General features: G+C 73.1%; 44 protein-coding genes (1 of these 44 running past the window's edge). 33 read left to right on the forward strand and 11 right to left on the reverse strand.

The window, feature by feature from the left end; genetic code table 11:
• Window positions 1–142: 142 nt before the first annotated feature.
• Window positions 143–1,081, reverse strand: a complete 939-nt coding sequence (locus P3T41_RS33610) for a LysR family transcriptional regulator (RefSeq protein ID WP_280694414.1) — start codon at window positions 1,079–1,081, stop codon at window positions 143–145.
• 133 nt (window positions 1,082–1,214) lie between these two features.
• Here P3T41_RS33610 and P3T41_RS33615 point away from each other — a divergent pair, with 133 nt between their 5' ends.
• Window positions 1,215–2,162 (forward strand): EamA family transporter, encoded by a 948-nt coding sequence (locus P3T41_RS33615; RefSeq protein WP_280694415.1) that lies wholly within the window; start codon window positions 1,215–1,217, stop codon window positions 2,160–2,162.
• Here P3T41_RS33615 and P3T41_RS33620 read toward each other — a convergent pair.
• The 3 genes from P3T41_RS33620 to gabT all read right to left on the reverse strand — a co-directional run bounded on the left by P3T41_RS33620 (window position 2,119) and on the right by gabT (window position 5,158).
• On the reverse strand, window positions 2,119–2,619 hold the full coding sequence (locus P3T41_RS33620) for a MarR family transcriptional regulator (RefSeq protein ID WP_280694416.1): 501 nt from the start codon (window positions 2,617–2,619) through the stop codon (window positions 2,119–2,121). The genes P3T41_RS33615 and P3T41_RS33620 overlap by 44 nt on opposite strands.
• Before the next feature lie 80 nt (window positions 2,620–2,699).
• Window positions 2,700–3,554, reverse strand: coding sequence for a phosphatase PAP2 family protein (locus tag P3T41_RS33625; protein WP_280694417.1), 855 nt, complete (start codon window positions 3,552–3,554; stop codon window positions 2,700–2,702).
• A gap of 245 nt (window positions 3,555–3,799) precedes the next feature.
• A complete protein-coding gene (gene gabT, locus P3T41_RS33630) occupies window positions 3,800–5,158 on the reverse strand; it encodes a 4-aminobutyrate--2-oxoglutarate transaminase (RefSeq protein WP_280694418.1) in 1,359 nt (452 codons plus the stop codon).
• Between the two features lie 277 nt (window positions 5,159–5,435).
• Here gabT and P3T41_RS33635 point away from each other — a divergent pair, with 277 nt between their 5' ends.
• The 10 genes from P3T41_RS33635 (at window position 5,436) to P3T41_RS33680 (ending at window position 18,212) form a co-directional block, all read left to right on the forward strand.
• Window positions 5,436–7,559, forward strand: a complete 2,124-nt coding sequence (locus P3T41_RS33635; RefSeq protein ID WP_280694419.1) for an ATP-binding protein — start codon at window positions 5,436–5,438, stop codon at window positions 7,557–7,559.
• A 213-nt stretch (window positions 7,560–7,772) separates the two neighbouring features.
• On the forward strand, window positions 7,773–9,398 hold the full coding sequence (locus tag P3T41_RS33640) for a PucR family transcriptional regulator (protein WP_280694420.1): 1,626 nt from the start codon (window positions 7,773–7,775) through the stop codon (window positions 9,396–9,398).
• 155 nt (window positions 9,399–9,553) lie between these two features.
• Window positions 9,554–10,996, forward strand: coding sequence for an aldehyde dehydrogenase family protein (locus P3T41_RS33645; RefSeq protein WP_280694421.1), 1,443 nt, complete (start codon window positions 9,554–9,556; stop codon window positions 10,994–10,996).
• Window positions 10,997–11,275: 279 nt separating this feature from the next.
• Window positions 11,276–12,253, forward strand: coding sequence for a hypothetical protein (locus tag P3T41_RS33650; protein WP_280694422.1), 978 nt, complete (start codon window positions 11,276–11,278; stop codon window positions 12,251–12,253).
• 63 nt (window positions 12,254–12,316) lie between these two features.
• The gene (locus P3T41_RS33655; protein WP_280694423.1) at window positions 12,317–12,703 is read left to right on the forward strand and encodes a hypothetical protein; all 387 of its coding nucleotides are present in this window, start codon (window positions 12,317–12,319) and stop codon (window positions 12,701–12,703) included.
• 85 nt (window positions 12,704–12,788) lie between these two features.
• A complete protein-coding gene (dxr, locus tag P3T41_RS33660; RefSeq protein ID WP_280694424.1) occupies window positions 12,789–14,033 on the forward strand; it encodes a 1-deoxy-D-xylulose-5-phosphate reductoisomerase in 1,245 nt (414 codons plus the stop codon).
• 72 nt (window positions 14,034–14,105) lie between these two features.
• Window positions 14,106–15,413, forward strand: a complete 1,308-nt coding sequence (locus P3T41_RS33665; protein WP_280694425.1) for a site-2 protease family protein — start codon at window positions 14,106–14,108, stop codon at window positions 15,411–15,413.
• A 117-nt stretch (window positions 15,414–15,530) separates the two neighbouring features.
• Window positions 15,531–16,691 carry a flavodoxin-dependent (E)-4-hydroxy-3-methylbut-2-enyl-diphosphate synthase gene (gene ispG / locus P3T41_RS33670; protein WP_280694426.1) on the forward strand — a complete coding sequence of 387 codons (1,161 nt, stop codon included), beginning with the start codon at window positions 15,531–15,533 and terminating at the stop codon, window positions 16,689–16,691.
• Between the two features lie 34 nt (window positions 16,692–16,725).
• Entirely contained in the window at window positions 16,726–17,601 is an 876-nt protein-coding gene (locus tag P3T41_RS33675; RefSeq protein WP_280694457.1) for a GNAT family N-acetyltransferase, read from the forward strand.
• A gap of 41 nt (window positions 17,602–17,642) precedes the next feature.
• Window positions 17,643–18,212, forward strand: coding sequence for a GNAT family N-acetyltransferase (locus tag P3T41_RS33680; RefSeq protein WP_280694427.1), 570 nt, complete (start codon window positions 17,643–17,645; stop codon window positions 18,210–18,212).
• Here P3T41_RS33680 and P3T41_RS33685 read toward each other — a convergent pair.
• Window positions 18,209–19,132, reverse strand: coding sequence for an aminoglycoside phosphotransferase family protein (locus P3T41_RS33685; RefSeq protein WP_280694428.1), 924 nt, complete (start codon window positions 19,130–19,132; stop codon window positions 18,209–18,211). The two genes, P3T41_RS33680 and P3T41_RS33685, sit on opposite strands and share 4 nt — an antisense overlap.
• Window positions 19,133–19,219: 87 nt before the next feature.
• Window positions 19,220–20,266 carry a ferritin-like domain-containing protein gene (locus P3T41_RS33690; RefSeq protein ID WP_280694429.1) on the reverse strand — a complete coding sequence of 349 codons (1,047 nt, stop codon included), beginning with the start codon at window positions 20,264–20,266 and terminating at the stop codon, window positions 19,220–19,222.
• 299 nt (window positions 20,267–20,565) lie between these two features.
• Between P3T41_RS33690 and rimP the strand changes: the two genes are divergently transcribed.
• From rimP to P3T41_RS33740, 10 genes are all read left to right on the forward strand, one after another.
• A complete protein-coding gene (rimP, locus tag P3T41_RS33695) occupies window positions 20,566–21,135 on the forward strand; it encodes a ribosome maturation factor RimP (RefSeq protein WP_280694430.1) in 570 nt (189 codons plus the stop codon).
• A gap of 31 nt (window positions 21,136–21,166) precedes the next feature.
• Window positions 21,167–22,180 carry a transcription termination factor NusA gene (nusA, locus tag P3T41_RS33700; RefSeq protein ID WP_280694431.1) on the forward strand — a complete coding sequence of 338 codons (1,014 nt, stop codon included), beginning with the start codon at window positions 21,167–21,169 and terminating at the stop codon, window positions 22,178–22,180.
• Between the two features lie 80 nt (window positions 22,181–22,260).
• A complete protein-coding gene (locus tag P3T41_RS33705; protein WP_280694458.1) occupies window positions 22,261–22,554 on the forward strand; it encodes a YlxR family protein in 294 nt (97 codons plus the stop codon).
• 245 nt (window positions 22,555–22,799) lie between these two features.
• On the forward strand, window positions 22,800–25,973 hold the full coding sequence (infB, locus tag P3T41_RS33710) for a translation initiation factor IF-2 (protein ID WP_280694432.1): 3,174 nt from the start codon (window positions 22,800–22,802) through the stop codon (window positions 25,971–25,973).
• A gap of 228 nt (window positions 25,974–26,201) precedes the next feature.
• On the forward strand, window positions 26,202–26,498 hold the full coding sequence (locus P3T41_RS33715) for a DUF503 domain-containing protein (protein WP_280694433.1): 297 nt from the start codon (window positions 26,202–26,204) through the stop codon (window positions 26,496–26,498).
• 153 nt (window positions 26,499–26,651) lie between these two features.
• Window positions 26,652–27,104 carry a 30S ribosome-binding factor RbfA gene (rbfA, locus tag P3T41_RS33720; protein ID WP_280694434.1) on the forward strand — a complete coding sequence of 151 codons (453 nt, stop codon included), beginning with the start codon at window positions 26,652–26,654 and terminating at the stop codon, window positions 27,102–27,104.
• A 2-nt stretch (window positions 27,105–27,106) separates the two neighbouring features.
• Window positions 27,107–28,243 (forward strand): bifunctional oligoribonuclease/PAP phosphatase NrnA, encoded by a 1,137-nt coding sequence (locus tag P3T41_RS33725; protein WP_280694435.1) that lies wholly within the window; start codon window positions 27,107–27,109, stop codon window positions 28,241–28,243.
• A gap of 99 nt (window positions 28,244–28,342) precedes the next feature.
• On the forward strand, window positions 28,343–29,248 hold the full coding sequence (gene truB, locus P3T41_RS33730; protein WP_280694459.1) for a tRNA pseudouridine(55) synthase TruB: 906 nt from the start codon (window positions 28,343–28,345) through the stop codon (window positions 29,246–29,248).
• Window positions 29,249–29,604: 356 nt separating this feature from the next.
• Entirely contained in the window at window positions 29,605–33,156 is a 3,552-nt protein-coding gene (locus P3T41_RS33735) for a serine protease (RefSeq protein ID WP_280694436.1), read from the forward strand.
• Between the two features lie 51 nt (window positions 33,157–33,207).
• A complete protein-coding gene (locus P3T41_RS33740) occupies window positions 33,208–34,152 on the forward strand; it encodes a bifunctional riboflavin kinase/FAD synthetase (RefSeq protein ID WP_280694437.1) in 945 nt (314 codons plus the stop codon).
• A 69-nt stretch (window positions 34,153–34,221) separates the two neighbouring features.
• On the opposite strand, the gene P3T41_RS33745 is transcribed toward P3T41_RS33740, so the two are convergent.
• The 3 genes from P3T41_RS33745 to eccE form a co-directional block, all read right to left on the reverse strand.
• On the reverse strand, window positions 34,222–36,534 hold the full coding sequence (locus P3T41_RS33745; protein ID WP_280694438.1) for an AAA family ATPase: 2,313 nt from the start codon (window positions 36,532–36,534) through the stop codon (window positions 34,222–34,224).
• 185 nt (window positions 36,535–36,719) lie between these two features.
• A complete protein-coding gene (locus P3T41_RS33750) occupies window positions 36,720–37,490 on the reverse strand; it encodes a hypothetical protein (protein ID WP_280694439.1) in 771 nt (256 codons plus the stop codon).
• The gene (eccE, locus tag P3T41_RS33755; RefSeq protein WP_280694440.1) at window positions 37,490–38,878 is read right to left on the reverse strand and encodes a type VII secretion protein EccE; all 1,389 of its coding nucleotides are present in this window, start codon (window positions 38,876–38,878) and stop codon (window positions 37,490–37,492) included. Before eccE ends, P3T41_RS33750 begins: the two co-directional genes overlap by 1 nt.
• 152 nt (window positions 38,879–39,030) lie before the next feature.
• Between eccE and eccB the strand changes: the two genes are divergently transcribed.
• From eccB to mycP, 4 genes are all read left to right on the forward strand, one after another.
• The gene (gene eccB / locus P3T41_RS33760; RefSeq protein ID WP_280694441.1) at window positions 39,031–40,617 is read left to right on the forward strand and encodes a type VII secretion protein EccB; all 1,587 of its coding nucleotides are present in this window, start codon (window positions 39,031–39,033) and stop codon (window positions 40,615–40,617) included.
• Between the two features lie 191 nt (window positions 40,618–40,808).
• The gene (locus tag P3T41_RS33765) at window positions 40,809–41,117 is read left to right on the forward strand and encodes a WXG100 family type VII secretion target (protein WP_280694442.1); all 309 of its coding nucleotides are present in this window, start codon (window positions 40,809–40,811) and stop codon (window positions 41,115–41,117) included.
• A 93-nt stretch (window positions 41,118–41,210) separates the two neighbouring features.
• A complete protein-coding gene (locus tag P3T41_RS33770; RefSeq protein ID WP_280694443.1) occupies window positions 41,211–41,507 on the forward strand; it encodes a WXG100 family type VII secretion target in 297 nt (98 codons plus the stop codon).
• Window positions 41,508–41,566: 59 nt separating this feature from the next.
• Window positions 41,567–42,868, forward strand: coding sequence for a type VII secretion-associated serine protease mycosin (mycP, locus tag P3T41_RS33775; RefSeq protein ID WP_348533719.1), 1,302 nt, complete (start codon window positions 41,567–41,569; stop codon window positions 42,866–42,868).
• 84 nt (window positions 42,869–42,952) lie between these two features.
• Here the strand turns inward: mycP and P3T41_RS33780 are convergent, their stop codons facing one another.
• Both P3T41_RS33780 and eccCa read right to left on the reverse strand, forming a co-directional pair.
• Entirely contained in the window at window positions 42,953–44,359 is a 1,407-nt protein-coding gene (locus tag P3T41_RS33780; protein ID WP_280694444.1) for an APC family permease, read from the reverse strand.
• A 504-nt stretch (window positions 44,360–44,863) separates the two neighbouring features.
• A complete protein-coding gene (gene eccCa, locus P3T41_RS33785) occupies window positions 44,864–48,814 on the reverse strand; it encodes a type VII secretion protein EccCa (RefSeq protein ID WP_280694446.1) in 3,951 nt (1,316 codons plus the stop codon).
• Window positions 48,815–49,117: 303 nt separating this feature from the next.
• Here eccCa and eccD point away from each other — a divergent pair, with 303 nt between their 5' ends.
• The 8 genes from eccD to dapA form a co-directional block, all read left to right on the forward strand.
• Window positions 49,118–50,575 carry a type VII secretion integral membrane protein EccD gene (gene eccD / locus P3T41_RS33790; RefSeq protein ID WP_280694447.1) on the forward strand — a complete coding sequence of 486 codons (1,458 nt, stop codon included), beginning with the start codon at window positions 49,118–49,120 and terminating at the stop codon, window positions 50,573–50,575.
• Between the two features lie 105 nt (window positions 50,576–50,680).
• On the forward strand, window positions 50,681–50,971 hold the full coding sequence (rpsO, locus tag P3T41_RS33795; RefSeq protein ID WP_280694448.1) for a 30S ribosomal protein S15: 291 nt from the start codon (window positions 50,681–50,683) through the stop codon (window positions 50,969–50,971).
• 408 nt (window positions 50,972–51,379) lie between these two features.
• Window positions 51,380–53,590 carry a polyribonucleotide nucleotidyltransferase gene (locus P3T41_RS33800; protein ID WP_280694450.1) on the forward strand — a complete coding sequence of 737 codons (2,211 nt, stop codon included), beginning with the start codon at window positions 51,380–51,382 and terminating at the stop codon, window positions 53,588–53,590.
• 91 nt (window positions 53,591–53,681) lie between these two features.
• Entirely contained in the window at window positions 53,682–55,031 is a 1,350-nt protein-coding gene (locus P3T41_RS33805) for a pitrilysin family protein (protein ID WP_280694451.1), read from the forward strand.
• Between the two features lie 31 nt (window positions 55,032–55,062).
• Window positions 55,063–55,809, forward strand: a complete 747-nt coding sequence (dapB, locus tag P3T41_RS33810) for a 4-hydroxy-tetrahydrodipicolinate reductase (RefSeq protein ID WP_280694452.1) — start codon at window positions 55,063–55,065, stop codon at window positions 55,807–55,809.
• Between the two features lie 16 nt (window positions 55,810–55,825).
• Complete coding sequence (locus tag P3T41_RS33815; RefSeq protein ID WP_280694453.1) at window positions 55,826–56,266, forward strand: hypothetical protein; 441 nt, start codon at window positions 55,826–55,828, stop codon at window positions 56,264–56,266.
• Window positions 56,263–56,997: an FAD-dependent thymidylate synthase gene (gene thyX, locus P3T41_RS33820; protein ID WP_280694454.1), complete on the forward strand. Its 735-nt coding sequence runs from the start codon at window positions 56,263–56,265 to the stop codon at window positions 56,995–56,997. Before P3T41_RS33815 ends, thyX begins: the two co-directional genes overlap by 4 nt.
• A 228-nt stretch (window positions 56,998–57,225) precedes the next feature.
• Window positions 57,226–57,671, forward strand: partial view of a 4-hydroxy-tetrahydrodipicolinate synthase gene (gene dapA / locus P3T41_RS33825; protein ID WP_280694455.1) — the beginning only. 454 nt of this gene lie beyond the right edge of the window; only the first 446 of its 900 coding nucleotides appear in the window; its start codon is at window positions 57,226–57,228; its stop codon lies off the right edge, out of view.

Genomic DNA, 57,671 nt, shown 5'->3' on the forward strand with positions numbered 1-57,671 from the left:
TCCGAGAACCGATCAACCCCCGACGACTTCAACTGACCCGGCCTTGGCATACCCCACCCAACGACCAGAACCCACCAAAGTCACCGGTATTGCCCCTAGGGCTGGTCGCCGGCTGGTTGTGGGGTGGCGGTGCTGGGCTCCGTCAGTCCGGCCCGTCCGGCCCGGCCGGCCCGGTCGCCGCGTGCCGGATCGGCCAGTGACGGCGCAGTGCGTCCAGTGCGGCGGTGATCGCCGGGCGGCGGGAGGCCTGGCTGCGCCAGAGCGTGAAGACGCGGCGGGTCGGCTCCGGCAGCACCGGCCGGGCGACCACACCGGGCGGCAGTTCACCGCGGCCGAGCCGGGGGACCAGGCCGACCCCGAGGCCCGCCGCGATCAGCGCGATCTGGGTCTCGAACTCACCGACCTGGTAGAGCACATCGGGCTCCTCGCCGACCTCGCGCATGGTGTTCACCAGCCAGTCGTGGCAGATGTTCCCCGGCGGGACGCTGGTCCAGCGCTGCCCGCGCAGCTCGGCCACCGGGACCACGGGGAGTGCCGCCAGCGGGTGCTCCGCGCGCAGCACCAGGTCGACCGGGTCCAGGCCCAGGCTCAGCCGGGACAGGCCGTCGGGCACCGGCACCGGCACCGAGGCCCAGTCCTGCACCAGTCCCAGGTCCACCTCGCCGCGCGCCACCAGTTCGGTGGCCAGGTACGGGTCGGTCTCCAGGACCCGGACCTCCAGCTCCGGGCAGGTCCGCCGCAGTTCGGCCAGCGCCCCGGGGAGCAGGCCGCGCGCCCCGGTGGCGAAGGCGGCCACCCGCAACTGGCCGACCGCCTGGCCGCGCTGGTGCTCCAGCGTCACCTCGGCCTGCTCGACCAGCGCGAGCACCCGCTGCGCGGTGGCGGCCAACTCCCGTGCCGCGTCGGTCAGCACCACGCCGCGGCCCTGCCGCTCCAGCAGCACCGTGCGGGTCTCCCGCTCCAGCTTGGAGATCTGCTGCGAGATCGCCGAGGAGGTGAAGCCGAGCGAGGCGGCGGCCTTGCCCACCGAGCCGTGCACCGCGACCGCGTGCAGCGCGCGCAGCCGTCCCAGATCAAGCATGGTCCGATTATGGGCCACTGGTTAGCAGCGGTGAACAGTGGGGTTCAGCATTCTTCGCTGGTGCTGAACGGTGTGCTCGGGACATCCTCGGGACATGCCAGCCGAACCGCGTCCTGCGGGCACCACCGGTGCCATGAGTCCTCGTCACATCGCCCTGGCCGTACTGGTCACCGCCGTCTGGGGTGTGAACTTCGTGCTGATCGACGTCGGCCTGAAGAACTTCCCGCCGCTGCTCTTCTGCGCGCTGCGGTTCGCCGTGGTGGCCGTGCCAGCGGTCTTCTTCGTCGGGCCGCCCAAGGTGGCCTGGCGCTGGGTCCTCGCGGTCGGCTTCGTGCTCGGGGTGCTGAAGTTCGGCTCGCTCTTCCTCGGCATGCACGCCGGGATGCCGGCCGGGCTCTCCTCGCTGGTGCTGCAGGGCCAGGCCGTCTGCACCGCGCTCTTCGCGGCGGGGATGCTGCGCGAGCGTCCGGGCCCGCAGCGGATCGCCGGGCTGGCGCTGGCGACCGCGGGCATCGCGCTCGCCGCCCTGGACAACGGGTCCGGCGGGCCGGCCAAGGCCTTCGCACTGGTCATCGCGGCCGCCGTGTTCTGGGGGCTGTCCAACGTGCTGACCCGCAAGGCGGCGCCGCCGGACCTGCTGCGCTGGATGGTCTGGGTGAGCGCGGTGCCGCCGCTGCCGCTGCTCGTCCTGTCGCTGCTGGTCGAGGGCCCGCGTGCCGATCTGCACGCGCTGGTCTCGATCACCCCGGTGGGGCTGGGCGCGGTCGGCTACGTGGGGCTGCTCTCCACCCTGTTCGGCTTCGGCGCCTGGGGTTTCCTGCTGCGCGAGTACGACGCGAGCGCGGTCGCCCCGTACTCGCTGCTGGTCCCGGTCTTCGGGATGACCTCGGCCTGGCTGCTGCTCGGCGAGGCGATCACCCCGCTGGCAGGTGGCGCGGCGCTGCTGGTGATCGCCGGGATCGGGCTCAGCGCGGTGCGGCCCGAGTACCTGGACCGGGTGCGCCGTCGTCTGCGCCCGACCCGCGGGGCCGGGGCCGCTAGCGGACCGTCGACTGCCCGTGCGCCGCTTCCGCGGCCCTGAGGACGCGCAGCATCACCGCGACGTCCGCCGGGTCGGTGCTGCGGAAGTACTCCTCGGCGACCTCCTGGCGGACCTGCGCGAACCGCTCCACCGCCGCCCGGCCGGCGGCGGTCAGCACCAGGCCGACCGAGCGCCGGTCCACCGGATCGGGCACCCGCTGCACCAGCGCGCCCTGCTCCAGCGCGTCCACCACGGTGGTGGCCGAGCGCGGGGCCACGTTCAGCCGGTCGGCCAGCTCGCTCAGCCGCATCGCCCGCCCGGGCGTCTCGCGCCGCTCGGCGTGCGCGAGCACCCGCAGCGCGCGGCCCTGGCCGGGCGTCAGACCGTAGGGCTCGAGGCGGTCCATGGTGCGGTGCCGGATCCGCTTCATCGCCCTGGTCAGCTCGTCGGCCAGCTCGGCCGCCCCGTCGGGCGCCCCGGCGCCGAGGGTGGAGGGTTCGGTGGGCGAGCTGGTCATGCGGGGGCTCCTCGGCGGGGGAAGTGGGCCCAGGGTAGCGTCCGGGGCGGGTAGCGAGCCAGCCACATGATGAGCCAGGCTCAGTATTGCCGGTCGGTCAACGGCAGCCACCTGGCCAGCGCCCAGAGCACCAGGGCGGACAGGCACCAGCCGGCCAGCACGTCCAGGAACCAGTGGTAGGTGCACCAGACCAGCCCGAGCCCGACCGCCAGCCCGAGCAGCGCCATCGCCGCGTACAGCGGGCGCCGTCCGGCCCGGGGCAGGGTGCGGCCGATCAGCAGGCCCCCGACCCCGTAGCCGACGCAGGCCGTGGTGGTGTGCCCGGACGGGTACCAGCCCCAGGAGCCCGGCGCGACGGGCTGGCCGAGCGGGCCGCCGCGCGCGAAGTACGCCTTCGCCGGTACCACCAGCAGCGGGATCAGCAGTGCCGCGAGCGGGGCCAGCAGCAGTGGCAGCCACCAGCGCCGAATCCCGGCCCGCCGGGCTCGCCAGGCGGCCAGCGCGCCGGCGCCGAGCAGCACCGGAATCGCCGGGACCGTGCTGCCGAGGTCCGAGAAGAGCTGGCCGAGCCAGTTGAGCAGGCCGCTGTGCAGGGCGTCGTGCGACTGCCCGACCCAGTGGCGCACCCAGCGGTCCAGGCCGAGCAGCGGCCCGCCGACCGCGACCTGCCAGGAGACCAGGGCCAGCACCAGGGCGAGCGGCAGCGGCGTCAGCGGGCTGTCGCGCAGGCTCGCCAGCGGGTGGGTCAGGACATGCAGGAGCCGCCCCGGAGCGGGGGGGAGAGCTCCGGGGCGGCCTGGGTGATCGCCGCTCCGCGCGCCCCGGGGGGTGTGGGCCGGACGGCCGGTCGATCGGTCCTGTGGCGGCGCCGTTGGGGGCGCCTGGTTGTCCTCGCGGATCGGCTGGCCGACCGCTGGTTGAGGCTCGCTGTCCATCTGCCATGACATTACGTCAAGCGGATTCCCGGCGGGCCGGGCCTGCCAGGGTTCGCACAGCATCTTCACCTGATGTGGTGCAACCTCCACGGCCGGTGAAGCGTCGCCGACCGAACCCACGGTGCGCCCGGTCCAGGATCGGACCGGGCGCACCGTGAGCGAGAGTTGACGCGTCGTCAGTCAGATGATCCGACGGATGCGCGCGGGGCTGAGCGTGGGGCTGAGCGGCCCCTTGGCGGTCGGCCTCAGACGCCGGCGGTCGCACCCTGCAGCGTGAAGGCGCCCTCGATGATGTCCAGGCCCTCGGTCAGCAGGTGCTCCGGGATCACCAGCGGCGGCAGGAAGCGCAGCACGTTGCCGTAGGTGCCGGCGGTCAGCACCACCAGGCCCTCGGCGTGGCAGGCCTTCGCCACCGCGGCGGTGACCTCCGGGTTCGGCTCCTTGGAGCCCGGCTTGACCAGCTCGATGGCGATCATGGCACCGCGCCCGCGGACCTCGCCGATCACGTCGAACTTCTCCTGCATCACCCGCAGGCGACCCAGCATCACCTCGCCGATCCGCTGCGCCTTGGCGTTCAGGTCCAGCGTCTTCATGGTCTCGATCGAGCCCAGCGCGGCGGCGCAGGCCACCGGGTTGCCGCCGTAGGTGCCGCCCAGGCCGCCGGCGTGCGCGGCGTCCATGATCTCGGCGCGACCGGTCACGGCGGCCAGCGGCAGACCGCCTGCGATGCCCTTGGCGGTGGTGATCAGGTCCGGGACGATGCCCTCGTCGTCACAGGCGAACCACTGGCCGGTGCGGCAGAAGCCGGTCTGGATCTCGTCCGCGACGAAGACGATGCCGTTGGCCTTCGCGTACTCGACGATGGCCGGCAGGAAGCCCTTGGCCGGCTCGATGAAGCCGCCCTCGCCCTGGATCGGCTCGATGATGATCGCCGCGACGTTCTCGGCGCCGATCTGCTTGTTGATCATGTCGATCGCCTGCGCGGCGGCCTCGGCGGCGCAGTTCTCCGCACCGGTCAGCCAGCGGTACGGGTAGGCGACCGGCACCCGGTAGATCTCCGGCGCGAACGGGCCGAAGCCCTGCTTGTACGGCATGTTCTTCGCCGTCAGACCCATGGTCAGGTTGGTCCGGCCGTGGTAGCCGTGGTCGAAGACCACGACGGCGGTGCGCTTGGTGTACGCGCGGGCGATCTTGACCGCGTTCTCCACCGCCTCGGCACCCGAGTTGAACAGCGCGGTGCGCTTGTCGTGGTCGCCGGGGGTGAGCTCGTTCAGCTGCTCGGCGACGGCGACGTAGCCCTCGTACGGGGTCACCATGAAGCAGGTGTGGGTGAACGCGGCCAGCTGCTCGCTCGCCTTGGCGACCACGGCCTCGGCGCTGTTGCCTACGTTGACCACGGCGATGCCGGAGCCGAAGTCGATCAGGCTGTTGCCGTCCACGTCCTCCAGCACCCCACCGCCGGCGCGCGACACGTACACGGGCAGGGTGGTCCCGACGCCCGCCGCCACCGCGCCCAGCTTGCGGGCCTGCAGCTCCTGCGACTTCGGGCCGGGGATCGCGGTGACCAGGCGGCGCTCCTGCGGGAGCAGCGGTGCGGCGCTCATAGGGTTATCTCCAGTCGGCTCGGCTTGTTCTGGTTCTTCATGGTTGCGCTGACGCGTCTTTCGGTCTTCGCAGGCTACGGCCGCCGCCCCGGCCCCGGCATGCGCCGGTCGGGCGCACTGCGCCGTCCGACTTGTCCTGCCCGGCCACCACCACCCACCCGGCGGACGACCACCGGCCCCGGCCGCCCCCTCCACTACATTGAGCGCGGGGTGTCGCCCGCCGGGCGGCATGGGTAACACTCAGCCGGGCAGGTCGGGGCAAGGGAGCGGGGCCGCAATGGGACTGGACGGCGGACAGGGCGGGCGGACGGAGCTGGTGCCGGACCCTGCGGCGGCCGCCGGCCAGATGCCGGCCCAACTGCCACGCGCCACGGGAACGGACCCGGGGTTCGCGCTGGCCGACTGGGTCGCCCGGAGCAGGCCGGCGGCTGAGGTCGGGATCTATCGGCTGGGGTACCGGCCGGTCGACGGGGCGACGACCGAGGACGCGACGGTACCCGCCTGGCCGTTGCTGGTCCGCGCCCTGCTGAATCTGTTCGCGGCCGGACTGACCTACAAGTACGGCACTCTGCTGGTGCTCTATGCGGTGAAGCTGACCATCTGGCCGCCGAACCCGACGGATGCTCAGATCGTCTTCGCTGAATATCTGACCCGCGGCGTCGTGGTGGCCTTCTCGATCGCGCTGTTCGGCCGGATGGGGCGCTGGAAGGAGGTGTACCGCCGCTACCTGACGCCCGCTGCGGTGAAGGACCACATCTCGCTGCTGCGTGCCCGTGCGATCACGACGGAGGACGGCGCACCGGTCGCACCGGCCACCGAGGGGACGACTGCCCTCGACCCCTGGGCCGAGCTGCGCCAGGCCGGCCTCGGTCAGGCGCTCGCCGTGGTGGAGGGGGACACCCGGGCCGGGCGGGTCGGTGATGTCGACTACGTGCGCATCCACCGGGTCTGGCGGGAGGTGCTCGCCGAGCCGGCTCTGGTCGGGGCGTTCGGGGAGCAGGTGGCGGTGCGGGGGGCGGCGGCGTGTGCGCATCCGTCGGAGGCGCGGGATCTGCCGGGGCGGGTGGCGGAACACGATCTGCTGTTGGGACAGGTGCGGTTGGGGACGGCGCAGGAGGTGCCGAAGAATCCGGCGGCGCACCGGGGGGCCGGGTTCGCACTGGACCGGGAGGTGCTGGCGACCTCGCTGCTGGCGGTGGGGCCGGCGGGGACGGGCAAGACGGCGCGGCTGGCCCGGCCGGTGGCGGAGGCGCTCTGCCTGCAGGCGTTGGCGCGGTCGGCGTGCGTGGTGGTGGTGGGGGCGGCCGAGGCCGAGTTGGGGCCGGAGGCGGGGTACGACGTGGTGATCGCGCCGGGTGATCCGGCCTCGGCGTACGGGCTGGACCTGTACGGGGCGGCCGCCGACCAGGACGCGGCGGCGGCCCGGTTGGCGGACGCGCTGCTGCCGGACGAGCTGTCCTCGCGGGCGCAGGGCGCGCGGATGGCGCTGCAGCAGGTGGTCGGGCCGTTCCACGCGGGCTACGGGCGCTACCCGGGGGTGCGGGAGCTGCGGGCGCTGCTCGGCGGGGACGAGGGGAGCTGGGAGCGGCTGGTCGAGCAGTTGCGGGCCAAGGAGGTGCTGGCCCTGCACGAGCCGGACGTGCAGCAGCGGCGCGCCCGGCAGGGGCAGGCGGACGACCCGGGGGTGCTGCTGGCCGACCGGCTGGCGCTGCTGGACCGGCCCGCGTTCGCCGGTTGCTTCGAGCCGGCCGGGCCCGGTGCCAAGCCGGCCTTCGCGATGCGGGCGCTGGAGCATCCGCTGCGGGTGCGGGTGAAGCTGCCCGAGCGCGGGCACCCGGAGGCGGCCCGGATCCTGTCGCGGCTGGTGGCCGGCCAGTTCCTGCAGGCCGCGGTGGCCCGGGAGGACCGTTCGCTGTTCGCGGGGCTGGTGCTGGACGACGCCTCGGCGGCGCTGGACGCGGGGGCCGTGCAGGGGTTGCGCCGGCTGCCGGGGGCGAACGCGGGGGCGGTGCTGCTGCTGCGCAGTCTGGTGGACCTGCCGGAGGCGCTGCGGGTGCCGCTGTTCGGCGCGGTGGGGTGCCGGATGGCCTTCCCGGGGATCGCGCCCTGGGACGGCAAGCTGTTCTCCGAGGCCTGGGGCACGGTGCTGGTGCGCGAGCGGGCGGTGACGCTGGCCCCGGACACCTCGGGTGGCATGCTGCGCAAGGCCGGGCGGCTGGCCCGCAAGGCGCTGTCGGGGACCACGGCGCAGACCGAGAGCGTGACCACCCGGGAGGTGGAGCGGCAGCGCTGGTCGCCCTCCGAGCTGGCGCACGCGCTGCCGGCCGGGCACGCGGTGGTCTCGCTGACCTCGGTGAGCGGTGAGCAGGTGCCGCCGCTGCTGGTGGACCTGCGCAACTGATTCGCGCAACTGCTCGCCGCAATTGAGCGGCGCGGCTGATCGGCGCGGAGCGCGCGGCGATCTGACGGACCGTCGGTGTTCGATCGGCATTCGGTTAGCTACGCTGCGGTGGATTTGGTGCCACGGCTTGTCCGCAGCGTCCATAATGAGAGTCGAACCGCACTCCGCCGCCCGGCCGCAACGAGGCCGTCGGGTCGTCCCACCGAAGGTGCCATGCCCCCCACACTCGCCTCCGTCGTGCGCAACTCCTCGCTCCACCTCACGGTCCTGGCCGGAGCGGACCACTTGGAGCGCCCGGTCCGCTGGGTGCACACCAGCGAGCTGGACGACCCCACGCCCTTCCTCGAAGGCGGCGAGCTGCTGCTCACCACCGGGATCAAGCTGGGCGCCGGGGCCAAGAACCTGCAGGCCTACGTCCACCGGCTGGCCGACGCCGGCGTGGTGGGCCTGGGCCTGGGCGTCGGCCTGTCGCACACCGAGGTGCCGCAGCCCCTGGTGGACGCGGCCGCCCAGCGCGGCCTGCCGCTGCTGCGGGTGCCCGAGCCGACCCCCTTCATCGCGATCAGCAAGGCGGTCTCGGCGGCGCTGGCGGCCGAGCAGTACGAGGCGGTGACCACCAGCTTCGAGGCGCAGGAGGAGCTGACCCGGGCGGCGCTCGGCCAGAACGGCACGGCGGCGGTGGTCCGCCGGCTGGCCGCCCGCCTGGGCGGTTGGGCCGCGCTCTACGACAGTTCGGGCGCGCTCTCGGTGGTGGCGCCCGACTGGGCGGCCCGCCGGGCCGCCCGGCTGGCCTCCGAGGTGGACCGGCTGCGCCGCCGGCCGGCCCCGGCCAGCGCCGCGCTGCAGGGCCGGGCGCCCGGCTTCGACACCGCCGACGAGGACTTCGTGGTGGTCCAGTCGCTGGGTGCCGACCGCCGGGCCCGCGGCTTCCTCGCGGTGGGCACCGAGGACCGGATCAGCCCGACCGAGCGCTACGTGCTGAACGCGGCGGTCGCCCTGCTCACCCTCACCCTTGAGCGTTCGCGCGAGCTGCGGCACGCGGAGGAGCGGATGGGCGCCGCGCTGCTGCGCCTGGTGCTGGCCGGGCAGGTGCCGACGGCCCGGCAGGTCGCCACGGGGCTCTTCGGCGGCCTGCCCGAGGGCACCATACGCGTGCTGGTGGCGGGTGCCGCACCGGGTGCGGAGAAGGCGGAGGGCGAGGCGCCGGTGCACGACCTGACCGAGCTGGCCGAGCGCGCCGAGCAGGCCGGCGGCCGGGCCGGCGAGAAGCTGCTGGTCGCCCGCGAGCCGAGCGGCAAGGACGCCAGGGACGGCAAGGACGGCAAGGACGGTGCGGCGCACCCCGAGCGGCTGGTGCTGCTCGCGGTGGACGGCGGCGCGGTGCACCGGGCTTGCCTGGGCGCGGTCGAGGAGCACGAGGGACTGGCTCTCGGTGTCTCGGCCCCGGCCGCGGTCGAGGAGGCCGGCGGCGCCTACGCACAGGCCGAGCGGGCGCTGGCGGTGGCGCTGCGCGGCGGCCGTCGTTCGGTGGGCCACGAGGAGGTCGGCGCCGGCTCGCTGCTGCCGCTGCTCGGCGAGGAGGCGGTGGCGGCCTTCGCCGAGGGTCTGCTGCGCCCGCTGCGCGACCACGACCGCACCGCCCGCGGCGACCTGGTGGCCTCGCTGCGCGCCTGGCTCTCCCGGCACGGCCAGTGGGACGCCGCGGCCGCCGACCTCGGGGTGCACCGGCACACCCTGCGCTACCGGATGCGCCGGGTCGAGGAGCTGCTCGGCCGCTCGCTGGACGACACCGACGTGCGGATGGAGCTCTGGCTGGCGCTGCGCTCGGGCGAGGAGTAGCCCATCCGGCGATCGGCCGCGCCGAGGCCGGGAGCAACCGGCCATTTTGGCAGGCGAAATGCGGGGCATTGCGCCACCTCGGCCAATCCGGTTCGCCCGGTGGTGCCCCTACCGTTGGCAGGGAACACCACTGCGACGAGAGGGCCGGTACCACCGTGACCACGACCCACGCATTCTGGCTGGCCGGCCGCCAGGAGACCGGCGAGACCAGCTTCGAGGTCCGCCACCCCTTTGACGACAGCCTGGTCGGCACGGTCAGCGTGCCCACCGACGCCCAGGTGGACGAGGCGGTCGACGCCGCCGTCGCCGCCCTGCCGGTCTTCGCCGCCACCCCCGCCCACGTGCGCGCCGCGGCGCTGGACCACGTGGCCCGCCGGCTGGCCGAGCGCGCCGAGGAGATCGCCCGCCTGATCACCGCCGAGAACGGCAAGCCGATCAAGTGGGCCCGCGGTGAGGTGGGCCGCGCCGCCTCGGTCTTCCGCTGGGCGGCCGAGGAGGCCCGCCGGACCAACGGCGAGACCATGCGCCTGGACACCGACCCGGGCGGCACCGGCCGCTTCGCGGTGGTGCGGCGGTTCCCCAAGGGCGTGGTGCTCGGCATCGCCCCGTTCAACTTCCCGCTCAACCTGGTGGCGCACAAGGTCGCCCCGGCGATCGCGGTCGGCGCCCCGATCATCCTCAAGCCGGCCCCGGCCACCCCGCTCTCCGCCCTGCTGCTGGGCGAGCTGCTGGCCGAGACCGAGCTGCCGGCCGGCTCCTGGAGCGTGCTGCCGGTGGCGAACGCCAAGATGCCCGCGCTGGTCCAGGACGACCGGCTGCCGGTGATCTCGTTCACCGGTTCGGACAAGGTCGGCTACCAGATCATGGACTCGGTGCCGCGCAAGCACGTGACCCTGGAGCTCGGCGGCAACGCCGCCGCCGTGGTGCTGGCCGACTGGTCCTCGGAGGCCGACCTGGAGTGGGCCGCCACCCGGATCGCGACGTTCGCCAACTACCAGGGCGGCCAGTCCTGCATCTCGGTGCAGCGGGTGATCGCGGACGCCGCGGTGTACGACGTGCTGGCCGAGAAGGTGCTGGCCAAGGTCGAGGCCCAGGTCACCGGCGACCCGGCGGACGACGCCACCGACGTCGGTCCGCTGGTGGACGAGAACGCCGCCAGGCGGGTCGAGGAGTGGGTGGCGGACGCCGTCGCCAAGGGCGCCAAGGTGCTCACCGGTGGCACCCGGCAGGGCGCGAGCTACGCCCCGACCGTGCTGGCCGAGCTGCCCGCCGACGCGATCCTGGCCACCGCCGAGGCTTTCGGCCCGGTGCTGTCGCTGCACCGGGTCGAGTCCACCGACGAGGCCTTCGCCGCCGTCAACGACTCCGCGTTCGGCCTGCAGGCCGGCGTCTTCACGCACGACGTGCAGACCGCGTTCCGGGCGCACCGCGAGCTGCAGGTCGGCGGTGTGATCATCGGCGACGCGCCGTCCTACCGCGCGGACCAGATGCCGTACGGCGGTGTCAAGGACTCCGGCGTGGGCCGCGAGGGCGTCAAGTACGCGATGGGCGACTTCACCTACGAGAAGGTCCTGGTGCTGACCGGCCTCGATCTCTGACGGAGCGTCACCAGAACCCCCGCCATCGCTGCTCGATGGCGGGGGTTCCTGCTGTCCGGACACCCAGCAAGTTCCAAGATTTCCTTACCCGTTGGTTCCCTTGACCGGTCCTGGTCAGCTGGTTACGCTCGCGGCTGCCCGGCCCCCCACCGGGTACTTCCCCCACGGATCGGCGCCACCCCCACAGGCGCGGCCGCCCTCAGTCATGCCCGCACCACCCCGGCGGGCTCCGGCCGCACCACAGGGCCCCATCGACCACCCCATTCGAAGGGCATCACCTTGCTGCGTTCGATCAAGCACTCCGCCGGCGTGGCCGTCGCGCTCACCGCCGCCGCCCTGCTCGTCGCCGCCCCCGCCGGCGCCCAGGCCCCCGAAACCGCGGGCCACGCGCTGCACACCCGCACCACCGCCGCCACCGCCAGCGGCAACAACCTGGCCTACGGCGGCGGCAACATCGTCACCAACCAGAAGATCTACGTCGTCTACTGGGGTAACCAGTGGGGCACGGGCTCCACCGTCACCAACGACCCCTCCGGCGAGGCCGCGCTCCAGCTCTCCTTCTTCCAGCACGCCTACGGCAGCGGCGACACCTGGTCCAACTCGCAGACCCAGTACTGCCAGGGCGTGGCCGTCGGCACCACCCAGTGCGGCAGCTCCGGCACCCACGTGGGGCACCCGGCGAGCAACCCGGTGGCGGGCACCTGGCTGGACAGCTCGGTCAAGGCCCCCGCCAAGCCCGGCCAGTCGGCGATCGCCGCCGAGGCGGTCAAGGCAGCCGCGCACTTCGGCGTCTCCGGTGACAACGTGCAGATCATCGTGGACGCCGCGCACGGCGTGGTCCCCTCCGGCTTCAAGACCCAGTACTGCGCCTGGCACGACCACACCAGCACCTCCACCGGCGCCGACCTGCCCTACACCAACATGCCGTACGTCTCCGACGCCGGTGCCGGCTGCGGCGCGGGCTTCGTGGCCACCGGCAGCAGTGGGGTGAACAGCGCGACCGAGGGCGTGACGATCGTGGGCGGTCACGAGTACGCCGAGACGCTCACCGACCCGGCGCCCAGCAGCGGCTGGGTGGACAGCACGGGTGCGGAGACCGGTGACAAGTGCGCCTGGGTCTCCAGCGGCCAGGGCGCCTCGTCCATCGCCAGCCTGAACGGCGCGAACTTCGCCGTCCAGTCGCTCTGGAGCAACAACTTCAGCGGCGGCGCCGGCGGCTGCGTCACCTCCTACACCAGCGCCACCAACCAGAACTGACGCTCCGTCAGGGGTGGCCCGCCGTGCGGCGGGCCACCCCGCTTCCCCTGGAGGCAGGCCCCGATGCGACGGACCGTCAGCGCGCTGGCGCTGCTCCCGCTGCTGCTCACCGCCTGCGGCTCACCCGCCCGCCACCCCGCCGCCTGCCAGGCGCCCGGGGACGCGGTGCTGCCGCACACCGCCGGCACCCTGGCCGAGACCGACAGCGGCTCGTTCTGCCTGGCCGCCGGCGCCCAGCTGACGGTCTTCCTGACCGCCTCGGGCAGCGGCCACTGGTCGGCGGTCACCAGCTCCGACCCCACCGTGCTGGCCCCGGCTGCCAACCTGCCGCTGACCGCGCCGCTCGGCGTCACTCCGGCGCTCTTCCACGGGGCGGGCCCCGGCAGCGTGCGCCTCAGCAGCCAGGACGGTGCCGGGCACGCCTGGCAGGTCACCGTGGTCGTCGGCTGAGCGGGCCGGGCGCCCGGCCCGGTGGTGACCGGGTCGGCGGCGGTCCGGCTGTGGCCACCGCTCCCGGCACGCCACAATGGAGCCCATGAACTCGCTCGCCCACCCGCAGCTGCGCTTCACTCCGGCCGTCGACGACCCGTCAGGTCCTCGGGAGCTGGTCATCCTCGGCTCGACCGGCTCGATCGGCACCCAGGCCATCGACATCGTGCTCCGCAACCCGGACCGGTTCCGGGTCGTCGCGCTGTCGGCGGGCGGCGGGCAGGTCGAGCTGCTCGCCGAGCAGGCGTTCCGGCTGGGCGTGCACACGGTGGCGGTGGCCCGCGCCGAGGCCGAGGCGCCGCTGCGCGCCGCACTCGCCGACCGGGCCGCCGGCCGGCCGCTGCCCGCTGTGCTGGCCGGCCCGGAGGCCGCCGCCGAGCTGGCCCAGCTGCCCTGCCACTCGGTGCTCAACGGCATCACCGGCTCGATCGGCCTGGCCCCGACGCTGGCCGCGCTGCGGGCCGGACGGGTGCTGGTGCTGGCGAACAAGGAGTCGCTGATCGTCGGCGGCCCGCTGGTCAAGGCGGTGGCCAAGCCGGGCCAGATCGTGCCGGTGGACTCCGAGCACGCCGCGCTCTTCCAGGCGCTGAGCGCCGGCACCGCGCGCGAGGTGCGCCGCCTGGTGGTCACCGCGAGCGGCGGCCCGTTCCGCGGCCGCGGCCGGGACGAGCTGGCCGGCGTCACCCCGAAGGAGGCGCTGGCCCACCCGACCTGGGCGATGGGCCCGGTGGTGACGATCAACTCGGCGACCCTGGTCAACAAGGGCCTGGAGGTGATCGAGGCGCACCTGCTCTACGACATCCCGTTCGACCGGATCGACGTCGTGGTCCACCCGCAGTCGGTGGTGCACTCGATGGTGGAGTTCACCGACGGCTCGACCCTGGCCCAGGCCAGCCCGCCGGACATGCGGATGCCGATCGCGCTGGGCCTGGGCTGGCCCGACCGGGTGCCGGACGCGGCCCCCGGCTGCGACTGGACCAAGGCCGCCAGCTGGGACTTCTTCCCGCTGGACGACGAGGCCTTCCCGGCCGTCGCGCTCGCCCGCGAGGTGGGTACGCTCGGCGGCACGGCACCGGCCGTCTTCAACGCCGCCAACGAGGAGTGCGTGGACGCCTTCCTGAACGGGCGCCTGGCCTTCACCGGCATCGTCGACACGGTCGCCAAGGTGGTCGCCGAGCACGGGCAGCACGACGGTGGTGGGGCGGCGCGGGGAACTTCTCTGACCGTCGAGGACGTCCTGGATGCGGAGGGTTGGGCCCGGGCCCGGGCCCGCGAGCTGGCGGCGGGCTGACGCCGTGGCCTTACGCGGCACGGCGGCCGGGTGCAGGATGGCGAACGGGAGCGACATGACGGAGGACCAGCGGTGACTGCAGTGATGACGGTGCTCGGCATCGTGGTCTTTTTCGTCGGGTTGCTCGTCTCGATCGCCTGGCACGAGCTCGGCCACCTGTCGACGGCCAAGCTCTTCAAGATCCGGGTGCCGCAGTACATGGTCGGTTTCGGCCCGACCATCTGGTCCCGCAAGAAGGGCGAGACCGAGTACGGCTTCAAGGCGATCCCGTTCGGCGGCTACATCCGGATGATCGGGATGTTCCCGCCGGGCGACGACGGCCGGATCACCAAGCGCAGCAGCTCGCCCTGGCGCTCGATGATCGAGGACGCCCGCGAGGCCTCCTACGAGGAGCTGCTGCCCGGCGACGAGAACCGGCTCTTCTACACCCGCAAGCCCTGGCAGCGGGTCATCGTGATGTTCGCCGGGCCCTTCATGAACCTGATCCTGGCCTTCGGGCTCTTCCTGGTCACCATGATGGGCTTCGGGGTGCCCAAGTCGCTGCCGATCGTCAGCTCGGTCTCGCAGTGCGTGGTCCCGGCCAGCCAGACCAACGACACCTGCGCCAAGGGCGCGACGCCGTCCCCGGCCGCCGCGGCCGGGTTGAAGGCGGGCGACAGCATCGTCTCCTTCGACGGCAACGCGATCCACAACTACCAGCAGCTCTCCAACGACATCCGCGACTCCTACGGCAAGACCGTGCCGATCGTGGTCAAGCGCGGCGGCCAGCAGCTGACCCTGACCGCGCAGATCACCAAGAACCAGCTGGCCAAGCTGGACAAGTACGGCGACCCGATCCCCGGCGCCGCGCCGGTGACGGCCGGCTTCCTCGGGATCAGCCCGACCACCGGCGTGGTCCAGCTCGGCTTCGACGAGAGCCTGAGCAAGATGTCGGACATGGCCGACACCGGCATCCACTCGCTGGTCGCGCTGCCCGGCAAGATCCCCGGGCTCTGGGACTCGGTGGTCAAGGGCACCCCGCGCCAGCCCGACTCCCCGGTCGGCATGGTCGGCGCGGCCCGGGTCGGCGGCGAGGTCTTCGCGCTGCACCTGCCCGCCTCGCAGCGGATCGCCGTCATGGTCAACCTGCTGGCCGGGATCAACCTCTCGCTCTTCCTGTTCAACATGCTGCCGCTGCTGCCGCTGGACGGCGGGCACGTCGCCGGGGCGGTCTGGGAGTCGATCCGGCGGCAGGCCGCCAAGCTCTTCAAGCGTCCGGACCCGGGTCCGTTCGACGTGGCCAAGCTGATGCCGCTGGCGTACGTGGTCGCCAGCATCTTCATCGGCTTCACCCTGCTGGTGCTGATCGCCGACGTGATCAACCCGGTCAAGATCACCTAGCCCACCGCTCAGGGGGCGTGCGTGGGCGCCCTGCGGGGTGCCGTACCGTTGGACGCCGGGTGCGCGATCACCGCACACCCGGCGTCCGTCACCTCTACTCCGGGGAACCCTGCGCACATGACCGCGATCTCGCTCGGTATTCCGTCCCTGCCGCTGAAGCCGCTGGCCAAGCGGCGCCACTCGCGTCAGATCATGGTCGGCAACGTTCCGGTGGGTGGTGACGCGCCGGTCTCGGTGCAGTCGATGACCACCACGCTGACCTCGGATGTGAACGCGACGCTGCAGCAGATCGCGCAGCTGACCGCTTCGGGGTGTCAGATCGTGCGGGTGGCGGTGCCCTCGCAGGACGATGCGGACGCGTTGCCGATCATCGCGAAGAAGTCGCAGATCCCGGTGATCGCGGACATCCACTTCCAGCCGAAGTACGTGTTCGCGGCGATCGACGCGGGGTGCGCGGCGGTGCGGGTGAACCCGGGCAACATCAAGGCGTTCGACGACAAGGTCGGCGAGATCGCGAAGGCGGCCTCGCAGACCGGCACGCCGATCCGGATCGGCGTCAACGCCGGCTCGCTGGACAAGCGCCTGCTGGAGAAGTACGGCAGGGCCACCCCCGAGGCGCTGGTCGAGTCGGCGCTCTGGGAGTGCTCGCTCTTCGAGGAGCACGGCTTCCGGGACATCAAGATCTCGGTGAAGCACAACGACCCGGTCGTGATGATCAACGCCTACCGGCAGCTCGCGGCGGCGTGCGACTACCCGCTGCACCTGGGCGTGACCGAGGCCGGCCCGGCCTTCCAGGGCACCATCAAGTCGGCCGTCGCGTTCGGTGCGCTGCTGGCCGAGGGGATCGGGGACACGATCCGGGTCTCGCTCTCCGCGCCGCCGGTGGAGGAGATCAAGGTCGGCAACCAGATCCTGGAGTCGCTGAACCTGCGTCAGCGCGGCCTGGAGATCGTCTCCTGCCCGTCCTGCGGTCGGGCCCAGGTGGACGTCTACAAGCTCGCCGAGGAGGTCACCGCCGGCCTGGAGGGCATGGAGGTGCCGCTGCGGGTCGCCGTCATGGGCTGCGTCGTCAACGGTCCGGGTGAGGCGCGGGAGGCCGACCTCGGTGTGGCCTCGGGCAACGGCAAGGGCCAGATCTTCGTCAAGGGCGAGGTGATCAAGACGGTGCCCGAGTCGAAGATCGTCGAGACCCTGATCGAGGAGGCCCTCAAGCTCGCCGAGCAGATGCAGGCCGACGGCGTCGAGTCCGGCTCCCCGACCGTGATCGCCGCCGACTGACGGTGGGTGAGGCGCTGTGCTCGATCGAGGTGTGATGCTGCCCGGTGCGCTGCAGGCTGCCCGCAGCCTGGCCGCGACCCGGGTGCTGGACGGCCCGGACCTGGCCGACACCCTGGAGGTGCTGCGGCGGGACCCGGTCGCCAACGCCTTCGTCGCCACCCGGGTCGAGGCGGTCGGCCTCGACCCGTGGCGGCTCGGCGGCGAGATGTGGGGCTGGTTCGACCAGAACGGCCGGCTGGAGTCGCTCTGCTACGCCGGAGCCAACCTGGTGCCGATCAACGCCGGTCCGCAGGCCGTGCGCGCCTTCGCCGAGCGGGCCCGGCGCCAGGGGCGGCGCTGCTCCTCGATCGTCGGCCCGGCCGAGTCCACCGCCGCGCTCTGGGCGCTGCTGGAGCGCAGTTGGGGGCCGGCCCGCGAAGTCCGCGGCCACCAGCCGCTGATGGCCGCCACCGAGCCCGCCACCGAGGTGGCCGCCGACCCGCTGGTCCGCCGGGTCCGCCGGGACGAGCTCGACCTGCTGATGCCGGCCTGCGTGGCGATGTTCACCGAGGAGGTCGGGGTCTCCCCGCTGGCCGGTGACGGCGGGCTGCTCTACCAGGCCCGAGTGGCCGAACTGGTGGGCGGCGGCCGCTCGTTCGCACGGATCTCGGAACAGGGCGAGGTCGTCTTCAAGGCCGAGATCGGCGCGGTCACCCGGGGCGCCTGCCAGATCCAGGGGGTCTGGGTGGCCCCCGCCCACCGCGGCCGCAGGCTCTCCGAGAGCGGCATGGCCGCCGTGCTGGAGATCGCGCTGCGCGAGGTGGCCCCGGTGGTCAGCCTCTACGTGAACGACTACAACCTGGCCGCCCGGGCCGCCTACCACCGGGTGGGTTTCCGCGAGGTGGGCGCGTTCATGTCGGTGCTTTTCTAGCTCGCTGATTTTCCGGGCGGTGCTGGAGTAACGTCCCGGGCATGGAGCAGCAGCTGACCGAGGTGACCGTCCAGCCGATCGATCTGGCGGCCTGGGCACCGTACGCACTGGAGGTGCAGTCGGCGGCCTTCGGGCTCTCGCCGGAGGAGGTCGCGGTCCGGCTGCACATCGTGGGGCGGCACGCGCTGCAGCCCGGCGTGATCGCGCTCGGGGCGCTCAGCGCGGGGCAACTGGTCGGCTTCGGCTACGGCATGCCCAACCAGCGCGAGCACTGGTGGAGCACGGTGATCGAGCCGCATCTGGAGGCGCGCGGCCACGGCGACTGGCTGGACGGCGTGTTCGCCGTCACCGAGCTGCACGTGCTGCCGCAGTTCCAGGGCCGGGGCCTGGGCAGCACCCTGATCCGCACCCTGTGCGAACGGTCCGGGCTGCCGCGCAGCATCCTGTCCGCGATCGACGCCGAGACCCCGGCCCGCCGCCTCTACCGCTCGCTCGGCTACCGCGACCTGGCCCGCCCGGTGCGCTTCCCGAACACCGACCGCCCGTACGTCGTGATGGGCGCCCGGCTGCCGCTGCTCGACCGGACCGACCGCGGACCGGACTTCCGCTAGAGGCGGCCGGCGAACTCCAGGTAGCGCTCGGCGCCGCTGCGGTCGCCGCCGGCCAGCGCCGCCATCCCGGCGGCGACGCTGCGGAACAGCGTCCAGCCGCGCAGCCGGTCCAGATCCACCTCCAGCGCCTCGGACAGCTGGTGCAGGCGGCGCCGCACCGCGCCCTCGGGGCCGGCCGCGGCGGCCAGCGTCTCCTTGCGGTCCTGCACCAGCCAGGCCAGGTCGAAGGCGCGCTCGCCGACCAGCGGCTGCGGGTCGATGGCCAGCCACGGGGCGCGGTCGGCGGCCATCACGTTGCCGTGGTGGAAGTCGCCGTGCAGCAGGAAGGCCTCGTCGCCGGAGGCCAGCAACTCCTCGGCGGTGCGCAGCGCCGCGTCCACCAGCGGCCGGGCGTCCAGCTGATCGGCCGCCGCCGGGTGCTCGCGCAGCCAGGCGGCGCGGACCGCGACGTGCTCGGCCACCGAGGAGTAGGCGTGGCCGTCGGCGGGCCTGGTCCACAGGCGCCGCAGCAGGCCGCAGGCCTCCAGCATCGCCTTCGCCTCGACCAGCGAGCGCAGCGGGATGTCCCCGTGCAGGCGCTCCAGCAGCAGGAAGCCCTCGGCCGGGTCGGCGTCCAGCAGCAGGACGGCGCCGCGGCCGGCCCACTGGCTCAGCGCGGCGTGTTCCTGCGCGGTCTCCGGGGTGATCAGACCGGCCTTCAGCACGGCCGGCGTGTTGTCCGCCCGCCGGACGTAGCCGATCACGCTGAGCCGGCCGCCCGGCTCGGCGATCCGGTCCAGGGTGAGGTCCCACCGCGCCAGCCGGTGGGCGACCCGGTCCGGCAGCGCGGCCAGCCAGCGGGCGCCCGGCTCGCCCTGGCGGGCCAGCACGCTCTCGCGCAGTCGGTCCGGGACGCTGAACTGCCCTGCTGTTGCCGACATGCCGGTCCTCCGTCCGGTGCGCCCCCTGGTGGTACCCCGTCCATTGTCGGCCATCGAGGGTCGCGCGGACGGGAAGCCGCGCACTGGTCAGGGGCTCGCGGTGGCGGTGGCGGCGGTCCCTGCCGGCATCCCCGGCAGGGCTCCGACGTCGACGCCCCAGTGGTAGGCCTGCAGGCCGCACTCGCGCAGCGCGGTGGCGCCGGCCAGCCGCAGCGAGCCGCTGCCGGCCGCCACCAGATCGGCGTAGACGGCGGTCAGCCGGGCCTCGATGGTGCCGGCCAGCTTGGCGGCCGCGGTGGCGTCCGGGACGGCGAACGGCAGCTGGTAGCCGGGGGCGGCGGCAACCGGGGTCGCGCCGGCGCCGGCCAGCATCCGCTGCCAGGCGTCCCGGCGGGCCTGGTGGACGGCGTAGCAGGCGCGGGCGTCGTCCCGCTGGGGGCCCACGGGTATCCGGGCGCCGACCACCCCGAAGGCGTAGACGGCGGTGTGCTCGCCGGCCAGTGCGGCCTGCAGCGCGGTGACCGCCCCGGCCGTCAGGCCGCCTGACGGGGTGCCACTCGCGCTGGGGGAGGGGACGGCTGACGCCGTGTCGGCGGGGAACGGGGCGGTGTCGCCCAGGTGGGCGGCGTGCACCGCGCCGGCCGCCGAGACCGAGGCCAGCAGCCGGGCCAGCTCCGGGGAGGCTGCGGCCAGGTCGGCCAACCGGCCCTGCGCGCAGCTCAGCTCGGCGGTGGCCAGCGGCGCCCACCCGGCCGGCGATCCCGGGGCGTTGACAGTCGGGCTGGCGGACGCGGCGGGAGCGCTCGGTGACGCTGAGGAGGAGGCGGGGCGGCCGGCCGGCAGTCCCGCCGCCAGCGCCGTCCGCTGGGTCTCCAGGTCGGCACGCAGCTGCGCGAGCGGCGAGGCGGGCGCGCCGCTGCCGGGGCCCAGCGCCGCGGAGTACTGGGCGATCAGCGCATCGGTGGCGGCCACCGCCCGGGTGCGCAGCGGCAGGTCGGGGTCGGTCTTCCCGGCCCCGCCGGCGGCGCTGCCCCCGGCCTTGGACTTCCCACCCGAAGCGGTGCAGGCGGCCAGGAGTCCGGCGGCGGCCAGCGCCCCGGTGGCCAGGAAGGTCCGCCGGCTGGGGGACTGCATCGACGCGCTCCATGAGGTCATGCGGAAGTCGCCGAACGCCCCCCGCGGCTGGTCTGCCGGGTGCAGGGCCGCAACGTCGTCCGCGCCACGGTCACCCGTGTACACAGCGTGAAAGAGTTGTGCCCGCCCGCCTGGACCGTATCGTCAGTGGCTGACGCAGCCCAGGCCGGGGCCGGTTCCGAGGTGTCTCCGGCCGGCACCCGGTGTGCCCGGAATCGGCGGTTCGGGGGTCGACCCGATAGGCTTTGGGCGAGTTACGACCTTCTGACAACAGCAGACGCGGCCGAGGAGTCACCCGGATGAGCACCACCCCCACCGATCGGTTGCGTGCCCTGTTGGAGCCGCTGGCCGAGCGCGCGGGTCTGGACCTTGAGGACCTCAAGGTGAGCCAGGCAGGCAGTCGCCGCCAGGTGCAGATCGATGTGGACGCGGACGGCGGCGTGGACCTCGACGCGATCGCCGAGTTCAGCCGTGAGGTCGGCAAGGCGCTGGACGAGAGCGACCTGATGGGCAATACCGCGTACGTGCTGGAGGTCGGCTCCCCGGGCGTGGACCGTCCGCTCACCGCGCCCCGGCACTGGCGTCGCAACGCCGGCCGGCTGGTGAAGGTGCAGCTCACCGAGGGCGACGAGATCGTCGCCCGGATCCTGTCGAGCGACGAGGACGGCGCGCTGGTCGAGGTGCAGCCGGTCAAGGGCCGCGGCCGTGCCAAGGAGCGCCGCCTGGAGTTCGCCGAGATCGTCAAGGCGCGGATCCAGGTGGAGTTCAACCGCAAGGAGGACGAGCAGCTGCTCGCCGACGACGCCGACGCCACGGACGCTGCCGAGGGCGACAACGAAGACAACGACGACGCTGCAGACGAGCAGTGAGCAAGAACCGAAGAGCAGAGGAGGCGTAGCCGTGGACATCGACATGAGTGCCCTGCGTGGGCTGGTGACCGAGAAGAACATCCCGTTCGACCTGCTGGTCGAGTCGATCGAGTCGGCGCTCCTCATCGCGTACCACCGGACCGAGGGCTCGCGCCGTCGTGCCCGCGTCGAGCTGAACCGCAAGACCGGCCATGTCACCGTGTGGGCGCTTGAGGACGCGAACGAGCTCGAGGAGGGCGTGGAGCCCAAGGAGTTCGACGACACCCCGAGCGGGTTCGGCCGGATCGCCGCCAGCACCGCCAAGCAGGTGATCCTGCAGCGGCTGCGCGACGCGGCGGACGACCAGACCTTCGGCGAGTACGCCGGCAAGGAGGGCGACATCGTCACCGGTGTCGTCCAGCAGGGCAACGACCCGAAGAACGTGCTGGTGGACATCGGCAAGCTGGAGGCCATCCTGCCCCCGCAGGAGCAGGTCCCCGGCGAGGAGTACAAGCACGGCACCCGGCTGCGCAGCTACGTGGTGGCGGTGCGCCGCGGCGTGCGCGGCGCCTCGGTGACGCTGTCGCGGACCCACCCGAACCTGGTGCGCAAGCTCTTCGCGCTTGAGGTCCCGGAGATCGCCGACGGTTCCGTCGAGATCGCCGCGATCGCCCGCGAGGCGGGCCACCGCACCAAGATCGCCGTGTACTCGCGCCGCCCGGGTCTGAACGCCAAGGGCGCCTGCATCGGCCCGATGGGCGGCCGGGTGCGCAACGTGATGGCCGAGCTGCACGGCGAGAAGATCGACATCGTCGACTGGTCCGAGGACCCGGCCGAGATGGTGGCCAGCGCGCTGTCCCCCGCGCGGGTGACCAAGGTCGAGATCGTGGACTACGCCCAGCGCTCCGCCCGGGTGATCGTGCCGGACTACCAGCTGTCGCTGGCGATCGGCAAGGAGGGCCAGAACGCCCGGTTGGCCGCCCGGCTGACGGGGTGGCGGATCGACATCCGCCCGGACACCGAGGGCTCGCAGGACGGCTCGGACGGGGAATCCCACGCCGAGTAGTCGTGTTGTCATCCGAGAGCAGCGACCCCGGCCTGATCGACGGGGCCGCGGTCAGTCCCTGCGGAGGGGTAGACTTGATGGTGTCCGGCCGGACGCGTGTCCGCGCATGCCCTGAACGCACTTGCGTGGGCTGCCGCAAGCGAGCGGCCAAGCACGAGCTGTTGCGAGTCACGGCGGTCGAGGGCGTCTGCGTCCCCGATCCTCGCGGTTCGCTGCCCGGCCGGGGCGCGTACCTGCACCCCGATCCGGCCTGCCTCGACCTGGCGGTCCGCCGCCGGGCGTTCCCCAGGGCCTTCCGGCTCCAGGGCACGCTCGACACGGAGTCGCTACGGCAGCGGGTCGAGGCCGGGGCAGTGAGCGCCCCGGCGTCCTGAGCCCAGCGGATCCAGCTGGACCGCGGGTTCGCCCGCAGGGCACGACCTCCGCCGGTGCGGGGGAGAACCACCGCACAGAAGAGCAACGGCGCGAGCACTCCGGTGCATCGCGCCACCAGTCAGGTACCTCGCGAGATGGAAGTAGGTCGAGATTGCGATGAGCACTCGATGAGTACGCGATGAGTACGCCCATGAAGTAGCGACGGTCCGGCGGAGACGACCCCGGACTTATAGACAGGAGCGAAGTGGCTAAGGTCCGGGTATATGAACTCGCCAAGGAACTGGGCTTGGAGAGCAAGGCCGTGATGGCCAAGCTCACCGAGCTGGGTGAGTTCGTCCGTTCGGCGTCCTCGACGATCGAGGCGCCGGTCGTGCGCAAGTTGACTGATGCTCTTGGAGCTACGCCGCCGTCCGGTGGCGGGGCTGCCAAGCCTGGCCCGCGGAAGCCCGCGGCGCCCACGCCCACCGGCGCTGCCGGTGCGGCCGCACCCAAGCCGGGTGCCCCCTCGCCGGGTCCGCGGCCCGCCGCGACCCCCGGCCCCCGTCCGACTCCGGCCGCCGCCCAGGCGGCCCCCGCCGCCGCGGCTCCGGCCGCTCCGGCTGCTCCGGTGGCCCCCGCCGCGCCGCGTTCGGCCGGTGCCCCGACTCCGGGCCCGCGCCCGGCGGCGCGTCCCGCGGCTCCGGCTGCTCCGGCGGCCGAGTTCTCCTCCCCGACCCCGGCCGGCGGCGAGGCCGCCGCTCCGGCGCGTCCGGCCTCCCCGGCCCCGCGTCCGGCGGCTGCCGCCGGCGGCAGTGCCCGTCCGGGCCCGCGTCCGGCCGGCCCGCGTCCGGGCAACAACCCCTTCACCTCGGGCAGTGCCACCGGCATGGCCCGTCCCGGCGACCGTCGTGCGGCTGCGCCCGGCGACCGTCCGCAGCGTCCCGGTGGCCCCGGCGAGCGTCCGCAGCGTGCGGGTGGCCCCGGTGACCGTCCGCGTCCCGCCGGTGCCCCCGGCGCCGGTGCGCCGCGTCCCGGCGGCGACCGTCCGCAGCGTCCCGGTGGCCCCGGTGACCGTCCGCAGCGTGCGGGTGGTCCCGGTGACCGTCCGCGTCCCGCCGGTGCCCCCGGCGCCGGTGCGCCGCGTTCCGACGGGATGCCCCGTCCGGCCGGTCCGCGTCCGGGTGGGCCGAGCCCGTCCGGCATGCCGCGGCCGAACCCCGGCATGATGCCGCAGCGTCCCGGCCCGGGCACCGGTCCGCGTCCGGGCCCCGGTGGCCGTGGCCCCGGTGGCCCCGGTGGCGGCCGTCCGGGTGGTCCGGGTGCCGGTGGCGGCGCTCGTCCCGGCTTCCAGGGCCGTCCGGCCGGTCCGGGCTCGCGTCCGGCCGGTGGCGGCGGCTTCGGCGGCCCCCGTCCGGGTGGCGGTGCCGGTGGCGGCGGTGGCTTCGGTGGCGGCGGTGCCCGTCCCGGTGGCTTCGGCGGCCGTCCTGGCGGCCCGGGTGCCCGTGGTGGCACGCAGGGCGCCTTCGGTCGTGGCCCGGGCGGTCGTCCGGCCCGTGGCCGCAAGTCGAAGCGTCAGCGTCGCCAGGAGTACGAGGCCATGCAGGCCCCGTCGGTCGGCGGTGTGATGCTGCCGCGCGGCAACGGACAGACCGTCCGCCTGTCGCGTGGTGCCTCGCTGATGGACTTCGCGGAGAAGATCAACGCCAACCCGGCCGCGCTCGTCTCGGTGATGTTCAACCTCGGCGAGATGGTCACCGCGACCCAGTCGGTCGCCGACGCGACCCTGGAGCTGCTGGCCGGCGAGATGGGCTTCGTGCTCGAGATCGTCAGCCGCGACGACGAGGACCGCGAGCTGCTGGAGTCGTTCGACATCGACTTCGGTGCCGACGAGGGCGACGAGGACGAGCTCATGCCTCGCCCGCCGGTCGTCACCGTCATGGGTCACGTCGACCACGGTAAGACCCGACTGCTCGACGCGATCCGCAAGAGCAACGTGGTCGCCGGCGAGGCCGGTGGCATCACCCAGCACATCGGTGCGTACCAGGTGTCGGCGGAGGTGAACGGGGAGGAGCGCAAGATCACCTTCCTCGACACCCCCGGTCACGAGGCCTTCTCCGCCATGCGTGCCCGTGGTGCCAAGTCCACCGACATCGCGATCCTGGTGGTCGCGGCCAACGACGGTGTCATGCCGCAGACGGTCGAGGCGCTCAACCACGCCAAGGCCGCCGGTGTGCCGATCGTGGTCGCCGTCAACAAGATCGACGTCGAGGGCGCGGACCCGGTCAAGGTCCGCGGTCAGCTGACCGAGTTCGGGCTGGTGGCCGAGGAGTACGGCGGCGACACCATGTTCGTCGACATCTCCGCGCGCCAGGGCCTGAACATCGAGCAGCTGCTGGAGGCCGTGGTCCTGACCGCGGACGCCTCGCTCGACCTGCGGGCCAACCCGGAGCAGGACGCGCAGGGTATCGCCATCGAGGCGCACCTGGACAAGGGTCGCGGCGCCATGGCGACCGTCCTGGTCCAGCGCGGTACGCTCCGCGTCGGTGACTCGATCGCCGTCGGTGACGCGCACGGCCGCGTCCGCGCGATGCTCGACGAGAACGGCAAGAACGTCGAGGAGGCGGGTCCGTCCCGTCCGGTCCTGCTGCTCGGTCTGACCTCGGTGCCGCGCGCCGGCGACAGCTTCATCGTCGTCGACGACGACCGCACCGCGCGCCAGATCGCCGAGAAGCGTTCGGCCCGTGACCGCAACGCCATGTTCGCCAAGCGTCCGATGCGGATCTCGCTGGAGAACCTGGACCAGGCGATCGCGGCCGGCGGCATCCAGCAGCTCAACCTGATCATCAAGGGCGACGTCTCCGGTTCGGTCGAGGCCCTTGAGGACGCGCTGGTCAAGCTGGACGTCGGCGAAGAGGTCGAGCTGCGCATCCTGCACCGCGGTGTGGGTGCCATCACCGAGTCCGACGTGGACCTGGCGATGGGCTCGGACGCCATCATCATCGGCTTCAACGTCCGCGCCGAGGGCCGTGCTCGCACGGCGGCCGAGCGCGAGGGCGTCGACGTCCGGTACTACTCGGTCATCTACCAGGCGATCGAGGAGATCGAGGCGGCGCTCAAGGGCCTGCTCAAGCCGGAGTACGAGGAGGTGCGCCTCGGCTCCGCGGAGATCCGCGAGGTCTTCCGCAGCTCCAAGTTCGGCAACATCGCGGGTGTCATCGTCCGCGAGGGCCTGCTGCGCCGCAACGCCAAGGCGCGCCTCATCCGCGACGGCAAGGTCGTGGCGGAGAGCCTCACCATCGAGGGTCTGCGCCGCTTCAAGGACGACGCGACCGAGGTCCGCGAGGGCTTCGAGGCCGGTGTCACCCTGGGGTCGTTCAACGACATCAAGGTGGACGACGTCATCGAGACCTTCGAGATGCGCGAGAAGCCGCGCTCGTAGGCCCCGCGACTGGGCTGCGACGCAGCGGAGGGTGGGGGCCACCGAGGAACGAGGTGGCACCCGCCCGCAGCGTAGGAGCAGCCCACTAAGCGGCAAAGGCTGGCACCGTCGGGGCCGGTCGGCGGGATTTCCCGTCGACCGGCCCCGGTCTCGCTGTGTAAGGTCCTGCGCTACGAGCCCCGTTCGGGGCGTCCTTCGAGGCCTTCAGGTCGGCGAGACCTGTCATACATGTTCGTGGGAACACTCACTTTCGACCTGCTGCTCGGCGACGTTCACTCGCTCAAGGAGAAGCGCTCGATCGTGCGGCCCATCGTGGCCGAACTGCAGCGCAAGTACAGCGTGTGCGCTGCGGAAGTCGGAAACCAGGAGCTGCACCGGCGGGCCGAGATCGGCCTGGCGGTGGTCTCGGGCGAGCACCGGTTCGTCACCGAGATCCTGGACAGCTGCGAGCGGTTGGTCGCCGGCCGCCCCGAAGTGCAGCTGCTCTCCGCTCGGCGGAGGTACTACGGCGACGAGGATGAATGAGATCGGCCGTGCCGGTGGTGCAACGTCGCCACCGTCACACCGACGAGGACCGAGAGCGCTCACAAGGCTGAGCGCGGGCCGGTACGTTGGGGCGTGGGCCCCTAGGGGCGCTACGGCGCCCGGCGTACCGTGCCCACTGCACGAGGAGGCAACGTGACCGACACCGCAAGGGCGCGCAAGCTCGCCGATCGAATCCAGGTGGTCGTCGCCGAGACCCTGGAACGGCGGATCAAGGACCCGCGCCTGGGCTTCGTGACCATCACCGACACCCGCGTCACCGGCGATCTGCGGGAGGCCACCGTCTTCTACACGGTCTTCGGCGACGAGACCGAGCGGGAGGCGACGGCGGCCGCGCTGGAGAGTGCCAAGGGGGTGCTCCGCTCCGAGGTCGGCAAGCAGACCGGGGTGCGCTTCACCCCGTCGCTGACCTTCGTCGCGGACGCACTGCCGGACAACGCGCGCACCATCGACGACCTGCTGGAGCGGGTCCGGCTCTCGGACGCGGCGGTACGCACCGCGGCGACCGGGGCGCAGTACGCGGGGGAGGCCGACCCCTACAAGGTGCCGGCCGCCGACCGCGACGACGACGCGGACGAGGACGAGTAGTCATGGCCAGTGAGCCGGCGGCGGCCGGTTCGGCGAGGGCGTCTGTCACCGACCCGGTGACAGACGCCCTCGCGGTGCTTCCGGGGCAGCGCGAGGAGTCACCGGTCGGTTTCGCGGGGGAGCGGGGGGCGCCGGGTGCGCAGGCACCGGGGGCCCGGGGCGGGTTCGAGGCGGAGTGGCGGCGGATCGTGGCGGCGATCGGGCAGTGCCCGACGATCGACCTGATCTGCCACGTCACCCCGGACGGTGACGCGCTCGGCTCGGCGCTGGCGGCCGGGCTCGCGCTGCGCTCGCTGGGGCACCAGGTGCGGGTCTCCTTCGGGGACGACCCGCAGATCATCCCGGAGTCGCTCTCCTTCCTGCCCGGGCAGGAACTGATCGTGCCCGCCGCCGAGTTGCCGGACCGGCCGGAGCTGGTGATCTGCTTCGACGTCGCCTCGCAGGGGCGGCTCGGGCTGCTGCGGGAGAAGGCGTTCGCGGCGCGGGCGCTGGTGGTGCTGGACCACCACGCCTCCAACCCGGGCTTCGGGACGCACCGGATCATCGACCCGGGTGCGCCGGCCACCGCCGTGCTGGTGGACGAGCTGCTGCGGCGGCTGCGGGTGCCGCTCGACCAGGAGATCGCCACCTGCCTGTACACCGGGGTGGCGACCGACACCGGGTCGTTCAAGTACGCCGGGACCACGCCGGCCACCCACGAGCTGGCCGGTCGGCTGCTGGCCACCGGGATCCGGCAGGATCTGATCTCCCGTCAGCTCTGGGACACCACCTCCTTCGGGTACCTGAAGGTGCTGGGCGCCGCGCTGGAGCGGGCGGTGTACGAGCCCGCGGCGGCGGGCGGGCTGGGGCTGGTGTGGACCTGGGTGCCCTACCAGGACCTGGTGCTGTTCAGCGTCACCATGGAGGAGATCGAGGGCCTGATCGACGTGCTGCGCAAGCCGGCCGAGGCCGAGGTGGCGCTGGTGCTCAAGCAGGACCCGGACGGCACGCTGCGCGGGTCCTGCCGGGCCAAGGGCGCGGTCGACCTGGCAGCGGTCTGCGCGAGGCTGGGCGGGGGCGGGCACAGTTTCCAGGCCGGGTTCTCGGCGCGGGAGGACGTGCCGAGCGCGGTGGCGCGGTTCCGGGACGCGCTGGGGTGACGAGGCCGGGCGGCGTGCCGCTCGGGTCGTTGAATGTCGGGCTTGCAAAGTCTGCAAGCTCCGTATCGATGGTTTGCAAACGTTGCAGAGAAAGAAATGATGAAGCGCAAAGGCACCGGCCCTGACGGTCTGGTCATCGTGGACAAGCCCGAGGGCATCACCTCCCACGGCGTGGTCGCCCGGCTGCGCCGGCTGGCCGGGACCAGGAAGGTCGGTCACGCCGGCACCCTGGACCCGATGGCCACCGGGGTCCTGGTGATCGGCGTCGAGCGGGCCACCCGGCTGCTCGGACACCTGATGCTCACCGCCAAGACCTACGAGGCGACCATCCGGCTCGGCCAGAGCACGATCACCGACGACCGGGAGGGCGAGGTCACCGCCTCGATGCCCGCCGACGCGGTGACCCGGGCGGCGATCGACGAACAGGTCGCGCTGCTGACCGGCGAGATCATGCAGCAGCCGTCCAAGGTCAGCGCGATCAAGATCGACGGGAAGCGTTCCTACCACCGGGTCCGCGAGGGCGAGGAGTTCGAGCTGCCGGCCCGGCCGACCACGGTGTACTCCTTCACGGTGCACGAGCTGCGGCAGGCGGTGGCCGAGGACGGCACGCCGGTGATCGACCTGGACGTCACCGTGGAGTGCTCCTCCGGCACCTACATCCGCGCGCTCGCCCGCGACCTGGGCGGCGCGCTCGGGGTGGGCGGTCACCTGACGGCCCTGCGCCGCACCAAGGTCGGCCCGTACGGGGTGGAGTCCGCGCACACCCTGGAGCAGTTGGAGGAGCAGCTGGCCGTGCTGCCGATCGGCGAGGCCGCCGCGGCGGCCTTCCCGCGCTGGGACATCGAGGCGGACGACGCCCGGCTGCTCTCCACCGGCGCCCGGCTGAAGGCGCCCGGCCTGGGGGTGGCGGGGCCGATCGCGGTCTTCGGGCCCGAGGAGCAGTTCCTGGCGCTGGTGGAGGAGAAGGACGGCCAGGCGCGGCCGGTGGCGGTCTTCGTGGGGTAGGGGCGGCTGACGGGTGGTGACGGGTGGCTGACGGGCGATTGACGGGTGGGGGGGGGGGGGGGGGGGGCCCGGGGGGGGGGGGGGGGGGGGGGCGGGGGGGGGGGGGCGGCGGGGGGGGGGGGGGGGCCCGCCTCGGGCCGTCCCTCGCCCCCCCCCCCCCCGCCCCACCCGTCTGCTCTCGAGGTGACACAGCTCACCTCTCACCCGGATGGTAGAGCGCGCGAGGTGAAGGGGCGTGGTGAAAGGGGCGGTCGGGGTCGCGCGGGGCCTGGCGCGGGCAAGCTCCCCGCGGCGAGCACGGCAGCGGTGACGGGCCCGACGGGTGTCCACCGGGGCCGCCGGGGAGGGCAGCACGGATGGCTGGTGACCTGTGGGGCGGCGACCCGGCGGAGCCGGGTGGGGCGCTGGTCGGGATCAGCACGAGCGCCGGGCGCACGCTCGGGCACGGGTTCTGGGCCGACCTGACCGGCACGGTCCTCACCGCCGACGAGGTGGTGGCCGAGGCCGCCGCGCGCGGGGAGGGGCTGCGGGTGCGGACGGCGGCCGGGGAGTCCCGTGCGGTCGGGCCGGGCGCGCTGACCCGCTGCGCCGACCTCGGGCTGGCCTGGCTGACGACGAGTCAGGGCACGGCCGGCGCACCGCTGCCGGTGGCCGAGGCAGCCCCGGCGCCCGGACAGGACGTGCTGCTGCCCGGCATCGGCCGCGGTGCGCTGATCGGCACCGCGGGCGCGCTGACCGGCGGCCCCGGCCGGCAGGCGGGGCTGCTGTCGGGCGTGCTGCTGCTCGAGCTGCCACCCGGGACGGATCCGGTGGCCGGCCTGCCGGTGCTCGACCCCGCGACCGGCGTGGTGCTCGGCCTGCTGGCCCCCGGTCTGCGCGGGCTGCCGGCCGACCGGGCCGGCGCGATCCCGCTGGCCGCCGCCGCTCGGGCCGCCGGCCCGGCGGAGCTCGCCGCGTTGCTGGGCCGCAACGCGGTCGCCGCGCCCGCCTACGGGCCGGCGCTCAACCTGGGCGGGGCGCTCCGCCTGGCGTCCCGCCAGCTCGCGGCGGCGAGCGCCGGACCGGGCCGGATCGCCGAGCTGGCCGCCGACCGGGTGGAGCGAGCCGACGGCCTGTGCGGCGAGGAGCCGGGGGTGCCGCTGACGGTCCTGGTCGGCGAGCCCGGCAGCGGGCGCAGTACCGAGCTCGCGGCGCTCACGGTGCGCCGGTCCGGCGTCGCCACGCCGCTGCCGACCCTCTGGCTGCGCGGCGCCGACCTGCGGGCGCCGGACCGTTGCCTGCGCGCGGCCCTGGCCAGGACGCTGGCCCGGCTCGCCGCCGGGGTGGACGAGGCGGCGCTGGCCCGGGTCTGCGCGGCCGGCGGTCGGCCGCTGCTGGTGGTGCTGGACGCGCCGGAGGAGGCGCCCGGAGCGCTCGGAGCGGCCTGGTGGACGGCGACGCTGGCCTGGCTGACCGAGGCGCCCGCCCGGTTGCTGGTGGCCTGCCGTCCGGAGAGCTGGGAGCAGTACGCGGCAGCCCTCGACCCGGCGCCGCCGGGGCCGGACGGGTCGGTGCGGCTGCACCGGCTCAGCCCGCTCGGCGGGCCGGCCCTGGAACTTGCCGCGCGCAGCCACGGGGTGACGGTGAGTCAGCAGTCGGTGAGCCCGCTGTTGCTCCGGCTGGCGGGCGAGCTGCGGGCCGCCGGTGCCGACCCGACGGGGGCGGGCCCGGCCGAGCTGTACCAGGGGTGGCTCGACCTGCGCTGCCTGCGGATCGCCGAGCGGCTCGCCCGCGAGGGGGTGCGCCCCGCCTCGCACCGCAAGGGCGGCACGGCGCCGGTTACCGTGATCGCGCCGCAGCGGGTGCGCCGGCTCGCGATGGCGGCGGCCGGACGGGTGCACGAGGCGGCCCGCCGGATGCTCGGGCCGGGGCAGGGCGGGCTGGCGCCGGCGGTGTTCGAGGAGCTGTTCCCGGCAGCCGGCGGCTGGGCGGCGGCGGTGCTCGCGGACGGGCTCTTCGTGCCGGCGGGCGAGGGCTACCGGCTGGCGCACGAGGAGGTCGCGGACTGGCTGCAGGGCCAGCACCTGGACCTGGACGCGGCGCTGCGCCTGCTGCTGGCGGACGACGACCGCCCCGGCGCCCGGCGGACGATGCCCCGGCACCGGGTGGGCGCGGTGGAGGCGGCGCTGCGTTCGCTCGCACGAGTGCGCGGGGCGGCCGGGCTCGACCCGTGGCTGCGCCGGCTCTGGCGCCCGCTGGCCCGGCCGGACGCGGCGGACGGTGACCAACTGGGCGATGACCAGCAGGCCGGCGAGGTGCACTGGTGGGCGGCCCGGCTACTGGCGGCCGGCCTGCGGGCCAGCCCGGACCCCGAAACGCACCAGGAGCTGCTGGAGCTGCTGGCGGAGCGGATCGCGCAGTCGGCGGCCTCGGCACGGACGGGCTCGGCGCGGACGGCGACGACGCCGGGGTCGCAGGCCCGCTTCGGCCTCGGGTTCTGGGCCGACCTCGCCCTGCCGCCGGAGCGCTGCTGGGCGCTGCTACGGCTGCTGGTCCGGGCGGACGGCCCGGAGCAGGGCTTCCTCGCCGCGGCGGTGGCCCGGCTCGCCGCGACGGGGGCGGCGGCCTTCCCACCGCTGTGCCGCTGGTTCGAGGACGGCCGCGCCCTGCCCGCCCGTCCCGGGGCGAGTGTCGCCGACCTCGCGCACGACCTGCTCTTCGCCCACCGGGCCCTGGGCGTCGACGAGTTGACGGAGGCACTGGTGGCCACCGCCCACCCGCGCGCCGACGCACTGCTGACCGTGCTCGCGGTCGAGGAACCCTCCGCGCTCTGCCGTGCCGTCGACCGGTGGAGCCACGACGCCCGCCCCGAGCGCCACGTGGCGGCCGCCGTGCACGCGCTGCGCGCCGCCCCGTACGCCACCGGCGCGGGGCGCGAGCTGCTGCGCCACACCGCGCTCACCCTGCTCGCCCGGGAGACCGAACCGGGCCTGCACGGAGCCGCGCTGGCGCTGCTGGTCCGTGATCCGGTCAGCCGGGCCCGGCACCTGACCGCCGCACTGGCGGCGTACGCGGCCGACGACCCATTCGTCAGCCCGGAGGTGCTGGGCCTGGCGCTGGCCACCGATGCCGCTGCCGTGCTGGCCGCCTTCGAGGCCCGCCTGGCGCGTCCGGGACCCGGCGCGGCAGCCGTGCTGCGGGTGCTCGCGGACGCCCCGGCCCAGGGCACCGGGGCCGGAGCCGGGGCGCCGGGCGGGCTGCCCGATCCGGCCACCCGGCTGGCCGGGCGCCTGCTGCGGGACCGTCCGGAGCGGGCCGAGCTGGTCGCCGAGTACCTGAACCGGCGGCTGACCCTCGGGACGGCGGGCCGGGGCGACCTGACCGCGCTGCTCGGCGCGCCCGGTGAGCGGCCGGCGCCGGTCCGGCGCGCCTTCGCGCTGGTCCTGGCCGCACCGCAGGACGCCGCGGGGCGGCACGATCCGGAGCCGGCGAACGCGCTGCGCCGCGAGCTCCTGGACCGGCTGCTGGCCACCGAGCGGGATCCGGCGGTGCTGGCCCCGGTCCTGGAGCGGCTGGCCAACGGCACCGCCCGCCAGGACCCGGGGCGGGCCCGCGCGGTGGTTTGCCGGATCGCGGACGCCTGGGAGCGCGGTGACGGCGGGCCGGAGCGCTGGGACGCGCTGCTGGTGCGCTGCGCGGGCCGCAGCGCCGACTTCGCGCAGCTGCTCGCCGAGTGGCCCGCCACTGCCCGGCCACTGGCCGGCGGGCCGTTGCTGGCCCGGATGCGCGGGCTGCTCGCGCAGGGCCGCGACCCGCAGTACGCGGCGGCCGAGGCCGAGCGCACGCCGGTGCGGGCGGTGACGGCCGTGCTGCCGCACGCAGCGGGTGTTCCGGTGCCGGGGCGCGGAGCGGCGCATGGCACGCTATAGGGGATCGAGTTCGAGCATGTGAGCAGTGGCGGAAGAAGAGGAGCGGTCAGGGTGCAGCGCTGGCGTGGCCTGGAGGATATTCCCGGCGACTGGGGACGCAGCGTCGTCACCATCGGTTCCTTCGACGGTGTGCACCTCGGGCACCAGCTGATCATCAACCGGGCCGTCGCCCGGGCTCGTGAACTGGGCGTCAAGGCCGTGGTGGTGACCTTCGACCCGCACCCGAGCGAGGTGGTCCGCCCCGGCAGCCACCCGCCGCTGCTGGCCCCGCACCCGCGTCGGGCCGAGCTGATGGCGACGCTCGGCGTGGACGCCGTGCTGGTGCTGCCGTTCACCATGGAGTTCTCGAAGGAGTCGCCGCAGACCTTCGTCCGGCAGGTGCTGGTGGACGCCCTGCACGCGCGACTGGTGATCGAGGGCCCGAACTTCCGGTTCGGGCACAAGGCGGCGGGCGATGTCGCGCTGCTGGCCGAGCTGGGCCGGGCCGCGGACTTCGAGGTCGAGCTGGTCGACCTGCAGGTGCGCGGCGCGGCGGGCGGCGGCGAGCCGTTCTCCTCCACGCTGGTGCGCCGGCTGGTCGCCGCGGGCGACATGGCCGGGGCCGGTGAGGTGCTCGGCCGTCCGCACCGGGTCGAGGGGATCGTGGTGCGCGGTGCGCAGCGCGGTCGCGACCTGGGCTTCCCGACCGCGAACGTGGACACGGTGCCGCACAGCGCGATCCCGGCCGACGGGGTGTACGCGGGGTGGCTGACGGTCGGGGACGAGCGGATGCCGGCCGCCATCTCGGTCGGCACCAACCCGACCTTCGACGGCACCGCCCGCACCGTGGAGGCCTACGCGATCGACCGGGTCGGCCTGGACCTGTACGGGCTGCACGTGGCGGTCGACTTCCTCGCCTTCCTGCGCGGGATGGAGAAGTTCGACACCATCGAGGCGCTGCTCGACCGGATGGCCGACGACGTCAAGCAGGCCCGCGAGCTGACCGAGCAGAGCTGACGGTCCGTCAACAGAACGCCCCGCGGCGCCCGCCCCGATACGCATCGGGGCGGGCGCCGCGGCATCGGCTCACTGCTGCGCGGGCGGCGGCGGGTAACCGTAGCCGGGCTGCTGCGGGGGCTGCGGCTGCCCGTGGTCGGGCTGCTGCTGCGCCCACTCCGGCGGCAGCGCCTGCTGCGGCGGGCCCGGCTGCTGCGGGGCACCGGGCGGAGGGTAACCGTAGCCCGGCGGCGGGCCCTGCTGTCCGGGCTGCCCCGGCTGGGGTGCCCACGGCTGGGCCGGCGGCGGCGCGCCCCACGGCTGGCCGCCCTCCTGCGCCGGGTAGCCCTGGCCCTCCGGACCCGGCTGCCCCCACGGCTGCTGCTGCGGCGACACCGGTCCGGGCTGACCGGTCCACTGCTGCTGCGGCGGCACCCCCGGCTGCTGCTGCGCCTGCTGCTGCCAGCCGCTGCTCTGGTGGGCGGCCTGCTGGGCCCGGACGATGTCCTCGCCGACCAGCGTGGCCAGCTCGAAGTAGGCCTCGCGGACCTTGGGCCGCATCATCTCCAGGTTGACCTCGGCACCGGCCGCCAGGCTCTCGTCGAAGGGCACCACGACGACGCCGCGGCAGCGGGTCTCGAAGTGCGCGACGATGTCCTCGATCCGGATCATCTTGCTGGTCTCGCGCACCCCGGAGACGACGGTGATGCTGCGCTGGACCAGGTCCGCGTAGCCGTGCGCGGAGAGCCAGTCCAGCGTGGTGCTGGCGCTGCTGGCGCCGTCCACGCTCGGAGTGGCGACGATGATCAGCTGGTCGGCCAGGTCGAGCACCCCGCGCATCGCGCTGTAGAGCAGCCCGGTGCCGGAGTCGGTCAGGATGATCGGGTACTGGCGGCCCAGCACGTCGATCACCTGGCGGTAGTCGGAGTCGTTGAAGGTGGTGGAGACCGCCGGGTCGACGTCGTTCGCCAGGATCTCCAGGCCGGAGTTCTGGTCCTGCGAGGTGAACTGGCGGATGTCCATGTAGCTGCGCAGGTGCGGGATCGCGGTCACCAGGTCGCGGATGGTCGCGCCGGTCTGACGCTTGATCCGGCGGCCCAGGGTGCCCGCGTCAGGGTTGGCGTCGATCGCGATCACCTTGTCCTGGCGCTCGCTGGCCAGGGTGGCCCCGAGCGAGGTGGTGGTCGTGGTCTTGCCGACACCGCCCTTGAGGCTGATCACCGCGATCCGGTAGCAGCTCATCACCGGAGTGCGGATGATCGTCAGCTTGCGCTCGCGCTCGGCCTGCGCGGCCTTGCCGCCGAACTTCAGCCGCGGCGCCTGGCGCTGCTGCTTGGGCTGGCTGCGCAGCAGGCGGTCGGAGGAGAGCTCCACGGCGGCGGTGTAGCCGAGCGGGGCGCCGTGCGCGGTCGGCTGCTGGGCGCCCGGCTGCTGGAAGGCTGCGGGTGGCTGCGGGACGGCCTGCTGGTGCGGGTAGGCCACCGGCGCCGGGTAGGGCTGGGCGACCGGGGGACCCGCCTGCGGCGGGAGCTGCCCGGGCTGGCCGGTGCCGGGCGCCGGCCAGCCGCCCTGGCGCGGGTCGACCGGGCCGGTCTGCGGGGCGTTGGCCTGCGGGGCGTTGGCCTGCGGCACACCCGGCTGAGGAACGCCCGGCTGCGGCATGCCCTGCTGAGGCATGCCCGGCTGCGGGGCGGCCGGCGGCTGCGCCCACGGGGCGCCGGGGCCGGGCGGCGCGACCTCGACCGCAGGCTGCGGCTGGGCGGGTGCCATCGGTTGGGCGTGCTGCTGCTGGCCCTGCTGCGGCTGCTGCTGGCCCGGCTGCAGGTGCGCGGGGTAGGCGCTGGGCGGGTAGGCGCTGTTGGGGTAGCCGTAGCCGGGCTGCGGCGGGCCGGCCTGGTAGCCACCCTGCTCGGGGCCGGGCCAGCCGGGCGGACCGGGCTGGACAGGCTGAGGCTGGGCGGGCGGCCCCGCCTGGACGGGCGGGCCGGGCTGGACAGGCTGGGCAGGCGGCCCGGGCTGCACGGGCGCCGCGGGCTGGGCGGCGGCGACCGGCTCGACGGCGACCGGCGCACTCGGCACGACCGGGGGCGTGGCCGCGGTCACGGCCGGCGCGGCCGGTACCGACTCGGCGGCCGGTGCCGGTGCGGGCGCCGCAACCGGCGCGCTCGACTGCGGCGCGGGCGCCACGGGCAGGTCGGCCGCCGGCGCCGCGGGCGGCGTCGCTACGGTTTCCGGCGCCGAGGCGGCCGCGGGCACCGGTGGGGTCGCCACGGCCGGCGCAGCCGGTGCCGCCTCGCCCTGGGTGTACCAGGACGGGGGAGTGTAGTCGGGGGCGTCGGACCAGTCGTCGTCGTCCTCCGCCGCATTGTCGCCGACGTAGACGCCGTCCCGATCGCTACTCACCTTGGGCTCCCTCGTGTTCGCTGCCGCTCTTCGCGGTGCGGTCAGGCACAAGACTAGAACCTGCACCTCGCCACGTTGAGTGCGCCGTCGGTTCTGGTCCGAGCCGACGGTCACCCGCACCCCGCCGCAGTCCGTCTGGCCGACCGATCGGCGCTGTCACCCGGACCGGTGACAGCGCGGCCGGATCAGTCGACCCGGCGGGCCGGACCCAGCAACTGGTGCTCGGACGCGCCCGGTTCGGTGCGCACGTACTGCCGGCGGATCCGGGTGGCCCAGAGCGTGATGTCGTCGCCCAGGGTCGGCAGCGCGGCCACGTCCTGGCCGCCCAGCGACAGCACCCGCCCGATCAGCTCCGCCTCCTGCGGGGCGACCCGCTGCACGCCCACCAGGTCGGCCGCGTTCAGCACCCGGGCCGCGTTCGGGCCGAGGAAGGGCAGCAGGGTCAGGGTGGACTGCCACGGGGTGGCCGAGAGCCGGCTGCGCGGCGGGCGCGGTCCGAGGTCGCGGACCACCAGGACCGGCGCCGAGACCGAGGCCCCCTGCGCGCCGAGCCGGCCGATCTGGTGGACCGTCACGCACGGCTGTCCGCCGCCCGCGGCCTGCGCCAGCGGCGCCCAGAGCTGCGGTCGGGCGGTCTCCACGGCCACCCGGGCCCCGGTCGCCGCCGCCCGCAGCGCGACCACCTGGGCCGTCCAGACACCGCCGACCAGCACCACGTCGTAGGAGGTGGGCCGGAACAGGCCCAGCACCGCGGTCTGCCGCTGCGGGTCCTCGCCGATCACCACCCCGTCGTCGCCGACCGGCACGCTGAGCGCCGCCAGCTCCTCGGGGTTGAGCACGTGCTGCTCGCGGCGCGGGCCGCGCAGGCCGAAGCCGGCCCGGATCCGGGTGAGCGGCCTGGGCCGCTCGTCACCGGGCTGCGGGCGGCCGTGGCCGGAGTAGGTCTGGTAGGCCATCAGGCACATCCCCCCAGGGGCAGGGTGGCGAGCAGGCCGGGCGCCTGCTCCTGGTCCAGCCGGGACAGGCCCAGGCCCGCGCTCTGCGCGCGCTGCTCCAGCAGCCGGCCGTACTGGGCCGCGTCGGCCTCGCTGCGGGCGACCACCCGCACGTGCCCGGTGATCGCCACCGAGTCGCCGGTGCCGGGGCGCGCCGTCAGGCTGAACACGCTGGCCAGCGCCGGTGTGCCGGTGGCCAGGTTGACCAGCTCGGCGGCCGAGACGCCCTGGCCGGACCCGCCGGAGCGGCTCAGCTGGGGCCACTTGGAGATCCAGTAGGTGGTGTGGAAGCGGTCGTCGATCCGCCAGAACCGGCTGTTCTCCTGGGTCCTGCGGGTGCCGCTGCCGCCGCTGCCGGTGCCCTGCCGTCCTGCGGTGGCCAGCGGGTTGGCGCAGGTGGCGATGGACAGCGCGCCGATCAGCTCCCGCTCGTCCAGCGCGGTGGCGCTGAAGCCGGCCCCGTTGAGCCGTCCGGCGAGCTGGTCGGTGACCCGCTGCAGCGCCTTGCGGGCGCCCTCCTCGCCGCCGCCGCGGGCCAGCACGGCGGTGGCCGCGCGCTGCGGGTCGAGCTTGAGGGCCACCCAGGTCAGCCGCAGCGCCGGGGTGGTGACCCCGTCCCGCAGCTCCTGGTAGGCGCGGCTGGCCAGCGCGTGGTCGGGCAGGTGCGGGGCGGGGGCGGGCTGGGTGTGCTGGACCAACTGCACCGACTCCAGCGCGATGTCGTCCACCCGCAGGGCCGAGCAGACCACGTCCAGCGGCAGCGGCAGCGCGGTGCGCATCGGCCGCAGCGGCTGGTCCTTGGCCTGCACCAGCAGCACCGAGGTGAGGAAGGTGCCGTCCCCGATCATGCCGGTCTCACGGCGGACCGGGCGGCCGACGCCCAGGTCGGCCTCGGTGGCGTGGGTGTAGGTGCGCAGCGCCGGCTCGAGTTCGAGCGCGGGTGCCAGGCCCGGGTCGGTGCCCGGCGGCGGCACGTTGCCGGCCGCCTCACGACGCCGGCGGCGGGCGGCCGTGCGGATCCGCAGCGCCTCGGGCAGGCTGCGCCCGCGCACCGGGACCAGGGCCAGCACCAGCAGCAGCACGGCGGGCACCGCGAAGGCGCCGGCGACCATGCGGTTGACGGTCCAGCCGACGGCGACCAGGGCCACCGCCACCTCGATGAGCACTACTTGCTGCAGGCGCAGCCGACTCCCGAGCAGCCCGGGGCGCGGATGCACCTTCACCGGCACGGCCGCCGGCCCGCCGCCCTGGTCCTGGATTCCCTTGGCCGGTCGGACAGTCGCGCCGCGCGGGCCCGCTTTCCCGCCCTGTGCCGCCCTGCGTCGCCCTTGCGCGGTCTGGCTTGGCATTCCCCCGGGTGACCCTCTCTGATTCGCTGTCACGGCCCGGTTGGCCGGGCGTAGAACAGTACCCGTACCGTAATCACCGTCTGCCGCATCGTAGAGGGTCAGCAGGGACCGGAGGCGGGCGGGCGGCCTGGAACAGGGGAGGGCCAAGCAGCATGGCATCACGCAGGGACGAGTTGAACGCCTACACGTTCGCGCGAAAGCGCACGGTGGGTGCTTTCCTGCAACCGGTCGGTGGCGGGAGTGACGAGGACGCGCCGCGGCCGATCCGCGCGGTGGTGCCCTCACTCGTCGTGGCCGCGGTGCTGGTGGCCGGGTTCGGCGCCTGGGGGCTGATCAAGCCGACCGCGCCGCAGGGTTGGGCCGACGGCAGCAACGTGATCCTGGGCAAGGACTCGACCACCCGCTACGTCGTGCTGACCAGCGCGGACGGCACCAAGATGCTGCACCCGGTGCTCAACATGGCGTCGGCGAAGCTGGTCCTGCCGGTCAACTCCAAGGTGGTCATCGTCGCCGACTCGGCGATCGACAACTACGCGTCGCACGGCCCGACCATCGGCATCCCGTACGCGCCCGACAAGTTGCCGAGCGCCACCGACGCGGGCACGGCGAAGAAGTGGTCGGTCTGCGACCGGCCCGGTTCCGATGCCGACCACCCCAACCAGGCGGTCTTCGTGACGGCCGGCGCGGACGCGGCCACCCTGGCCCGCCCTGACCGCAAGCTCGGTGACGGCCAGTCGCTCTGGGTGCAGGGTTTGCAGAAGAACGGTGTGCCCGGTCCCCAGTTTCTGGTCGACCCGCAGGGTCGTGCACACCCAATCGGCACATCCGGGATGTCCGACAACGACCTGACGGCGCTGCGGATCGCGCTCTTCGGCAACGGGGCCCAGCCCGAGCACGTCAGCGACGACTGGCTGGCCACGCTCGCCCCGGGCAGCCCGATCGGCTTCCCGCAGGTGCCGGGGATGTCCGCCGGCGCCCCGACCCCCTCCGACGTCCAACTCTCCGACCAGAGCCAGCGGTACGTCGGGCGGCTGGTCACCTCGGACGGCACCGACTACGTGGTCGGCAAGAGCCAGCTGTACAAGGTGACCCCGTTCCAGGCCGAGTTGCTGCGGCAGGCACCGATCACCGCCAACGCCTACAAGCAGGGCAACCAGCAGGGCAATCCCGGCTACTCCGAGATCACCCCGGCCGACAACGCGAAGTACTACAACACCGTCACCCCGCTGGCGAACGACGCCGACTGGCCCACCGCCAAGCCCGGCGCCTCGGTCAACGCCGGCGGCCCCGGCCCCAGTCCCGCGCACCAGGTGGTCTGCTCGACGTTCGAGGGCCTGTCGGGCAGCGGCATCGCGCAGAGCGTCTGGGCCGGCACGGACTACCCCGCCGCCTTCACGCCCGGCGCGGCCAGCGCCTACGTCAGCCCCGGGCACGGGCTGTTCTACCGCGCGATGGACAACACGGCGGACGGTTCCGGCAGCGACTACCTGATCACCGAGACCGGGCTGCGCTACTCGGTGCCGGCCAGCAGCGAGGGCACCGTGGCCGGCGCCTCGCCGACGCCGACCGCGGCTGCCTCGGCGAGCCCGGCGCCGGCCCAGCAGCAGGTCAACCAGGCCCAGGACCGGCTCGGTTACCAGAACACCACGCCGGTGCTGGTGCCCAAGGCCTGGTCGAACCTGATCCCGGCCGGCCCGGAGCTGAACACCAACGCGGCCACCCAGGTGCAGAACTCCTGACCCGTGGTCAGCAACGGTTGCCCCCAAGGCCCGCGCAACGTCATGGGTTGGTAACCAAACAGCTCCCGGTGTTGGGAGTGTCGGCAGTGGCGACTACAGTGCTGCCGAGGCATCACACCGTGGTGCCGTTCGGGTGGCCTGGGTGACCATACGCCCGGATATTTAGTCTGTCTCATGGGGGACGGTGGAACATGGCCGGTAGTCAGTTCACGACGACCGCTGAGGAGATGCGCGCCTTCTCCGGCAAGATCAACGAGGTCAACCAGCAGATCCAGGGCGAGCTTTCCAAGCTCAACGCGCTGGTCAGCTCGATCGCCGGAGGATGGCAGGGCGCGGCCGCGACGGCGTACCACCAGCTGCAGGAGCGCTGGAACGAGGACGCCAAGGCGCTCAACACGGTGCTGGACGAGATTCGTGGGGCGATCGACGCCACCACCTCGAAGTACTCGCAGACCGAAGAGGAGCAGCGTTCCTCGCTCGGCGGAGTCCAGGGCGCCTGAGCGTCGGTACACGGCCGCACAGCCGCGTAGACCGTACGGGGCGGCCCCGGACCGGGGCGCCCCGATCCACCGATTCCCTGACAAGGAGCCACCATGTCCGACGGACACATCAAGGTCAATTTCTCCACCATCCAGGACGCGGGCTCTGAGGTCCGCGCCACCGCCGGCCGCATCCAGCAGCAGCTGGACGACCTCAAGGCCGGCGTGCAGCGGATCGCCAGCTCGTGGACCGGTTCGGCGCAGGAGGGCTACCAGGCCCGCCAGGCGACCTGGGACCAGAAGGCCGCCGACCTGCACAACACGCTGAACCAGATCGCGGCCGCCCTGGACAACGCGCACCAGAGCTACACCTCGACCGAGAACGCGAACGCCCAGATCTGGGCGGGCTGATTCACCTCCGCCCCTGATGGGCGTCGGGTGAACCGCGTTGGCGGGGCGGGTGCCGTTGGGTGCCCGCCCTGCCGCATGTCCGGATAGCGCAGCAAGTCGAGGGGTACCAGGTGGCGTTGGGGCGAAGGCTGAGCCGGATCGCGTCGGTCGGCGCGGTGCTGGGGGTATTGGGCGGGACGGCCGCCGGGCCCGCGGCGGCGGATCCGCCCGGGGTGCACTGGTCCCCGTTGAGCATCGCCGCGGCCGGCGACTGCCAGTTCCCGGCCAAGGACGTGGCGGCCACTCCGTGGGCGCTGCAGCGGGTGCTGCTCGACCAGTTGTGGCAGAACAACAACAAGGGTGCCGGGGTCCTGGTCGCCGTGATCGACACCGGCGTGGACAACCAGAACCCGCAGCTGGCCGGCAAGGTGCAGGACGGCGGCACCCTGCTGACGGACCCGAACAACGCCAACCAGTCGGTCGGGCCCGCGACCCAGGACACCGTCGGCCACGGCACCAAGGTGGCCGGCATCATCGCCGCCTCGCCGCTCTCCGGTGTCGGCTTCGTCGGGCTCGCGCCGAACGCCCAGATCCTGTCGATCCGGCAGAACGACGACGCCGGCAGCGGCAACGTCGCGACGATGGCCAAGGCGATCAACAACGCGGTCGCCGACGGCGCGAAGGTGATCAACATCTCGCAGGACGTCCGGGGCACCAACGCCGACGGCAGCTTCGGTGACAGCGGCACGCTCAAGCAGGCGATCGACAACGCCGAGGCGCACAACGTGGTGGTGGTCGCGGCCGCCGGCAACGACGGCCTGGAAGGCCCCGTCTACCCGGCCGCCTACCCTTCGGTGCTCGCGGTGGGCGCCTCCGACCGCAACAACGAACGCGCCTCCTTCTCCGAGTACGGCGACTTCGTCAAGGTGGCCGCCCCGGGCGTCGACATGCTCTCCACCGTCCCCGGCCGCGGCCAGTGCGTGGACAACGGCACCAGCTTCGCCGCCCCGTACGTGGCCGGCGTGGCCGCCCTGCTGCGCGGTGCGCACCCGGACTGGACGGCCCAGCAGATCCGCACCCGGATCGAGCAGACCGCGCAGCGCACCGAGCACGGCGCCAACAAGTACATCGGCTGGGGCGTGATCGACCCGGTCAAGGCGGTCGACGACACGGACCCGCCGGCCAACGCCCCGAGCGCCGACGCGACGGTCAAGCTGGCCGGCGTCCCGATCATGCCGCAGCCGCTCGGCCTCGGCGAGACCCAGGCCGACCGCGACCGGCGCACCGCCACCTACGTGCTGGCCGGCGTGCTGCTGGCGGTCGCGCTGCTCTTCGGCGGCTCGGTCGTGCTGCGCGACTACCGCCGCCGCGGGCGGGCCTGACGGTCCTCTGCGCACCCCGGCAGCGCGAAGCGGCCCGGACATCCCCCAGCAGGGTGTCCGGGCCGCTTCGCGAGCCAGGTCGGGTCAGAGCTGCTCGTCCTCCGGCAGCGTGATCACCCAGCGCGTCTCCTGGCGGGGGCGCAGGTAGAGGACCCAGTAGAGCGAGGCGATGACGGTGATCGCGCCGGTCCAGACCAGCGCGGTGTGGTCGAGCTGGGTCAGCACGTAGCAGAGCATCGCGATCAGCAGCACCGGCAGCACCGGCCACAGCGGCTGGCGCCAGGCGGGGGTGTCCTTGTGGGCGCTGCGGCGGGAGAGCAGGGCGGCGACCGCGACCAGCAGGTAGAGGGCGGCGACCGCGACACCCGTGATGTTGGTCAGCAGCAGGCCCGGGACGAAGCAGAGCGCCGCGCCGGGGACGCCGACGGCAAGGGTGGAGACCCAGGGGGCGTTGAACCGGTTCAGGGTGCCGAAGGCCTTGTTGATCGGCTCGGGCCAGGCCCGGTCGCGGCCGGAGGCGAAGAGCACCCGGGAGTTCTGGATCACCATCACGATGCCGGCGTTGATGATGGCCAGCGCGATGCAGAGGCTGATGAAGGTGCCCAGCGCCGAGTTGCTCCAGCCGGCCACCATGCCGGAGATGTCGCCGCCGGTCAGGGTGGCCAGGTCCGGGGCGCCCAGGGTGATCGCGATCACCGGGACCATGATGACCACGGCGGACAGGCCCAGCGTCCAGAGCACCGTGCGGGCCACGTTGCGGCGCGGGTTCTCCAGTTCCTCGGAGAGGTAGATCGCGGTGCTGAAGCCCTGGGTGACGAAGAGCGCGGTGCCCATCGCGGCCAGCATCGCGCCCAGGCCCACCGGGCTGGTCACCCCGTGGTCGCCGGCCACCACGCCGTGGAACAGGGACGAGACGCCGCGCTGGCCGTGCGCGAAGCCGAGGACCGACACCACACCGGCCGCGATCACCTCCAGGACCAGGAAGACGCCGGTGATCCAGGCGTTGGCGCGCAGGTCCAGCAGGCCGGCCACGGTGGCCGCGAGCATCACGCCCGCACCCGCCACCGGGCCGCTGACGTGCACGATCGGGGCCAGGTAGGCGGCGGTCCCGATGGCGATCACCGAGGGGACGATCATCACCACGATCAGCGACTGGATGAAGACCAGCCAGCCCGCGAACCGCCCGGCCAGCGTGCCGACCATCGCGTACTCGCCGCCGGCGCTGGGGATCAGGGTGCCGAGCTCGGAGTAGCAGAAGGCCACCGCGACGCAGAGGATCGCGCCGATGCCGATGGTCAGCGCGGTGGCGGTGCCGAGCGAGTTGAACAGCGTCGGAACCAGGACGAAGAGCGAGGAGGCCGGGGTGACGCAGGAGAGCGTGAGCAGCGTTCCGCCCACGACGCCCAGCGAGCGCTGGAGCTTGCGCGGGGCTTCGGCGGTACTGACCGTCACCGAGGGGGAGGTGGCGGGTGGGCGAAGCGTGTCGGTCATCAGGGGGGTCCGATCGGCTCAGCGCTTGGAGTGCGCGGTCCTGTGCGGTGCTGGGGTGGGGAGCGGTATCGCCTCCGCGAGGGTCGCCCGGTGTTCGGTTCTGCCTGTCGCTCCCGAGTCGCCATGGTGCGGGGGCGTAAAGCTTGCGTCAATGGCGGTTGACCTTCGGAATCCGTCGCGCTAACGGGGCACAAGCTTCCGATCAGTGATCATGATGGGTTGCCGGGATTGATGTCCGACTTGTTACCTTTGGCCAACAGGGCATGAATCAAAGGTGAACTGGCCAGTGCCAGCACGATTCAAAGGCATTTGCGGGCGGCGATCGTCGCTGCTCCAGGCTGGCCGGAACCGCTCGCGGGCCTCCGCGCCCGCGTCGGCCGCACCACGAGAACCGCAGCCCGGCGGCCGAAATTGGTTCATAACTTTCCAGCAGCTGGACGGGTATGCAGCCGAAAGGGCCGGGTGCGACTGCTCGCACCCGGCCCTTTTCCTCACGCTCGGTGACTACTGCTGCTGCGGCAGCCAGCCCGTCTGGACCATCTGCCCGCTGGTGATCCGGCGCGACACGAACAGCCCGCGGCCCGGCGGCAGCGGCTGCGGCTTGACCGTGCCGAGCAGCACGCCCTCGTCCTTGTTGCCGGAGAGCAGCACGCCCTGCCCACCCAGCTCGCGCATCCGCTGCATCACCGGCTCGAAGAGCGAGCGCGCCGCGCCACCCGAGCTGCGCGCGATGATCACGCGCAGGCCGATGTCACGGGCGAACGGCAGGAACTCGGCCAGCGGCGACATCGGGTTGCCGGAGGAGGTGGCGACCAGCTCGTAGTCGTCCACGATCACGAACATGTCCTTGCCGCTGTACCAGCTGCGGTTGCGCAGCTGCTCGGCCGTCACGTCCGGACCGGGCAGGCGGCGGGCGCAGGCGCCGCGGAGCATGTCCACGATCGCGGTCATCGCGGGCTGCGCGGCCGCGTACTCCACCAGGTACTCCGGCGGCACGGTGCCGAGCAGCGCGCGCCGGTAGTCGCCGATCACGATGCCGGCCTGGTCGGGCGTGTACCGCTCGGTGATCTGCTTGATCAGCATCCGCAGCAGCGCCGACTTCCCGGACTCGCTCTCACCGAAGACGATGAAGAGCGGGTCGGTCTCGAAGTTGACGAAGATCGGCGCCATCTCGACCTCGTCCACACCGAACGCGACACCGCGCTCGGGCTGCTCGAAGCCCTTGGGCAGCGACTGCCCGTCCAGCACCGCCGGCAGCATCCGGACCTGTGGCGCGCGCGGGCCGCTCCAGGCGGCGTCGACCGCCTCCACCAGCCCGGCCACGCCGGTCACCAGGTCGTCCACCGCCGAGGAGCCGTCCAGCCTGGGCAGTCCGCTCAGGAAGTGCAGCTTGGCGCCGGTCAGGCCGCGCCCGGCCGCGCCGACCGGCACGTTCTGGGCCACCTTGCGGTCGATCTCCGACTCCATCGGATCACCGAGACGCAGCTCGGTGCGGTTCTGCAGCGCGTCCTTCAGCGCCGGGCGGACCTCGGCGTAGCGGGCGGCGGTCAGGATCACGTGCACGCCGTAGCCCAGACCACGTGCCACGATGTCGGTGATCACCGGCTCCAGGACCTCGAACTCCTGCCGCAGGGTCAGCCAGCCGTCGACCATCAGGAAGACGTCGCCGAACTGCTCGTCCGGCAGCTGTCCGGCGGCCCGGCGGGTGCGGTAGGTGGTGATCGAGTCGATGCCGGTGGCGCGGAACAGCTCCTCGCGCCGGTTCAGCACCCCGTGCACCTCGCTGACCATCCGGCGCACCTTGTCGACGTCCAGGCGCCCCGCGACCCCGCCGACGTGCGGCAGGTCCTGCAGCGACTGGAAACCGCCACCGCCGAAGTCCAGCAGGTAGAACTGGGCCTCCACCGGGGTGTGGGTGAGCGCGAAGCCCGTCACCATGGTGCGGATCATCGTCGACTTGCCGGAACGCGGACCACCGACCACCAGACCGTGGCCGGCCGCGCCGGAGTAGTCCTGGTAGAGCACGTCGCGGCGCTGGTCGCGCGGCCGGTCGACGATGCCGACCGGCACCACCAGGCGGCCCAGCGCGCCGAACTCCGGCGAGGTCAGGCCGCGCTCGGGGGTGGCCTGCAGCGGCGGCATCAGCTGGTCCATGCTCGGCGCCTCGTCCAGCGGCGGCAGCCAGACCTGGTGCGCCGGCGGGCCCTGGCCGACCATCCGCTGCACGATCACGTCCAGCACGGTGTCCACCAGCGCGTCGTCGAGCTGCTCCGGCTCCGGCTCGACCTCCATCACCACCGGCTCGGTGATCGCCACCTCGGCGGCGGTGAACAGCATCGGCTGCACGGTGGAGATCCGGCCGCTGGAACGCTGCTGGCCCGGCGCCCGGTAGGGGCCCGAGACGTAGGCGGCCTTGAAGCGGTCCATCACGTCGGTGCCGAACTTCAGATAACCGACACCGGGCACCGGCGGCAGGTGGTAGGCGTCCGGGACGCCGATCGCGGCCCGCGACTCGGCGGCCGAGAAGGTGCGCAGACCGATCCGGTAGGACAGGAAGGTGTCCAGGCCGCGCAGCTTGCCTTCCTCCAGGCGCTGCGAGGCCAGCAGCAGGTGCACGCCCAGGGATCGGCCGATCCGGCCGATCTGGATGAACATGTCGATGAAGTCGGGCTTGGCGGTGAGGAGTTCGGAGAACTCGTCGATGATCAGGACCAGCGAGGGGAGCGGGTCGAGGGCCGCGCCGGCGATCCGGGCCCGCTCGTACTCGTTGAGGTTGGCGTAGTTGCCGGCCGAACGCAGCAGCTCCTGACGGCGGTTCAGCTCGCCCTCGATCGCGTCGCGCATGCGGTCGACCAGGGTGAGCTCGCCCTCCAGGTTGGTGATCACCGCGGAGGTGTGCGGCATGTCCGCCATCCCCGCGAAGGTGGCGCCACCCTTGAAGTCGGCGAGCACGAAGTTGAGCGTCTCCGAGGAGTGCGTCATCGCCAGGCCGAGCACCAGCGTGCGCAGCAGCTCCGACTTGCCGGAACCGGTCGCGCCCACGCACAGGCCGTGCGGGCCCATGCCCTCCAGCGCGGCCTCCTTGATGTCCAGCTGGACCAGCTCGCCGTTGGCCCCGACGCCGATCGGCACCCGCAGCTTCTCGTGCTGGGCGCGCGGGCGCCAGGTGCGCGAGACGTCCACCGAGCCGGCGTCGCCGACGCCCATCAGATCGGTGAAGTCGAGGTTGGAGAGCAGCGGTTCGTCGTCGCCGCCGGCCGAGATCCGGTACGGCGCCAGCTGGCGGGCCAGCGCCTCGGACTGCCAGGCGGAGAGCAGGTCCGGCTTGCCCGAGTAGGAGGCGCCGGAGGCCGACTCCAGCAGCAGCTCGCGCTGCCCGACGGTGACCACCAGGTGCCCGGTCGGCTCGTCCAGGTCACCCGGGACCACCTCGATCACGGTCACCCCGTGCACGCCGTCGGCTGAGGCCAGCAGCGAGTCCTGCGGGACGGCCGCGCCGTCCAGGATCACCACCAGGTGCGGCTGGTCCGACTGCGGCCCGGCGTCGCGGGTGAACCGCTGCCGGCCCGCCAGCTCGTCCTCCAGCAGCAGTTCGAGCTCGCCGAGGCCGGCCGCGATCAGCCGGCGCGAGCCGGCGCCGTCGTTCTGCTTGCGGTGCTGGTTGTGCGGGAGCCACTTGACCCACTCCCACTCCTCCAGCGAGCCGGGGGCGGCCGCCACCCCGACCACCAGGTCGTCGGGGGAGTGCAGGGTGGTCAACTGGGCGATCATCGCCCGCACGTTGCCGTACACGCCGTCCGGGTCGCCGCAGACCGTGATGTGGTAGAACGCCCGCAGCGAGACCGCCAGCGGCAGTTCCTGCAGGGTGCCGTGCGCCTGGAGGAAGTTGCGCATCGCGTCCGCCGCCAGCGGCTCCAACTCGTCCATCGGCGCGGTCTGCGGGGCCACCAGAGGCGTGGCCAGCTGCTGCGCGCCGCGACCCAGGCGGATCTGCGCGAAGTCCGGGTCGCTCGGGCGGCGCTCCCAGAGCCGGCGGCCCTCGGCCACGATCGACCAGAGCTGGTCCGGCTCGGGGTGCAGGTACAGCTGCGCGCCGCGCTGACGCTCGGCGGTGCGCCGGACCTGACGGCGCATCTGCTGCAGGTACTTCAGGTAGTCGCGCCGCTCGTCGGCCAGGCCCGCACCACCGCCCTTACGGGCCTTCACCACCTGCGCCACACCCATACCGGCGGTGGAACACATCATCAGCAGGCCCATGATCTTCATCATCGGCGCGGTGCCGGGCATGAAGAAGAACGCGGCCGAACCGCCCATGCCGAGCAGCGGCAGCATGCTCATCATCCAGTCGTTGCCACCCCCTCGGGGCAGCTCGGGCGGGGTGACCAGCTCCACCGGTTCGTCCGGCACCACAGGCGGATACGCCCGGGGCGGACGCTTGACCGTCACGACACTCATTTACTTCCGCACCAGCCCTCACGCGACTCGTCAGGCCCCGGAGGAGGCGCCCCTGTGACTGCCCTGCCCCCGCCGCGGACCGCAGGCGACACCGCGGCGATCCAACCCGCCCCCGGTACTGCGCCCTGCGCAGGGGCCGATCCTACCGAGCCCCGTCACGCGGTGAGAGGGCGCGTGCACACCTACCCGTCGCACACGCAGGCCGGGCGGACGATAGGGTGACGCAGCGCCAACTCCGGTGGACGCGGCGCACGGGCGGCGCGAAGCGTGTCGACCGGGACAAGCGAGCAAGGGGGAGCACCGGTGAGTTCGAACGCAGCGACCGGATTCTGTCGGGTCACCGTGGTGGCACCGGACAGCCGGATCGATGTGGCCCTGCCGGAGGACGTGCCGCTCGCGGACGTCTATCCCGAGGTGCTGCGGCTCTCCGGCCAGACTCAGGCGGAGGGCGCCGCGACCGGCTTCCATCTGGTCCGCCGGGACGGCACCGTGCTGGACAGCGGCCTGCCGCTGAACGCCCAGCAGGTGCGCGACGGCGACCTGTTGAGCCTGCGTCCGTTCGCCGAGTCGCTGCCGCCGGCCGTCTACGACGACGTCGCCGACGCGATCGCCAGCGCGGTCGAGGCCGACCGGCGGTTCTGGAGCCCGGACCTGATGCGGGCCTTCGGCCTGATCGGCGCGGGCCTGCTGATCGTGCTGCTCGGCTTCGCGCTCTGGTTCTCCGACCTGACCCACAACATGCACGGCCTGCCCGGCGTGCTCTGCGGCGTCACCGCCCTGGTGCTGGTCGCCTTCGCCGGCGTGCGGGCCCGGGTCTACCGGGACGACGTCGCCGCCCTCACCCTGGGCATCGGCGCCCTGCCGCACGCGCTGATCGCCGGCACCGGCATCCTCGGCGTCGCGCACAAGTACGACGGCCCGGGTCGGCTGCAGTTCCTGGTCGGCTGCGCCACCATGCTGGTGGTCGCGGTGCTGCTGGTCGGTCTGCTGCCGGAGAAGGACTCGGTCTTCGTGGCCGCCGCCGTGCTCGCGGCGGGCGGCACCCTGGCCACCTTCGCCGCCGTGCTGATGCCGGGCACCCCGGCCAACCACATCGCCGCGGTGGCCGGCGTCGCCGCGCTCGCCGCGATCGGCTTCCTGCCGGCCCTCTCGGCCCGCTTCGCCCGCCTCCCGGTCGGCTTCAGCGCCCCCGGCCAGACCCGCACCCGCGGCAGCCGGGCGATGGAGGAGAGCAGCCGGGCCGAGGCCCTGCAGTACGAGCGGATCGCCCACCAGGCCCGGCGCGGCCACGAGGTGCTGGTCGGCCTGGTCGGCGGCTGCGCCGCGGTGATCGTGGGCGCCTGCACCGTGCTGGGCTTCACCGACCAGATGTTCCCGCAGCTGCTCGCGCTGGCCCTGGGCATCGCGACGATGCTGCGGGCCCGGCTGTTCCGCTACACCGCGCAGGTCTTCAGCCTGACCGTGGCCGGCCTGCTGGGCCTGGGCCTGCTGATCCTGGGCCTGTCGCTGCACACCCCGCTGTTCATCATCAAGGCCACCAGCACGACCGCCGTCGACCTGCGCACCCTCTGGCTGGGCGGCTCGATCGCGCTCGGCGCCACGCTGCTGGTCGCGATCGCCCTGGTGGTGCCGCGGCTGGGCGTGTCACCCTTCTGGGGCCGGATCCTGGACATGGTGGACAGCCTGCTGATGATGGCGCTGGTCCCGCTGTCACTCGCGGTGCTGAACGTCTACGCGCTGGTCCGCGGCGCCACCGGTTGACACCGGCGCTGAGGGCTGCGCGGCTGCTGGTACCCTTGGGCTTCCGAGTCTCAGAAGATCCTGTGCCACATACCGGGATCGCTCGGTCATCCCAGAGGAGTTGCAGTGGCTCTCGCCCCTGACGTCAAGAAGCAGATCTTCGCCGAGTACGGCCAGAAGGAGGGCGACACCGGCTCCCCCGAGGTCCAGGTGGCCATGCTCTCCCGCCGTATCTCGGACCTGACCGAGCACCTCAAGTTCCACAAGCACGACCACCACAGCCGTCGTGGCCTGCTGATCCTGGTCGGCCAGCGTCGCCGGCTGCTGCAGTACCTGGCCAAGAAGGACATCGAGCGCTTCCGTACGCTCGTCGACCGTCTGGGCATCCGCCGCGGTGCCGCCGGCGGCGCCCGCTAAGACCGCCGCCCGGGGCGGCTCCCCACCAAGGGGAGCCGCCCCTCGCGCGTACCGGCCGCAGAATTTCCGGGCCGCCTCCCGAGGCGGCCGAGATTCGCACCGTAGGGTTGTGGGCATGCCCGGTGATGGCACCGCCTGGTGCTTCACCCGAGCGACACAACCCCCTTGCGGGCCGCAGGCTTCAAACGGAAGCCGCCCGCATCCAGGAGAGCGTCCAGACGCCCGCCGCCGAAAGGCCTGGCCGCCGAGAGGCGCCGGTCCTCGGTAGTGGCCGCCGGGAGTCCCGCGCAAACGCAGCGGGAGAGCCCGGGGGCTTCGATCGAAGACCGGCCCGGCAGGTCAGGGCCACACCGGCAGGCAAGCGCGGGGGCGCTCTCCAGGAGACGTACGAAAGAGGAGATCTTCCAGGTGGAAGAGAACGTGTTCTATGCCGAGGCCGTGATCGACAACGGTTCCTTCGGTACCCGTACCATCCGCTTCGAGACCGGCCGCCTGGCCCGTCAGGCCGCCGGCTCCGCCGTGGCCTACCTGGACGACGACACCATGGTGCTGTCGGCCACCAGCGCCTCCAAGCAGCCGAAGGAGCACTTCGACTTCTTCCCGCTGACGGTGGACGTCGAGGAGCGGATGTACGCCGCGGGCCGGATCCCCGGCTCGTTCTTCCGTCGTGAGGGCCGTCCCTCCGAGGACGCCATCCTGACCTGCCGCCTGATCGACCGCCCGCTGCGCCCGTCCTTCGTCAAGGGCCTGCGCAACGAGGTCCAGGTCGTCGTCACGGTGATGGCGCTCAACCCCGACCACCTGTACGACGTGGTCGCGATCAACGCCGCCTCCGCCTCCACCCAGCTGGCCGGCCTGCCGTTCTCCGGCCCGATCGGCGGCGTCCGCGTCGCGCTGATCAACGGCCAGTGGGTGGCGTTCCCGACCCACAGCGAGCTCGAGGACGCCGTCTTCGACATGGTCGTGGCCGGCCGGGTGCTGGCCGACGGCGACGTCGCGATCATGATGGTCGAGGCCGAGGCCACCGACAAGACCATCAAGCTGGTCGCGGGCGGCGCCGAGGCGCCCTCCGAGGAGGTCGTCGCCGGCGGTCTGGACGCCGCCAAGCCGTTCATCAAGGTGCTCTGCGAGGCGCAGTCCCGGCTGGCCGCCCAGGCCGCCAAGCCGACCGGCGAGTTCCCGGTCTTCCTGGACTACCAGGACGACGTGCTGGCCGCGCTGACCGCCGCCGTCAAGGACGAGCTGGCCAAGGCGCTGACCATCGCCGGCAAGCAGGAGCGCCAGAACGAGCTGGACCGGGTCAAGGCGGTTGCCGCCGAGAAGCTGCTCCCGGAGTTCGAGGGCCGCGAGAAGGAGATCAGCGCCGCCTACAACGCGCTGACCAAGAAGATCGTCCGCGAGCGCGTCATCAAGGACAAGATCCGGATCGACGGCCGCGGCGTCACCGACATCCGCACCCTGGCCGCCGAGGTCGAGGCGATCCCGCGGGTGCACGGCTCGGCCCTGTTCGAGCGTGGCGAGACCCAGATCCTGGGCGTCACCACCCTCAACATGCTCCGCATGGAGCAGCAGCTCGACACGCTCTCCCCGGAGACGCGTCGCCGCTACATGCACAACTACAACTTCCCGCCGTACTCGGTCGGCGAGACCGGCCGGGTGGGTTCGCCCAAGCGCCGCGAGATCGGCCACGGTGCGCTGGCCGAGCGTGCGCTGATCCCGGTGCTGCCGACCCGCGAGGAGTTCCCCTACGCGATCCGCCAGGTCTCCGAGGCGCTGGGCTCCAACGGCTCCACCTCGATGGGCTCGGTCTGCGCCTCCACCATGTCGCTGCTGAACGCCGGTGTGCCGCTGAAGGCCGCCGTCGCCGGTATCGCGATGGGCCTGATCTCGCAGGACATCGACGGTGAGACGCACTACGTCGCGCTGACCGACATCCTGGGTGCCGAGGACGCGTACGGCGACATGGACTTCAAGGTCGCCGGTACCCGCAACTTCATCACCGCCCTGCAGCTGGACACCAAGCTCAACGGCATCCCGGCCTCGGTGCTGGCCGCCGCGCTGAAGCAGGCCAAGGACGCGCGTCTGCACATCCTGGACGTGATGAACGAGGCGATCGACACTCCGGACGAGATGTCGCCGAACGCGCCGCGCATCATCACCATCAAGATCCCGGTGGACAAGATCGGTGAGGTCATCGGCCCGAAGGGCAAGATGATCAACCAGATCCAGGAGGACACCGGCGCGGACATCACCATCGAGGACGACGGCACCATCTACATCGGTGCGGTCGACGGTCCCTCGGCGGAGGCTGCCCGTACGACGATCAACCAGATCGCCAACCCGACCATGCCGGAGGTCGGCGAGCGCTACCTGGGCACCGTGGTGAAGACCACGACGTTCGGCGCGTTCGTCTCGCTCATGCCGGGCAAGGACGGCCTGCTGCACATCTCGCAGATCCGCAAGCTCGCCGGTGGCAAGCGCGTGGAGAACGTCGAGGACGTGCTCGCCGTCGGCGCCAAGGTGCAGGTCGAGATCGCCGAGATCGACCCGCGCGGCAAGCTCTCGCTGATCCCGGTCGTCGAGGACGAGGAGGGCGGCGAGACCGCCGCCGCCGAGTGATCACCGGTCACTAGCTGGACCCGCGGCCCGTACGCCCTCGCGGCGTACGGGCCGCACCCTGTTGTTCTCCTGAGTGAAAGAAGGACGGCCCGTGGCCCAGGCTTCGGCGGCCAAGCAGCGCCCCGGCACCACCCGCACCCTGCTCAAGGGCGTGGACGGCGCCGGCGTGGTGCGTCGCACCGTGCTCCCCGGCGGCCTGCGGGTCGTCACCGAGACCCTGCCGACGGTCCGCTCGGCGACCTTCGGCATCTGGGTCGGCGTCGGCTCCCGGGACGAGACGCCGGTGCTGAACGGCGCCACCCACTACCTGGAGCACCTGCTCTTCAAGGGCACCGAGCGGCGCAGCGCGCTGGAGATCTCGGCCGCGCTGGACGCGGTGGGCGGTGAGATGAACGCCTTCACCGCCAAGGAGAACACCTGCTACTACGCGCGGGTGCTGGACACCGACCTGCCGCTGGCCATCGACGTGGTCTGCGACATGCTCACCGGCTCGCTGATCCGCCCCGAGGACGTGGAGGCCGAGCGCGGCGTCATCCTCGAGGAGATGGCGATGGCCGAGGACGACCCGGGCGACGTGGTGCACGACCTGTTCGCCAAGGTGATCTACGGCGACGCCCCGCTGGGCCGCCCGATCCTCGGCACCCAGGAGACCGTCAAGGGGCTGACCCGCGACCAGATCGCCGGCTTCTTCAAGCGCCGCTACAAGCCCGAGCAGCTGGTGGTCGCGGCGGCCGGCAACCTCGACCACCGCGTGGTGGTCAAGCAGGTCGAGGAGGCCTTCGCCGGCCTGCTCGCCAAGTCCGACGCGGCCCCCGCCGAGGCCCGCCGCGGCCTGCGCGCGGTGCGCACCGCGGGCCGCCTGGAGGTGCTGAACCGCTCCACCGAGCAGGCCCACCTGGTGCTCGGCGTGCCCGGACTGCCCCGGCACGACGAGCGGCGCTGGGCGCTCGGGGTGCTGAACGCCGCGCTCGGCGGCGGGATGAGCTCGCGGCTCTTCCAGGAGGTGCGGGAGAAGCGCGGCCTGGCCTACTCCGTCTACTCCTACTCCTCCTCCTACGCCGACAGCGGCCTGTTCGGCATCTACGCCGGCTGCCAGCCCAAGCGGGTCGAGGAGGTGCTGCGGATCTGCCGCGAGGAGCTCGACAAGGTGATCGCCGAGGGCATCACCGAGGAGGAGCTGAGCCGCGCGATCGGCCAGATCTCCGGCTCCACCGTGCTCGGCATGGAGGACACCGGCTCGCTGATGAACCGGATCGGCAAGGCCGAACTCGCTTACGGCCACCACCTCTCGGTGGACGAGATGCTGGCGAAGATCGCCGGCGTCACGCTGGACGACGTCCAGGCGGTGGCCCGCGAGGTGCTCGGCGCCCACCGGCCCTCGCTGGCCCTGATCGGGCCGATCACCGACAAGCGGGCGGCCAAGCTCGCGGAGCTCTTCTAACCGTCGCTGCCTGGCCTGAAAGGACACCCCCATGACTCTCCGAGTGGCCGTCATCGGCGCCACCGGGCGGATCGGCTCCGAGGCGGTCAAGGCCGTCGAGGCCGCCGCGGACCTGGAACTGGTCGCCACCCTCGGCCGGGACACCGAGCTGAAGACCCTGGTCGAGTCCGGCGCCCAGGTCGCCGTCGAACTGACCCACCCCGACGCGGTGATGCGCAACCTGGACTTCTGCCTGCACAACGGCATCCACGTGGTCACCGGCACCACCGGCTGGGACGAGGCCAGGCTCGCCGAGGTCGACCACTGGCTGGCCGCCAACCCCGAGCTCGGCCTGCTGATCGCGCCCAACTTCTCGATCGGCGCGGTGCTCAGCATGCGGTTCGCCCAGCAGGCGGCCCGCTACTTCGAGTCGGTCGAGGTGGTCGAGCTGCACCACGACCGCAAGGCCGACGCCCCCTCCGGCACCGCCACCCGCACCGCCCAGCTGATCGCCGCCGCCCGCGACGCGGCCGGCCTGCCCCGCCAGTCGGACCCGACGACGCACGGCCTGCCCGGCGCGCGCGGCGCCGACGTGGACGGGGTGCCGGTGCACGCGGTGCGGATGCGCGGCCTGCTGGCCCACCAGGAGGTGCTCCTCGGCGACACCGGCGAGACCCTGACGATCCGTCACGACTCGCTGCACCACAGCTGCTTCATGCCGGGCATCCTGCTCGGCGTGCGCCGGGTGGTGGACACGCCGGGGCTGACCTTCGGCCTCGAACACTTCCTCGACCTGTGAGCCGGGTGAGCACCAGATGAGTTCCCGCACCGGCTTCTTCATCCTCGCCGCGACCCTCTTCTTCGTCGCCCTGGTCTGCATGGCCGAGGGAGTCCAGCTGATCGCCACCGGCAAGCCGTTCGGCATCGGCATCGGCGTCTGCGCTTTCATCATCCCGGGCATCGGGGTCTGGTTCCTGCGCCAGACCATCCGCTTCGGCCGCACCACCGAGGCGATGTCCCGCGAGCTGGCGGCCGAGGGCGGGCTGCCGGTGGACGAGCTGCGCCGCACCTCGGGCGGCCGGATCGACCGCGACTCGGCCGACGAGATCTTCGCCAAGCGGCAGGCCGAGGCGGAGGCCGAACCGGCGGACTGGCGGGTCTGGTTCCGGCTGGCCGTCGCCTACGCTGACGCCGGCGACACCCCGCGGGCCCGCAAGACCATGCACCACGCGATCAAGTTGAGGAGCAACCCGTGACCGACGAAGCAGCGGCCACCCCCACCTTCCGCAGCGATGTCACGGTGGAGCTGGTCCGCAGCGCCGCCGCCGACTCGGACGTGGTCTGGTCCGCCCGGGTCTCGACCGCTGGCGAGCAGTCCCTGGAGGCGGTCCAGCAGGACCCGGAGAAGTCCAAGGGTCTGATCAACTTCCTGATGCGCGACCGGCACGGCACCCCCTTCGAGCACAACTCGATGACCTTCTTCATCAGCGCGCCGATCTTCGTCTTCCGCGAGTTCCACCGGCACCGCAGCGGCTGGTCGTACAACGAGGAGAGCGGGCGCTACCGCGAGCTGCAGCCGGTCTTCTACGTGCCGGGCGAGGACCGCAGGCTCGTGCAGCAGGGGCGGCCGGGCAAGTACGAGTTCGTCGAGGGCACGCCCGAGCAGTACAAGCTCACGTCCGAGGCGATGCAGCGCTCGTATCAGCAGGCGTACCAGGCGTACCAGGAGATGCTCGCCGAGGGCGTCGCCCGCGAGGTGGCCCGCGCGGTGCTGCCGGTGGGTCTCTTCTCCTCCATGTACGCGACCTGCAACGCGCGTTCGCTGATGCACTTCCTGTCGCTGCGGACCAAGGACGAGCGGGCGAAGGTGCCGAGCTTCCCGCAGCGGGAGATCGAGATGGTGGCGGAGCTGATGGAGGCCCAGTGGGCGCAGCTGATGCCGCTCACCCATGCGGCCTTCAACGCGCACGGCCGGGTCGCACCCTGACCTGGGCCGATAGGCATATGGATGTATTTGCCCGGGATGTCTGGATTGCGACCGATTCGGCCGCTCCCTAGGCTCAGGGCACGGATTCCGGTGCTGCTTGAACCCCCGAGCAGGTAGCACCGGAATCCTATGGTTTGTCCGGATTCTGGCCGGCCGTCAGGACCCCCGCTGTCCGAACCATGGACCGGAGTCACGGCCTCCTCATCGGCTACGAGTATTTTTGGACCCATGGCTCCGACCTCCACACCCCGCGCCCCCTTCGGCCGGGTCCTCACCGCGATGGTGACCCCGTTCACCGCCGACGGCGGGCTCGACCTCGACGGCGCCCAGCGCCTGGCCGCCCACCTGGTGGACTCCGGCAACGACGGCCTGGTCCTCAACGGCACCACCGGCGAGTCGCCGACCACCAGTGACGCCGAGAAGGCGCAGCTGGTGCGCGCCGTGCTCGAGGCGGTCGGGGACCGTGCCCACGTGATCGCGGGCGTCGGCACCAACGACACCGCGCACAGCCTGGAGTTGGCCCGGCAGGCCGAGGCTGCCGGCGCCCACGGGCTGCTGGTGGTCACCCCGTACTACAGCAAGCCCCCGCAGGAGGGGCTCTACCGGCACAACGTCGCCATCGCCGACGCCACCGAGCTGCCGGTGATGCTCTACGACATCCCCGGGCGCAGCGG

This window comes from Kitasatospora sp. GAS204B (assembly GCF_029892155.1).
Lineage (GTDB): Bacteria > Actinomycetota > Actinomycetes > Streptomycetales > Streptomycetaceae > Kitasatospora.

Bases quoted from the DNA above. Each gene is read 5' to 3' on its own strand.
- P3T41_RS33610 (WP_280694414.1), bottom strand. From the start codon at position 1,081: ATGCTTGATCTGGGACGGCTGCGCGCGCTGCACGCGGTCGCGGTGCAC.
- P3T41_RS33615 (WP_280694415.1), top strand. From the start codon at position 1,215: ATGAGTCCTCGTCACATCGCCCTGGCCGTACTGGTCACCGCCGTCTGG.
- P3T41_RS33620 (WP_280694416.1), bottom strand. From the start codon at position 2,619: ATGACCAGCTCGCCCACCGAACCCTCCACCCTCGGCGCCGGGGCGCCC.
- P3T41_RS33625 (WP_280694417.1), bottom strand. From the start codon at position 3,554: ATGGACAGCGAGCCTCAACCAGCGGTCGGCCAGCCGATCCGCGAGGAC.
- gabT (WP_280694418.1), bottom strand. From the start codon at position 5,158: ATGAGCGCCGCACCGCTGCTCCCGCAGGAGCGCCGCCTGGTCACCGCG.
- P3T41_RS33635 (WP_280694419.1), top strand. From the start codon at position 5,436: ATGGGACTGGACGGCGGACAGGGCGGGCGGACGGAGCTGGTGCCGGAC.
- P3T41_RS33640 (WP_280694420.1), top strand. From the start codon at position 7,773: ATGCCCCCCACACTCGCCTCCGTCGTGCGCAACTCCTCGCTCCACCTC.
- P3T41_RS33655 (WP_280694423.1), top strand. From the start codon at position 12,317: ATGCGACGGACCGTCAGCGCGCTGGCGCTGCTCCCGCTGCTGCTCACC.
- dxr (WP_280694424.1), top strand. From the start codon at position 12,789: ATGAACTCGCTCGCCCACCCGCAGCTGCGCTTCACTCCGGCCGTCGAC.
- ispG (WP_280694426.1), top strand. From the start codon at position 15,531: ATGACCGCGATCTCGCTCGGTATTCCGTCCCTGCCGCTGAAGCCGCTG.
- P3T41_RS33675 (WP_280694457.1), top strand. From the start codon at position 16,726: ATGCTGCCCGGTGCGCTGCAGGCTGCCCGCAGCCTGGCCGCGACCCGG.
- P3T41_RS33680 (WP_280694427.1), top strand. From the start codon at position 17,643: ATGGAGCAGCAGCTGACCGAGGTGACCGTCCAGCCGATCGATCTGGCG.
- P3T41_RS33685 (WP_280694428.1), bottom strand. From the start codon at position 19,132: ATGTCGGCAACAGCAGGGCAGTTCAGCGTCCCGGACCGACTGCGCGAG.
- P3T41_RS33690 (WP_280694429.1), bottom strand. From the start codon at position 20,266: ATGCAGTCCCCCAGCCGGCGGACCTTCCTGGCCACCGGGGCGCTGGCC.
- rimP (WP_280694430.1), top strand. From the start codon at position 20,566: ATGAGCACCACCCCCACCGATCGGTTGCGTGCCCTGTTGGAGCCGCTG.
- P3T41_RS33715 (WP_280694433.1), top strand. From the start codon at position 26,202: ATGTTCGTGGGAACACTCACTTTCGACCTGCTGCTCGGCGACGTTCAC.
- P3T41_RS33725 (WP_280694435.1), top strand. From the start codon at position 27,107: ATGGCCAGTGAGCCGGCGGCGGCCGGTTCGGCGAGGGCGTCTGTCACC.
- truB (WP_280694459.1), top strand. From the start codon at position 28,343: ATGAAGCGCAAAGGCACCGGCCCTGACGGTCTGGTCATCGTGGACAAG.
- P3T41_RS33735 (WP_280694436.1), top strand. From the start codon at position 29,605: ATGGCTGGTGACCTGTGGGGCGGCGACCCGGCGGAGCCGGGTGGGGCG.
- P3T41_RS33750 (WP_280694439.1), bottom strand. From the start codon at position 37,490: ATGGCCTACCAGACCTACTCCGGCCACGGCCGCCCGCAGCCCGGTGAC.
- eccE (WP_280694440.1), bottom strand. From the start codon at position 38,878: ATGCCAAGCCAGACCGCGCAAGGGCGACGCAGGGCGGCACAGGGCGGG.
- eccB (WP_280694441.1), top strand. From the start codon at position 39,031: ATGGCATCACGCAGGGACGAGTTGAACGCCTACACGTTCGCGCGAAAG.
- P3T41_RS33765 (WP_280694442.1), top strand. From the start codon at position 40,809: ATGGCCGGTAGTCAGTTCACGACGACCGCTGAGGAGATGCGCGCCTTC.
- P3T41_RS33770 (WP_280694443.1), top strand. From the start codon at position 41,211: ATGTCCGACGGACACATCAAGGTCAATTTCTCCACCATCCAGGACGCG.
- P3T41_RS33780 (WP_280694444.1), bottom strand. From the start codon at position 44,359: ATGACCGACACGCTTCGCCCACCCGCCACCTCCCCCTCGGTGACGGTC.
- eccCa (WP_280694446.1), bottom strand. From the start codon at position 48,814: ATGAGTGTCGTGACGGTCAAGCGTCCGCCCCGGGCGTATCCGCCTGTG.
- dapB (WP_280694452.1), top strand. From the start codon at position 55,063: ATGACTCTCCGAGTGGCCGTCATCGGCGCCACCGGGCGGATCGGCTCC.
- P3T41_RS33815 (WP_280694453.1), top strand. From the start codon at position 55,826: ATGAGTTCCCGCACCGGCTTCTTCATCCTCGCCGCGACCCTCTTCTTC.